We start from the raw sequence: 56,083 nt of genomic DNA, 5'->3' as shown, positions 1-56,083 counted from the left end.
AACCCATTTGACGCCATCGGGCGCACGGATCACCGCCGTCCAGTGCGGATAGCGGCCATCGAGCAGAAAACCTCTGGAATCCCTGGCTTCAACCTTGTGGTGCCTGAGCAGGCCGCGCCGCGCGAGATAGCGCAGCAGCGCATCGGTGTTGGTCGATTCATCGACGCAATCCATCTGCCCCTTGACCTTCGAGGCACCAAACTCCGATTTGGGCTGGTCGCGCACGCCAGTGACCTGCTGCGCCCGCTTCTCGTAATAGCTGACCGCCTTGGCGATCGCCTTGCGCTCGGCTTCGGGCGAGGCACGGCCAGCCACGAGAATCGACGCGAACTTCCTGTCGTCGCCGGGGCCAAGATCGAGACGCGAACGAAACGCGCAGCCATAGCCATGGCAGATGTTTATGGATGTTGCCGGCGCGGCCGCGGCACGATCCATGGCTGGACCGCCAGCCATGCTGTAAACGAGGCCGGCAAACAGGGCGATCGAACGTCTCGTCATGGCGATATCCTAGTGAATGTCCCGCGTTGGGCGCAACTCGCCAGCCGCCCAATCGTTGCATTCCCCTGGCCAAGGGATTATTCCGGCGCGATGAGCACAAAACCTATTCACATCGTCGGCGGCGGCCTCGCCGGATCGGAAGCAGCATGGCAGGTGGCCTCGGCCGGCGTGCCGGTCATCCTGCATGAAATGCGCGGGGTGCGCGGCACCGACGCGCACAAGACGGAAGGGTTGGCCGAACTGGTCTGCTCCAACTCGTTCCGTTCGGATGACGCAGAAACAAACGCGGTTGGCCTGCTGCACGCCGAAATGCGGCTTGCCGGCTCGCTGATCATGAGTGCGGGCGACGCCAACCAGGTTCCCGCCGGCGGCGCGCTCGCCGTCGACCGCGATGGCTTTTCCAACGCCGTCACCGCGCGGCTCGAAGCCCACCCGCTGATATCAATCGTTCGAGAAGAAGTCACCGGCCTGCCACCGGCGGACTGGGATCAGGCGATCATCGCCACCGGCCCGCTGACCGCGCCCTCGCTGGCCGAAGCGATTGCCGCCAGCACCGGCGCTGACGCACTGGCCTTCTTCGACGCGATCGCGCCGATCATCCATTTCGACAGCATCGACATGAATGTCTGCTGGTTCCAGTCGCGCTACGACAAGGTCGGCCCCGGCGGCACCGGCAAGGACTACATCAACTGCCCGATGGACAAGGAGCAGTACGATGCTTTTGTCCAAGCATTGCTCGACGGCCAGAAGACCGAGTTCAAAGAGTGGGAAGGCACGCCCTATTTCGACGGCTGCCTGCCGATCGAGGTGATGGCCGAGCGTGGCCGCGAGACCTTGCGTCACGGCCCGATGAAGCCGATGGGCCTGACCAACGCACATAACCCGACGGTGAAAGCATATGCGGTTGTCCAGCTGCGCCAGGACAACGCACTTGGCACGCTCTACAATATGGTCGGCTTCCAGACCAAGCTGAAGCATGGCGATCAGGTCGGCGTGCTGCGCATGATACCGGGCCTGGAGAATGCCGAATTCGCGCGGCTCGGTGGCCTGCACCGTAACACCTATCTCAATTCGCCGACCCTGCTCGACCCGACGCTGCAGCTCAAGTCGCGGCCCGGCCTGCGTTTCGCCGGCCAGATCACCGGCTGCGAGGGTTATGTCGAAAGTGCTGCCATGGGCCTGCTGGCCGGCCGGTTCGCTGCGGCCGAACGCCTGGGACAGCCGATCAGCGCTCCGCCTGTCACCACCGCCTTCGGCGCGCTGCTCAACCACATCACCGGCGGCCACATCGTATCGGACGATGAGCCGGGCAAACGCTCGTTCCAGCCGATGAACGTCAACTTCGGCCTGTTCCCGGTCATGGAAGCGCCGAAAGTCGAAGGCAAGCGCCTGCGCGGCAAGGAAAAGACAGTCGCCAAGAAGAAGGCGATGACCGGCCGCGCGCTTGTCGATTGCCGCGCCTGGCTGGGCATTGCCCCTGCAGCACAGGCTGCGGAGTAGGCTTCCGGCCATGGCGCTTCTGCAAACGCCACGGCTGACCCTCAGGGAAATGGATCGCGACGATGTCGCCGCGATCCTGTCGGTCTTTGCCGACGACTACGCGCAGCGCTTCTACCCCGAGATGATCACCGAAGCCGCGGCGGTCGAATGGATCGAGCGCAACCGCGACCGCTACCAGAGCGACGGTTTCGGCCTGTGGGCGATCATCGACAAGGCCAGCGGTGCGCTGATCGGCGATTGCGGCCCGACCTGGCAGGATGCCGGCGGCACGCGCGTCCTGGAAATCGGCTACCACATAGCCCCGCAATGGCGCGGACGCGGCTATGCACTTGAAGCGGCTCGCGCCGCAATGGCCTTCGGCTTTGCGAACACCGACGAGCCCCTGATCGGCTCGATCGTCGCCACCGACAACACCTCATCGGCCAGCGTGGCCCGGCGCCTGCATCGCGACGTCCGCACTTACGTCAATTCGCGCGGGCTGGACCGATTCCTGTTCTTCACCCGGCGCGAGCAACTGAAGCGGCCATAGTCACCTGGCCGTAAGCCTTGGGCAACAAGACAGAGTGTTGCTGAGCTAGGGAAGCGTTTCGACCATGCAATCCGATGCATTCGACGCGCGAACGCAAGCGGCGTGGATTAGACCTACCCACTGGATATCGTTTCGCATCGTTTTCGATTGGGCACTTGGCATGCGCTCCCTTCAGAGAACTTGCCAAGTTCATTCTAGCATTCTTCGCTGCTTGGAGTTTTCGCCGCAACCAACCAAACCGGCAGCGCTTAACCGATATTAATGCGTCTGGACACGATTAATTCTCTTGAATTTCGGAGATTGCTTATACGTGACAATGGAGGTATCACCTCCGCCGGGGATTATCTTGGGGGTATTTTTTCTATGTTTAGCGAAAGCTATCCAGAATTCATGTTGCGTTGGCATCTTTATCGTCGCTGGAAGCGGCCGCCGAACCCAACGCGAAAGGCAGAATTCACTTTCTACCAGCTGATGAATTCTTCACCTCGTGATGGGCTGTTCATCGATCTTGGTGCAAATGTCGGGGATGTAACCAGCCGTGCTCTTGGCTACGGGATGCGTGTTATCGCTTTCGAACCCGACCCTGTGGCGCGAAAGGTTTTGGTCGAGCGGTTTGGCGCCAACGATCGGGTCACGATCATACCAAAGGCGGTCGGCGCTACGGCGCGAAAAGCAGTGTTCTACCAGAGACCCGATATCGCCAATGTCGGCAAGACGCAGTCTTCGTCCCTGCTTGAGACCCACGAGCACACCAGCGGCAGCAAGCTTGAGGTCGAAGTGATCGACCTGGTGCAGTTTCTCCGGGACCTGCGCGAGCCCATTTCGGTGATCAAGATGGATATCGAGGGCGCAGAGGTTGAGTGCCTGGAAGCGATATTTGACGCGGGCCTGTATCACAACGTGGGTGGGATGCTGGTCGAAACACATGACCGGCTGTTTCCGCACTTGTCCGAACGCCTGGACCGAATTCGCGACCGGATCGCAGCAGAGCGTTTGTCTCACATTTCCCTGGATTGGGGTTGATGCGGCGTTACGTCATCAACCTTGATCGGGACGCTGCACGCCTGGATTGGATGACAGATGCGTTCCGAAACATCGGAATTGGATTTGAACGCCATGCAGCAATGAGCAAGGACCAGCTGTCCGCCGAGGCAATCAGTCGCGCATCTGGCAATCCTGGCTGGTCGCGCGGCGAGATCGCCTGTTTCCTGAGCCATATCGAGGTCTGGCACAAAATTGCTTCCAGTCCAGAGCCTTACGCTGCGGTCTTTGAAGACGACGTACACCTTTGCCCTGGTGCGGCGTCTTTCCTGGCCGACTCGTCCTGGATTCCACCGGGTGTGGAGTTGATCAAACTCGAAACCACACTCAGTCCCGTTCGTGTTGGCGAGCAGAAGCTCGATTTCGCAGGCCACGGTCTGGTCAAGTTGCACAGCTTCCACAACGGATCAGCTGGTTACATCATCTCTCGGCAGCACGCCGCGCTGTTGGCCAATTCCACGGAACAGTTCGACAGACCGGTAGACGACTTTATTTTCGATTTGCACAAAGCGGCTTGCTGGCAACTGTCACCGGCCATTTGCATACAAGACATGTTTCTGCCGGGGAGTGGCAAGATAGCCAGCACGCTTGAACAGGGACGGCAAGATGCCCGAGGCACAAAGCGCCTCAAGGCACGCCAATCATTATCTGGGAAACTCCTGCGCGAAGCGAAGCGGTTGGTCTCAAAGGCAAAGGGCCAGCCTCACACGGTCATCCCATTTTCGCTCCGGCCCCGCAGCTAAGGCTTGTCCACTTGCACGCACCTGCGCATAGCTACCCGCGCGCCTACTCGCCGGGCATCGGCCTTGCCTCTGGCAGCCCGGGCTTGCCCGCCTCTTCGGGATTGCGCCTGACATAGGCGGCTTTCAGGCTCTCCGAGGTTTCGCGCGAACCGTCATGGCTCCAGCCCGGCGGCATGAACAGGTAGCCAAGGCGCTGGCGCAGGCTGAGGCCGGATGCGGCTGCATCCTTGAACATCCCGATCCATTCGTGGAAGGCGACGCGGAACGGGTTGAAGGTGCCGATGTTGTGGACGATGCCGTAGCGCGGCAGATCCTCTTCCCGCTCTTCGACGAAAGTGCCGAACATGCGATCCCAGATGATCAGCGTGCCGGCAAAATTGGCGTCGAGATAACGCGGGTTGGTGGCGTGATGCACCCGGTGATGCGACGGCGTGTTGAAGATGTACTCCACCCAGCGCCACATCCTGCCAATCGTTTCGGTGTGGATCCAGAACTGCCAGACGAGGTTGAAGCCGTAGACGAAGGCGATGATCGCCGGGTGGAAGCCGAGCAGAACCAGTGGCACCTGCAGGATGAACATGCCGGTGAACAGCCCGGTCCAGCTCTGCCTGAGCGCAGTCGACAGATTGTAATGCTGGCTGGAATGGTGGTTCACGTGCTCGGCCCATACCCAGCGCACGCGATGGGCGATCCGGTGGTACCAGTAGTAGCGCAGGTCATCGAGCAGGAAGGCCGCGATGAAGACCCAGACCGACAAGCCAAGGTCGAAGAACCTGAATTGCCAGACCCAGAGCAGCGCCCAGTAGGACAAAACACCAAGCAGCAGCCCGGCGACCACATTGCCGGTGCCCATCATCAGGCTGGTCAGCGTGTCGCGCGTTTCGAATGCGCCTTTCGCCCGACCGCTGCGGACCAGCCAAAGCTCGATCAGGATCGCGACCACGAAGAACGGGATCGCAAGTTCCGTGACCTTGGGAAAGTCATAACTCTCCATTACGCATTCTCCCTGGTGCCATATGCGCCGACATTTCCCGAAAGCGTTGCCATCAATGCGCCGGCAGCCTCGGTATCGGCGAATCGGAAATCGCCGCCGTTCCAGGTGAAATCGCGCAGCCGAAGCGAGACAGTCCTGTCATCCAGGGCACGCAGGGCCGCGACGTCGGCCCTGGCCACGATGCGGGTGAGGAACTTGTCGCCGATGCTGCGGACTATGCCGACAGAGCCATTCTCGAGCAGCAGGAAGGCCGTGCCGCTGTCTTCGGTCAGGAACACTGCACTGGACGTGACATCGGGAAAATCCATGGCAAATCGCTGAAGCGCCTGGTCCGTGCCCGACAACCGCGTTCTGACACTACCGCCGCTGAGATGCACGGCGGCGATCACGGCGGCAATGCCGACGACGACCATCGCCACCAGAACTGGCAGGCTCATGATAACAAGTTTCCTCCCGAAACCGCCCAATGGGGCAATTTCTCGGCAGACTAGCATCGTTGACGTTTACGTCAACGACAGTCTAACGCCATCCGCGGGAAGCGGTCGCGAGCATGGTGAGATGCTTGCGCAGCGTGGACATGCCATCCTTGCCGCGTTCGACTCGGCCGAGATAGGCAGGCGTCAGCGACAAGGGCAGGAAGGCCGGCCGCAACGTGGCCGGCAGTGCCTTGGCGCCGCGTTCAAAGGCGCGGAGATGTTCTCGCGCCAAGGCGACCATCGCCTGAACCGCAACCGCCGATCGCGGATCGTCACCGCCAGCGACGAATTCTTCCGGCGTCAGGCCGGAAGCAGCCAGAATGTCCTTGGGCACGTAGCATTGGCCGCGTGCGCGATGCTTCGGTAACAGGCGCAGCAAGCCAGTGATCGCCTGGGCGCAACCGGCATGACCGGAAAGCTCGGCATGTTTCGGTGCGTCTTCCGGATCGAGCACGAGTGCCGCGAGTTGGATCATCGCGGAGGCGGTCTCGCCGCAATAACCCTCGAGATCGGTGCGCGAGGGCATCGGATCGTCGTAGAGGTCGAAGATGCGGGCTTCGAGATAGTTGTCGAACGCCGCGATCGGCAGGCGATAAGTCTCGGCCGCCGTCATCAAGGCTGTGGCGAGCGGATGCCCTGCCCCCAGTTCCTTGGTGCCCGACGCGATGACATCGCGCCACCATTGCAGCCTGATCTCACCGGGCATCGGCTCGCTGACACGGTCGCGGATTGCCGCAATCTCGGCATTGAAGGCATAAAGCGCCAGAAGTGCCGGGCGCTTGTCCTCGGGCGCGTAGAGTGCCGCGAGATAACGGTCGCGGTCGGCCACGCGCACCGCATCCATCAGGGCCTTCGCCGGGTCGCTTGTCGTACTCACGTCAGTCGACGGCGATGAAGGCTGCCGCCACGGCGCGGTCTTCGGCGAGCAAGACGTTGTAGGTACGCACTGCGGCCCCGGTCGACATCGGGTCGGCGGAAATCCTTACCGCCTTCAGCGCCGTACGAAGTCCTTCCGGCAGCCGGCGAAGCTCCTTGCCCATTCCGACGAGCAGGATCTCCACGTCGCCTGCTTCGGCGAACAGCCTTTCGAAATCCGCCGCCTGAAGCGCCAGCGGATCGGTTGGCTGCCAGCCATAGATGCCGGACGGCAGGCACAGGATCGAGCCGCGATGCGACATGTCGGCGAAACGGAAACCGCCGTCGCCATATGCGTCGACGGGCGCCCGTCCGGGGAAATGCGCCTCGCGGATGATCAGTCCTGCCATCGTTACGACTTGGTCGGCTGGGCACCGGCCGGCACCGCCGGCTTGCCCTTGTCCTTGTCGTCAGCGTCGACGCCCGCCGGCCGCAACCTGAACAGGATGAGCAGCGGTCCGGCGACGAAGATCGACGAGTAGGTACCAACCACGATGCCGAAGATCATTGCCAGCGTGAATGACCGGATGACCTCGCCACCGAACAGGTAGAGCGAAATCAAGGCAAGCAGCGTGGTCAGGCCGGTCAGAACCGTACGAGACAGCGTCTGGTTCATCGACAGGTCGAGCAATTGCTCGATCGGCATCTTCTTGTACTTGCGCAGATTTTCCCGGACGCGGTCATAGACGACGACGGTATCGTTGATCGAGTAGCCGACGATGGTCAGGATCGCCGCGATACTGGTCAGGTTGAACTCGATGCCTGTGATGACATAGAGGCCGATCATCATGGTCACGTCGTGGATGGTCGCCAGGATCGCGCCTAGGCCGAACTGCCACTCGAAGCGGAACCAGATGTAGATCAGCATGGCCAGCATGGCTGTCACCACACCGAGCGTTCCGTACCAGGCTAGCTCGCTCGACACGGTCGGTCCGACCGATTCGACGCGCCGGAAGTCATAGTCGTTGGCGAGTTCGCCACGCACCTTCTCGACCACGCTCTGCTCGGCATTGTCGCCAGCATTCTGGCCCTCGACCCGGATCAGCAAGGTGCTGGCGGAGCCGAATTCCTGGACCTGAACGTCGCCGATGTTGAGTTCACTCAGCCGTGCACGCACTTCCGACGAACTTGCCTGACCGTTCTTGGCCTGGACCTCCAGGCTGGTGCCGCCCTTGAAGTCGATGCCGTAGTTCATCTCGACGGTGAAGAACAAGGTCATTGCCGCAACGGACGCCGCGGCAGACAGCGTGAAGGCGTAGCGGCGCAAGGCCATGAACGAATACGAGGTATTGTCGGGAACGAAACGCAACAGGCCCTTGGGCAATTCCTTGGGCTTGGCGCGGCGCAGCCAGATCGAAACCAGCCAGCGGGTCAGGGTGAAGGCGGTGAACACGGTCGTCACGATGCCGATGGCAAGCGTAACGGCAAAACCACGCACCGGGCCGGAGCCGAGATAGAACAGGATGAGCGCGGCGATGAAGGTCGTGAAGTTTGCGTCGACAATGGTCGCCAGCGCCCGCGAGAAACCTGAATCGAGCGACTGCACAAGCGATCGGCCGAGTTGGCGCTCTTCACGCACGCGTTCGTAGATGATGACGTTGGAGTCCACCGCCATGCCGACGGTGAGCACGATACCGGCGATGCCTGGCATCGTCAGCGTCGCGCCCAGTATGGAGAGAATCGCGATGATCAACGCCACGTTGGCGGCCAGCGCGATATTGGCGATGATGCCAAGCGTGCCGTAGGCCACCAGCATGAAGCCGACGACGAGGATGCCTGCGATCATCGAGGCAAATTTGCCGGCTGAGATCGAGTCCGCACCTAGGCTTGGACCGACAGTGCGCTCTTCGACGATGGTGAGATCCGCGGGCAGCGCGCCGGCACGCAGCAGCACCGCGAGGTCATTGGCGCTCTCGGCGGTGAAACTGCCGGAAATCTGGCCCGAGCCGCCAAGGATCGGCTCATTGATGCGCGGCGCCGAGATCACCTGGTTGTCGAGGATGATGGCAAACAGGCGGCCAACATTCTGCTGGGTGGCCTGGCCGAAGCGCGAAGCGCCCTTACCGTCAAAGCGGAACGAAACGACCGCTTCTGAAGTGCGCTGGTCGAAGGTCGCCTGGGCGTCGGTGAGGTTTTCGCCCGACACGATGACGCGGTTTTCGATCAGGTAGGGAACCGGCGGATCGTCCTGGGAATACATGACCGTCGAGCCCGCCGGCGGACGGCCCTGCAGCGCCTCCTGTGGCGACATCGACTGGTCGACCATCTGGAAGGTCAGCTTTGCGGTCTTGCCTAGGATTTCCTTGAGGCGGGTCGGGTCCTGGAGACCGGGAACCTGGACGAGGATTCGGTCGGCACCGGCACGCTGGATGATCGGCTCGGTGGTACCGAGTTCGTTGACGCGGCGTCCGATGACCTCGATCGACTGAGTCACGGCATTGTTGACGCGATAGTCGATGCCGGCGTCGGTCAGCGTATAGCGCAGGAGCCCGGTCTCGGGCTCCTCAAGCGCAAGTTCGCTCACCGACCCGGCGCCGAACATGCTCGACGAGATCGGGGAAACCAGTGCGGCGAGTGCCTTTTTGGCTGCTTCCACCTCGTTTGGATCGGTGATCCGCACCTGGATCGTCGTGCCCGTGCCAGTGAGACCGGTGTAGCCGATCTTGGCATCGCGCAGCAGCGTGCGGATGTCGTCGCGGGTCGCCTGCAGCCGCTCGTCGATCAGGTCCTGCCTGTCGATCGAAAGCAGGATGTGCGAACCGCCTTGAAGGTCGAGGCCAAGCGTCAGCGCGCGCTTGGGAAACCACCCCGGAAGGGAATCGAGCTGAGACTGGGTCAGCATGTTCGGGATGGTGAAGATCACCCCGAGGAGCACGACTGCCCAGATCGAGTAGGTCTTCCAGCGCGAGAAATAGAGCATATGGCCTCGTCCGATAAGGCGTGAAAGCGGTGCTTTTGGCCTCGCCTACGGTTACTTCTTGGCGTTCTGGTTGGCGATCGGCTCGCCCTTGACCCGAACGTCGGAAATCGTCGCGCGCAGCGCCGTCACCTTGAGACCGTTGCCCAGGTCGACCTCGAGTTCATGGTCGTCGATGACCTTGGTCACCTTGCCGACGAAACCACCGCCGGTGACAACCGTATCGCCGCGGCGGATCGCCGAGAGCATCTCGCCACGCTTCTTGAGCTGGGTGCGCTGCGGGCGGATGATGAGAAAATACATGACCACGAAGATCAGTACAAACGGCAAAATGCTGACGAGAACGTCGGGCGTTGCTCCAGCGGCCTGTGCGTATGCCGGCGTGACGAACATGAATGTCTCCTGAGAAAGTATCGGGATACCGCACATCGGGACCCCGGAAATGTGCGCGGAATATAGTCGCTCATGCCACCAATGCAACTGCGCTTGGCCCAAGCAGCGGCGCTTTTCCGCGCAATTTGAGCGTGTTACAGCGTCGCGCACAGCTAATATCTAGAGACTGACGGGATTGGCCATGGAAAAGACCATCGAAGCGCTCAACTCCAAGCTCGATCTTCTGATCGCTGCCGTAGCCAGGCTTGCGCCGCCTTCCGTTCCCGAAACCGACATCGGCACCGCCGACTGCTATGTCTGGGCGGCCGATCCGGGCTTTCTCGAACCCGTGCACCGGGTCAACCGCGTCGACATCGGCCTGATCAAGGGCGTCGACCGGGTTCGCGACATCCTCGTCGACAACACCGAGCGCTTTGCCTCCGGACTGCCGGCCAACAACGTGCTTCTGTGGGGCGCGCGCGGCATGGGCAAGTCGTCGCTGGTCAAGGCAGCCCATGCCTCGATCAATGCTTCGGGCAAGACGGCAGCTCCGCTGAAGCTGATCGAGATTCATCGCGAGGACATCGATACGCTGCCCAAGCTGATGAACCTGCTCAAGGCAGCGCCCTACCGCTTCATCCTGTTCTGCGACGACCTGTCGTTCGACCATGACGACACCTCCTACAAGTCGCTCAAGGCAGCGCTCGAAGGCGGCGTCGAAGGCAGGCCAGGCAATGTCATCTTCTATGCGACCTCGAACCGCAGGCATCTTTTGCCTCGCGACATGATCGACAATGAGCGCTCGACAGCCATCAACCCGTCCGAGGCCGTCGAAGAAAAAGTCTCCCTGTCCGACCGCTTCGGCCTGTGGCTCGGCTTTCACAAATGCTCGCAGGACGAATATCTCGACATGATCAACGGCTATGCCCGCTACCATGGCTTCGACGGCGATGCCGACACGCTGCGTGCGGAGGCATTGGAATGGGCGACGACACGCGGCAGCCGCTCGGGCCGCGTCGCCTGGCAATTCATCCAGGATCTTGCCGGGCGCCTTGGCAAGCCGCTCAAGGACTGAACACTCGCCAAAACGAAAAAGCCCGCCCCTGATCGGGACGGGCTGATATGGCGGGACTGATGGAGGTCAGCCGACCCGCTAGATCTTACTCGAGATAGCCGCTCGGATCGACCGGCGTGGAGTTCTTGCGCACTTCGAAGTGCAGCTTCGGCGCATCGGTGGAACCGCTCATGCCCGACAGCGCGATTTCATCGCCGCGCTTGACCTTCTGGCCGCGCTGGACCTTGAGCGAGCTCGCGTGACCATAGACGGTCACCAGCCCATTTTCGTGGCGCACCAGAACGGTGTTGCCGAACTCCTTGAGGCCGTCGCCGGCATAGATGACGACGCCGTTTTCGGCGGCCTTCACCGGCGTGCCTTCCGGCACCGAGATGTCGATACCATCATTCGACTTGCCGCCGCCCTTGCCGTAATTGGCAACGACCCGACCGCGCACTGGCCAGCGCATGCGATCGATGCCGGTGGCATTTGGCGCCGGTCCAGCCGATTCCTCGGCCTGCTGCACCAGCTTGTCCTTCTTCGGCGGCGTGTAGGCAGCGACGGCGGGCGCTTCGGCTGCGGGCTTGGCAGCGGCGACATTGGGCTTCGGCGCCACGGTGGCAGCCGTGGCCGTAACCACTGGATCGACAGCGGGAGCCGCCTTTGCAACGGTCGACGTCGCGCCCGGCACCTTCAGCGTCTGACCGATGCGGATGCGGCCGTCCTGCAGGCCATTGGCCTGCTTGAGCGCTGCCGTCGTCACGCCGAGCTTGCTGGCGATGCGATTGAGCGTATCGCCCTCGGCAACCTTGAAGCCACCGCCGGCACCCGCCGGCTTGGCATTGTTGTCGGCCGAGGCAATTTGAGTGGCAGCCGTTTCCTTGGTCTTGGGCTGCTGCGGCAGCACCGCAACCTTGTCTGCGGGCAAGGTTGCCGGCAGCTGCTTCTTGCCCGGCAGCTTGAGCGTATTGTCCTGCGCCGTCTGCGGCTGGGCGACTGAACCGGTCGGCGTGCGGTCGACGGCAGGCGCCAACAGAGGTGCCTGTGCCGTCTGGACGGGCGCTGGAGCAAGCGCGGGGGCCTGAGCAACAGGCGCAGGCAGAGGCTGCGACGACACCGGCTGCAGGCTGCCGCGGCTGACCGAACCGGCACTGGCCGAGGCGACCGGCGCTGCCATCTGGGCGTCACCCGGGAACGGCTGCTGCTGTGGCTGATTATTGATGATCGAACGCTGGTTCGGCGTCGATGCGGTGAAGATGTCATCGACACCACCGCCGCCAAATCTGGACACTCCGGAACTGCACCCTGCTGCCATGCCGGCAACCAGCAGAACGGCGCCGCCGCGCGCCAGAGAGCGTTTATTCGCCTTCAAAATACTGAAACGCATCGCACTGACCCGCGCTTTACCCGATACCAACTAGGCTTGATTAAAGCGCGTTAATGTTACTGGTCGGTTAAGAGGATCAAATAAATCAAAAGCTTCGCCAGCCCACGCCAAGGCGCGCCTGCCGAGGCGGGCTGGAGGCCCCGATGGCGCAAACTGCTACGGATGTAGGTGGTACTGCCTAGATGACGGCGGCGACGCCGCGGGTCAGCGGCTGCAGGCGCACGACGCCCAGGTCCTCGCGCTCGAAGCGACTGCCGATCTTGGTCAGCTTGCACAGCACCTGTTCGCCCTCTTCCGGGCCGATCGGTGCGATCATCGTGCCGCCGCTCGACAGTTGGTCGACGAACATGCGCGGATAGCTGTCGAAGGCTGCCCAGACCACGATGCGGTCAAACGGTCCCTCGCCCGGCAGACCGTTCGAACCGTCGGCCTGGCGGACCAGCGCATTGCCAAGGCCGAGCATCTCGAAGCGCTGGCGCGCCAGTTCGGTCAGGGTCTTGAAGCGCTCGACAGTGACGACGCGACCGGCAAGCCGCGCCATGACGGCGGCCGTATAGCCCGAACCTGTGCCGACTTCGAGAACGCGGTTGCCCGCCTCGATGTTGAGCGCGGAAATGACCGCCGCCTGGAGATCGGCTCCCTCGATCGCCTCGCCGCATTCGATCGGCAGCATGCGGTCCGACCAGGCGATGGAATGGAACTGGCCGGCGATGAAATCGCGCCTGGGCGTCGCCTCGAAGGCGGCGATCAGGTTTTTCGGAACGATGCCGCGCCCACGCAGGCGAAGAAGAAAGGCGGCGAAGCCCTCACGGTCGTCCGGCATCATGTTCATGCAATTGCCTTGGCCAATTGATCGCGCAGTTCATGCGCCGTCATGTCGAGCTTGAGCGGTGTGACTGAAATCTGCTTGTTGCGCACAGCGTGAAGATCGGTGCCCGGCTTCACCACCGGCTCGTCGCGGCCGAAGCGCAGCCAGTAGTAAGGCAGGCTGCGGCCGTCGCGCCGTTCCTCGACCCAGATGCCGTAGGCCAGTTTGCCCTGGCTCGCCACCACAGGTCCGGCGACCTCTTCAGGCGGGCAATTGGGGAAATTGACGTTGAGCAAGACGCCGATCGGCAGTTCGGTGGCAATCAGCTTGCGCAGCAGCGCCGGCGCCAGTGCTTCGGCTGTGTCATACGGCACGATGCGCTCGTCGTTCTCGTAGATGTAGGCCTGGCTGAGCGCGATCGAACGGATGCCGATCAGCGCCCCTTCGATGGCACCCGCCACCGTTCCCGAATAGGTCACGTCGTCGGCGACATTCAACCCCGAATTGATGCCCGACAGGATCAAGTCAGGCGGCTCGGGCAGGATCTTGCGCGCGCCCATGATGACGCAATCGGTCGGCGTGCCATTCACCGCATAGTGCTTGTCGCTGATCTTGCGCAGCCGAAGCGGCTCGGAAATCGACAGCGAATGCGCATACCCCGACTGGTCGGTCTCCGGCGCCACCACCCAGACATCGTCCGACAACTGGTTGGCGATACGCTCGAGGACGGCAAGGCCTTCAGCGTGGATGCCATCGTCGTTGGTCAGCAGAATGCGCATGTCAGTTCGCTTCGATCTTGGTCTTGCCACCCATGTAAGGCAGCAGCGCTTCAGGAATCGTTACGCTGCCATCCTCGTTCTGGTAGTTTTCGAGCACCGCGATCAGCGCACGACCGACGGCGACGCCCGAACCATTGAGCGTATGCACGAAACGCGTGCCTTTCTCTTCCTTCGGACGGTAGCGCGCGTCCATGCGGCGCGCCTGGAAGTCGCCGCAGACAGAGCAGGACGAAATTTCGCGATAGGTGTTCTGGCCCGGCAGCCAGACCTCGATGTCGTGGGTCTTGCGCGCGCCAAAGCCCATGTCGCCTGTGCACAACACCATGGTGCGGAACGGCAGGCCGAGTCGCTTGAGCACCTCTTCGGCGCATTCGGTCATCCGGTCATGCTCGGCAAGCGCGCTTTCTGCATCCACGATCGAAACCAGCTCGACCTTGTAGAACTGGTGCTGGCGCAGCATGCCGCGCGTGTCGCGCCCGGCCGAACCCGCTTCCGAACGGAAGCACGGCGTCAAAGCTGTCATGCGCAGCGGCAGCTGCTCGTTCGCCAGGATTTCCCCGCGCACCAGGTTGGTCAGCGGCACCTCGGCGGTGGGGATCAGGCCAAGACGGCTGTCGCCATGCGGCACGAAGAACAGGTCTTCCTCGAACTTCGGCAGCTGGTTGGTGCCGAACAGCACCTCGTCGCGCACCAGAAGCGGCGGCTGCACCTCGGTATAGCCGTGCTCCGTCGTGTGGAGGTCGAGCATGAACTGGCCGAGCGCGCGCTCGAGCCGGGCAAGCTGGCCCTTGAGCACGGTGAAGCGTGCGCCCGACAGCTTGGCGGCACGCTCGAAATCCATCAGGCCGAGCGCTTCGCCGATCTCGAAATGCTCCTTCACCCAGTTCGGGCGCGGCAGCACCTTGCCAACCTTGCGCAGCACGACATTGTCGTTTTCGTCCTTGCCGACGGGCACATCCTCCAGCGGCACATTCGGGATCACGGCAAGGGCTGCGTCGAGCGCCTTGTCGAGTTCGCGCTCGCGGCCTTCGCCGTCCTGGATGAAGCCTTTGATCTCGGCGACTTCGGTCTTCAGCTTCTCGGCGAGCGCGGAATCACCGTTCCGCATCGCGTTGCCGATTTCCTTGGATGCGGCGTTGCGGCGCTCCTGCGCCTCCTGCAGCTTCGAGACATGGGCGCGGCGCGCCTCGTCCTTGGCGACAAGGTCGTCAACGGTGGCTCTCGCCGCCTCGGCCGATTGCCCGCGCTTGCCAAGTGCGTCGGCAAGGGCTCCAGGGTTCTCGCGAATCCATTTGATATCAAGCATTTAAAAGGTTCCGGTCGCGGCGGTTGTCAAAACGACCGCGACGGCGGATCGGGCTGTCAGCTGGCGTTCGTGCCGCTGCCTGTGCCTTCGAGCGGGGCCGACGCTGCCTGCGATTGCTGCTCTGCGGCGCTTTCGTCCGCATCCTGCTTCTCGCGTGCCACACGCTCCTGCTCGCGCTTCTTTTCGATCAACCGGGCGGTCCAGATGGAAATCTCGTAAAGAAGGATCGTGGGAAGGGCAAGGCCGATCTGGCTGACCGGATCGGGAGGCGTCAGCACGGCTGCCACGACGAACGCGATGACGATCGCCCATTTGCGCTTGTCGGCCAGCCCTTGCGAGGTGACCATTCCAACCCGCGCCATCAGCGTCGTCACCACCGGCAGCTGGAACACCAGGCCGAAGGAAAAGATCAGCGTCATGATCAGGCTGAGATATTCCGACACCTTGGGCAGCAGCGAAATCTGAACCTGGTCGTCGGTACCGGCCTGCTGCATGGCGAGGAAGAACCACATCACCATCGGCGTGAAGAAGAAATAGACCAGCGACGCGCCCATCAAAAACAGGACCGGCGAGGCGATCAGGAACGGCAGGAAGGCGGCGCGCTCGTTCTTGTAGAGACCGGGCGCCACAAACTTGTAGATCTGCGCCGCGATCACCGGAAACGCGATCACCAGGCCGCCGAACATGGCGAGCTTGATCTGGGTGAAGAAGAATTCCTGCGGCGCGGTGTAGATCAGTTCGACCTTGTGCGGGTCGAGGCCAGCCCAGTCGGTCGCCCATTTGAACGGGATGACCAGCAGGTTGAACAGCTGCTTGGCAAAGAAGAAGCAGACAAGGAAGGCGACGAAGAAGCCGCCGATGGACCACATCAGCCGCGTGCGCAGCTCGATCAGATGTTCCATCAGCGGGGCCGAGGACTTTTCGATCTCGTCGTCTTCGGCGCTCACGAGGCTTTTCCTGCTTTGGTCGCCTTCGCGGCGACAGTCTTCTTGGGTGCAGCAGCCTTGGCTGGCACAGTCTTCGCTACGGCTGCCTTGGCAGGCGCAACACTTGCCTTGGCTTTGGCTGGCGCCACGCTTGCCTTGGCGGCAGGCTTGGCTTCTGGCGTTGCCTTGGGCTTTGTGGTCGCCTTCGGCTTGTCCACCTTGGCAGCAGCCGGCACCGGCGTGGCCTTGACCTCGGCGGCCGGGAACACCGGTGCTGCAGGCATGGTCTCAGGTCCTGAAACACCCGGCATGACGGTTGCGCCATTCTTCAGCGGTTCAGCCGGATGCGTCACGTCGGACGCGGGCTCGGCTGGCGTCGTCGCGGACTTCGGCTTCATCGCCGTATCGAGGCCGGCGCGCACGTCGGCGGCGGCTTTCTCAAACGGGTTGAGTTGCTTCCTGATCTCATTGGCCGGATTGAGGCTGCGAAGCTCGTCGACCGATTTCTTGACGTCGTCGAGCTCGGCTTCTTTCAGCGCCTCGTTGAACTGGCGCTGAAAATCGCCCGCCATCGAACGTGCCTTGGTCGTCATCCGCCCTATGGTGCGGAGCATCTTGGGCAAATCCTTCGGGCCAACGACCACGATCATGACGACCGCGATCACCAGCATTTCGGTCCAGCCGATTTCAAACATGTCGGTGCGATCCGGCTAGTGCATGCCTGCCGAAAATCGTTGCCGATTTTTGCAAAGGAACACGCACAGATTCAAGAAGCTTGCAGCGTCCGTTGCGCGTCCGGATGGACGCGCGGCGCCGTATCAAGCGTGAGGTCTCAGCTCTTGCTGGCCTTTTCCTTGGTCGAATTGACGGTCTCGTCGTTGCGATGCTCGACTGTCTTGGAGTCGTCAGCTTCGTCTTCCGACATACCCTTCTTGAAGCTCTTGATGCCCTTGGCCATGTCGCCCATCAACTCCGGGATCTTGCCACGACCGAACAGCAGCAGCACGACGACCAGGACGATCAGCCAGTGCCAGATTGAAAACGAACCCATTGAACTCTCTCTTGAACGGTTTCCCTGCGATTGATCTAGGCTCTTTCGCTTCCGGATTCAAACACTAGAACATCCGCTTTCCGAAGCGACAGCCATATATCACGTGCTTTTGCGGACAAAGCGCCGCAGCGTATGCGCGCCCTCACCGGTGTCTCGGCGCCCTGTACGGCAAGCTCGAGCAATTCGACGACCCCGAGATAGCGCCTGGAGATGATGCGGGCCTGGGTTTCGCCGGTATCCTCGCTGACATCGATGCCGGTCAGGCGCACCGCCACCTGTACCTCAGCGCCGTCGGCGATTTCGGTTTCCACCTCGCCCACCGGGGTGTTGGCATAACCATCGATGACCTTGGCGGAAAAGACGTTGAGCTCCGAAAAGAAGCCGGCGACGAACAGATTTGCCGGGCGAAGATACAGGTCGTCCGCCCTGCCCGTCTGCACCAGCCTGCCATCCTTCAGCAGCGCGATGCGATCGCCCATGCGCATGGCTTCTTCGGCATCATGGGTGACGACGATGGCGGTCGCCCGGCTTTCGCGTAGGATCGCCAGCGTTTCGGCGCGCACCGAATCCTTGAGCCGCGAATCAAGGCCCGAAAACGGCTCGTCCATCAACAGAACCGCCGGTCGTGGCGCCAGCGCCCGTGCCAATGCCACGCGCTGCTGCTCGCCACCGGACAGGGCGTGCGGATAGTTGTCGGCGTAATGCTCGAGGCCGACGCGGGCGAGCGCGATCAGCGCCTCGCGCTTGCCCTCCTCGCGCGACAGCGCGGTCAGGCCAAAACGCACATTGTCGAGGATCGTCAGGTGCGGAAACAGCGCGAAATCCTGGAACACCAGGCCGATCGAACGCTGTTCGGGTGGCAGGAACACCTGGGGGCCAGCGATTTCCTTGCCATTGAGCAGCACCCTGCCCGACTTTTGCGCTTCGATGCCGGCGGCGATCCTGAGCAGCGTCGTCTTGCCCGAACCGGAGGGCCCAAGCAGGCACAAGACTTCGCCCGGTTCGGCGGTAAGGCTGACATCACGCAAGGTCTCCGCGCCGGAGGCGAAGCAATGGCGGATGTTCTCAAAGGCTAGGCGCGCGGCAAAGGTCACGCCCGCCGTTACACGGGATGCCGTCTGGGCTTGATCGGTCGTCACAGAATGGACCTCCGGGGGCCGGTTCCACACCGGCGCCGGTCAATCATCTGTGACGCGGGGTGTCAACAGGCCAAGCTCTTCCAGGTCGATGTCCGTCAGCGGATCCTCATCATCGGTGAGCAGGTCCGGATCGGACGGCGGCAGCGGCACGGAGAAGCCGGGCGGCATGCGCGACGACAGCAGGCCTGCCCCCTTGAGCTCTTCCATGCCGGGCAGGTCGCGAATCTCCTCCAGGCCGAAATGGTCGAGGAACTTGTCGGTGGTGCCGTAGGTGACGGGCCGGCCGGGCGTCTTTCGGCGGCCGCGCATGCGCACCCATTCGGTTTCCATCAGCGTGTCGAGCGTGCCCTTCGAGGTTTCGACGCCGCGGATGTCTTCGATTTCGGCGCGGGTCACCGGCTGGTGGTAGGCGATCACCGACAGCACTTCGAGGGCGGCGCGCGACAGCTTCTTTTGCTGGATTGTGTCGCGGCTCATCAGGAAGGCCAGGTCGCCGGCCGTGCGGAAGGCCCATGAATCCGCAACCTTGACGAGATTGACGCCACGACGCTCGTAGATGCGCTGCAGCTCGGCCATGGCAGCCGGAACATCGACGCCTTCTGGCAGGCGCGCGACGAGTTGGCGCTCGCTTACCGGCTCGGCACTGGCGAAGACGATGGCCTCGGCCATGCGCACGGCCTCGGCCAGATGCAGCCGGGCCGCCGGGTTGCGCTCGACGGTTTCGCCATCCTCATCATCGAGAGAGAACGGAACGACGTTTGATCCTTCGGTCATGACACACCTTCGGTCTGCAAGGCCCCGGGCTGGCGTTGCCGCAGGTAGATCGGTGCAAACGGCTCGTGTTGGCGGATTTCGACACTTCCGTCGCGGACCATTTCCAGGCTCGCGGCAAAGGAGCTGGCGATGGCGGTTGCGCGCTCCTCCGGGCCGGCCATGTAACGGAGAAGGAAATGATCGAGCGCGGTCCAGTCCTTCAGCTCGCCAACCATGCGGGTCAGGATGTCGCGCGCCTGCTTGAGCGACCACACACTGCGCTTGGATATCTGCACATTGGTGATGGCCTGGCGCTGCCGCTGGCCGGCATAGGCGCTCAAAAGGTCAAACAGCGAGGCCGAATACTCGTTTCGCTTGTCGATGATGACGAGTTCCGGCGCGCCGCGCTGGAAAACATCCCGGCCGAGCCGGTTGCGGTTGACCAGCCGCGAGGCGGCATCGCGCATCGCTTCAAGCCGCTTCAGCCGGAACTGGAGCACGGCGGCCAGTTCCTCACCGCTCTCGCCCTCGTCGCCCGGCAGTTTGGGGATCAGGAGCTTCGACTTGAGGAAGGCGAGCCACGCCGCCATGACCAGATAATCGGCGGCAAGCTCAAGCCTCAGCGCACGCGCCTGCGAAACGAAGACAAGATATTGCTCGACGAGCGCCAGGATCGAAATGCGGGACAGGTCGACCCGCTGGCTGCGCGCCAGATGCAGCAGAAGATCGAGCGGGCCTTCGAAACCGGCGACATCGACAACCAGCGAAGGGTCGTCCGTCATACGGTCGTCGGCGTTCTCCGCCCACAGACGGTCCATCGGTGCTGGCTTTTGCGCCTTGCTTTCCAATGCTTCCGCCAAATCCGTGCCTTCTCCTTGGGAGGCTATGCAACTGCCTCGAAATAATGTCCGAATTCCGCCAGCGCCACGGTTTCAGGGCGTGCATGCAACTTGCCGGCGACTTTGCAGTGAAGGACAAGATCGGCACCCGCCGCAAGGATTGCCGCGGTCTTTGCCCGGTAATCCCCAGAAAGCCGCTTCCCCAACGTGTCAGGCGGTGATTCGGTCATGCCGGCAGCTTAGCGCCTTTTGACCAGCGATAGAATCGTGCCGTTGTCGGGGCCTGAAAACGAAAAACGGCGCAGCCAGGCTGCGCCGTTTTCCGATCTGGTTGGAGATGGCTTACTTCGAGACGAAGCAGTTACCACCGGCGGCCTTGTAGCTTTCGCACAGGCTGACAGCATCGTTGCGGGTGCCAGCGGGCACGCGAACGCGCCAGAACGTACCCTTGCCGGCGATGTCCGCCTTGACGATGCTGACCTCGCGGCCATTGAGCACGCTGCCATAACGGCGGGCGAGATCGGCATAAGTCGACTTTGCGGCGGCTTCGCTCGGCTGCGAGGCAATCTGCATTGCCCAGGCACCGGAAGCGGCGGCCGTTGTCGGTGCCGACGGCGCGACGGCCGCGACCTGGTCAGGCTTGACCTCGCCAACGACATCGACCGGCTGCTCGGACGGGCGCTGCGGCGCAATCGGGGCCGTGGACGGGGTGTTGGCCGACTGGGCAGGCTTGGCGACAGGCGCCAGCGCAGGCTGGGCCTGTACGGTACCGGTGGCTTCGCTTGCCGGCTCGGCAACACGCTGCGGTGCCGGATCGGTTGGCTCGGCTGCGGCAACCGCGGCCGGCGCCGGCTCTTCGCGCGGTACCAGCGTGCCATCAGGCCTCACCACCATGGTACGGACCTTGCGTGGGGCAACGGCAGCCGTCTCGGTGCTGGCATCCGGCTGATCAGCCTGCGGCGTCTGGGCGACGCGTTCTTCGGACTTCGCAGTCGGTTCAGCGGCGATGTCATCTCCGTTGAGCGGCAGGTTTTCAGGCATGTTCGCCTCGGCATCCTGTGCCGCGAGGTCGACCGGCTCTTCGGCGTTGGTGACAAGCTTGTCCTGAGCGGGGGCACCGTTGTTTGCGCCACCGGCGACACGGTCATAGACCTTGCTGTCCTGGTTCGGCACCGTGGCGCCGCCCGGGTTTTCCGGCTTGATCTTGATCGGGCTTTCGTCGGCCTTGACGATGACAGGTGCGCCGGCACCCTCACCGCCACCAAATGACAGCGCGAAGGCACCGATGCCACCAACGACGGCAACCGCACCGACGATCGCCGCAATCATCATGCCGCGACGCGCCGGACGGGCCGCAGCCGAACCCGGAAGCGCTTCCATCGCCTCGTCGAAGTCAGGATCGTAATCGAACTCGTCGGCCTGGGCCTGCTGGCGCGGCGCATTTGCCTGGCCGTGCTGCATGCCGCCGAGATCGAAGCCACTCAGGTCATCCTGCTGCTGGCGGCCGGCATACATGGCCGCGGCACCCGCTGCGGCAGCGCCTGCCAGTTCGATGGGCTGAGATGCATCGCCATCGCGCAAGGTCTTGCGATCGAAGCCGGCGGCGTAGGGGTTCGACGCATAGTTCGACGATGCCGCCTTGTTGCTTGCGTCAGGCGCGTTCATCTCGTTCATCAGGTTCGAGAATTCACCGTCGAGATCGTCATAGGCCGGAGCCGGCGGCGCGTCGTCCTCGAACGACAGTTCGGGAATATCGAGGTCGTCGGCAAGAGCGACGGCCTTCTCAGGCACATCGACAGTCTCGATATCGGGCGCATCATCGAAGGACGAAACGGCCGCGAACAGCTCGGCTTCCAGATCGTCGACGGCAGGTTCTGCCTGCTCATATGCTTCGGGCTCGGCCTGCTGCGCGTAGGCCTCGGGCACATAGGCCTCGGGCTCGGTTTGCGGCACATAGGTCGGCGCAACCGGCACATAGGCATCGGGCTTCTGGATAGCTTCCGGCTGGTAGCTCGGCTGCGCTGCAACGGCTGGTGCGGCTGCGCGGGGTGCTACCGGCGTGCCCAGACCCCAGTTGCGAGCCTGCTCGTAACGCGAGGCAGCAAGCGGACGTATCGGCGCTGCGGCAGCAGCGGCTGCAGCGACGGCAACTGCCGGCGCTGCGACTTCGGCCACCTCGGCCACGGCACTGCGCTCAAGCGCCATGTCGAAGGCATCGTCATCGAAGCTGACATCGATGTCGGCCTGATGATCGTAGCTCGGCTCGGAATAGCCGGCGTCCGCCTGGACCGGGATCGCATCCTCGGCAGCCACGAACTCCTCGACCTCAGCATTGAAGGACGTCGCATAGTCGGTATCTTCATACGCCTGCGCCGGCTCCTCGGCGGGCTGCTCGGGCGCCCACAGCGAGCTTGCAAATGCCGGCTCGGTCTCGGCCGCGACCGGCTCAACGACACGAAGCGGCGCCGGATCGGACAGTGCCTTGGCCTGGCTGCTCATATTGCCAAGCAGCGCGTTCAGCTCGTCTTCGAGGCTGGTGTCTTCAACCGGAGCTGCCGGAGTCGCAAGCTGGGCGACCTCTGGCTCGACGATCGGGGCTTCGATCACCGGCTCAAAGGCCGGCGTTTCATAAGCAACGGCAGGTTCATAGGCGGCAGGTTCATATGCCGGCTCTTCGTCGCGCAGCGCGTCCTGCAGGCGGCGCTCGAACTCGTCATATTCCTCAGCCTGCGCGACAGGTGCGGCAACCGCTTGCGGCTCCTCAACCAGATCGGCATGCGAGAAGGCGACTTCCGGCTCGGCCGGCTGGTACTCGCCCAGCGTCAGCTGATCGTCGGCCTCGGCTGCATAGCTATCATCGTCGACTGCCGCGAAATCCATGTCGACATCGGCAAGGGCGACGTCGAACTCGGCATCGAGATCGACCTCGGTCGAAGCGGCGTAGGAGACCGGCGCCGCAATCTGCTCGGCAGGCTCTTCGGCCGCCAGCAATTCGTCTTCCATCGAAAAGTCCTGCTCGAAGGATGCAGCGACCGCATCATCGAAGTCGGCTTCGGGCGCGAAGACAGGCTCCGGGGCAAAATTGACTTCAGGCGTGGGCTCGTAGGCAGGCGCCGCCGCATAGGCAGGCTCCTCGGGACGAAGCAGTTCATCCTCGAGCGAAAAGTCCTCGAAGCTCGCGGCAACGGCATCGTCGAACGACGCATCGGAAGTGAATTCCGGTTCACGGGCGTGCTGTTCAGCCGGCGCATAAGCAACAGGTGCTTCGACGGGCGCATAGGCGGCCGGTTCATTTGCCTGGGCATAGGCTGCCGGCGCTTCGTACCGGGGCTCCGCGACGAGATCGTCGCTGGCCAGTTCGCCAAGAAGTTCCTTTTCCAGATCAATGCCGAAGTCGTCGTCAACAGTCGGCTCAACGCGATCAGCGGGCGCGCCAACGTCCTGGCGCACCACTGGCTGGCGCGGATCGAAGCCCATGATCCTCGTCAATTCGGCGAAGGGATCTTCGTCGGCGAAATCATTTTTGTCTGCGATCTTCAGCTGGGTTCTGTCTGCCATTCTTTTTCCCGAACTCTCGCACTTTTTTCGGACGCAATGAACGTCGCGTAAGGTTGGCCCTTACCAGCGCAATGTGGGCAAAAGGTGACATTCAGCTCCGGAAACCTAGCGCATTTCGGTCGGCGCATCCGCTCCGATCAACGCCAGGCCTGACGTCAAAACGTCCGAAACAGCCTGCACCAGCCCGAGTCTGGCATGGGTCAATTCTGGATCGTTAACCTTAACAAACCGTAAGTCGGGGTTATCGGTGCCGCGATTCCAGTGTCCGTGGAAGCTACTGGCGAGGTCATAAAGGTAGAAAGCCAGCCTGTGAGGCTCCATCGACTGGGCAGCCGAATCGATCAGGCGCGGATACTCGGCAAGCTTCTTGACGAGAGCGATCTCGCCTTCGTCCGTCAGCCGTTCGACAGCACCGATCAGGCCGGCGCGCGCGAACTCTGCTTCGCCGAGCTGTTCCTTTGCCTGCCTGAACACCGAGTGGCAGCGCGCCGACGCATACTGCACGTAGAACACCGGATTGTCCTTGGACTGCTCGGTGACCTTGGCGAAATCGAAGTCGAGCGGCGCATCGCTCTTGCGATAGAGCATCATGAAGCGAATCGCATCGCGACCGACTTCCTCGACGACCTCGCGCAAGGTGATGAATTCCCCTGCCCGCTTGGACATGCGCACCGGCTCGCCGTCACGGAACAGCTTGACCAGCTGGCACAAAAGCACGTCGAGCTTGACCGCACCGTCGGTGACGGCACGCGCCAGCGCCTCCATGCGCTTGACGTAACCGCCATGGTCGGCGCCGAGCACGAACACCAACTCCTCGAAACCGCGGTCGACCTTGTCCTTGAGATAGGCAACGTCAGCGGCGAAATAGGTGAAGGCGCCATCAGACTTGACCAGGGCGCGATCCATGTCGTCGCCGACCTCGGTCGAGCGGAACAATGTCTGCTCGCGGTCTTCCCAGTCGTCAGGCTTCTCGCCCTTGGGCGGCGGCAGCTTGCCCTTGTAGACATGCCCCTTCAGCGTCAGGTCGCTGATTGCCGAGCGGATCGCCTTGGCGTTGTCGGCATGCAGCGTGCGCTCGGAGAAGAACACCTCGTGGCGCACGTTGAGCAGCGCCAGATCCTCGCGGATCATCACCATCATCGCGTCGATGGTGCGATCCTTGATAAGGGCGAGCGCTTCGTCTTCCGGCTTCTGCAGCAGGTCGCGGCCGAATTCCTTGGCCAGGGCCTGGCCGACCGGCACGAGATAGTCGCCGGGATAAAGTCCCGCCGGGATCTCGCCGATCTCATCGCCAAGCGCTTCGCGATAGCGCAGCATCACCGAGCGGCCGAGCACGTCGATCTGCACGCCGGCGTCGTTAATGTAATATTCCTTGGATACATCATAGCCGGCGAATTCCAGGATGTTGGCGAGTGCATCGCCGACAACCGCGCCGCGGCAATGGCCGACATGCATCGGCCCGGTCGGATTGGCCGAGACGTATTCGACATTGACGCGCTTCTTGTTGCCGAAGCCGGAGCGGCCGTATTCGGTGCCGCGCGACAAAAGGTCGGCCAGATGCCTGTGCCAGAACCCATCCTTGAGCTTCAGATTGACGAAGCCTGGGCCGGCAACCTCGGCCTTGACCACGTCGACGTCCTTGGCAAGCTCCGCGACCAGCCGTTCGGCCAGTGCGCGCGGGTTCTGCCCGGTGGGCTTCGCCAGGACCATCGCCGCGTTGGTCGCGAGATCACCATGAGTGGCGTCGCGCGGCGGCTCAACAGCAATGCGCGTCAGGTCGAGTGCACCGCCATCTTTTGGAGTCAATTCAAGCGCTTCGACGGCTTTGGTAATCCGCTCGCTGAAATCGGCGAAAATGTTCATGTGCTCGGCTCTGGCTGGCATTGCATGGCAACCGGCAAAATATGCCGGAAATTGCGCTCGGCCTAACTCAAATCGGGCGTATGGTCAAACAAGCGCCGGTGTTCCTTGATCGCGTAGGTGTCGGTCATGCCGGCGAGAAAATCGGCAACGGCGCGCGCCTTGATGCGATCCTCGGCCCGGTCGAGGCCCTCACGCCAGCCTTCCGGCATGGCGCGCGGATCGGCAAAATAGACATCGAACAGGTCGCGCACGATCCTGTCGGCATCGGCCCGCACCCGCATCACGTCCGAATGGCGGTACATGTTGCGGTAGAGGAAAGCCTTGAGCTCCTTTTCCGAAGCAGCCATCTCCTCCGAGAACGTCACCATCGCCTCGCCTGCTGCCCTCACCTCATCAGCGCTCTGCGGCGCCAGACGGGCGATCCTTGCCGTGGCGGTCGAAATCACGTCCTCGACGAACATGGTGATCTGCCGGCGCATCAGTTCATGGCCGGTGCGCATCGCGTCAAGCGCGGGATAGCGCTCGCGCACGCCGCGCAGGATCTGTGCCGGCAGGCCGACCCCGTCGAGCATGTCGAGCGTCAACAGGCCGGCGCGCAGCCCGTCGTCGATGTCATGGGTGTTGTAGGCGATGTCGTCGGCAATCGCCGCGCACTGGGCCTCCAGGCTGGCGAAGCGGTCGAGTTCGAGGTCATGCAGTTCGGAATAGTCGCGGATCGCCTGCGGCACCGGCCCCTTCAGGCCCTTGCCGGCGGCGTCCGTCAGCGGGCCATTGTGCTTGACCAGCCCCTCCAGCGTTTCCCAGGTCAGGTTGAGCCCGTCGAACTCGGCATAGCGGCTTTCCAGCCGCGTCACCACGCGCAGCGACTGGGCGTTGTGGTCGAAGCCGCCCCAGGCCGCCATCTTGTCGTTCAGCGCATCCTCGCCGGTATGGCCGAAGGGTGTGTGGCCGAAATCATGGACAAGTGCGATCGCCTCGGCGAGATCCTCGTCGCAGCGCAGGGCGCGTGCCAGAGCGCGCGCGATCTGGGCAACTTCGATGGTGTGGGTCAGCCTCGTGCGAAAGTGATCGCCCTCATGGGCGACGAACACCTGCGTCTTGTGCTTGAGGCGGCGGAAGGCGGTCGAATGGATGATGCGGTCGCGGTCACGCTGGAACGGCGTCCGCGTCGGGCTTTCGACCTCGTCGAACAGGCGGCCGCGCGAACGCGCGGGATCGCAGGCATAGACGGCGCGTGGCCGGTAGCCAAAGCCGATATCGCCAAGTTGCCGTTCGCCTGCCATACTCCCCACCTGTTGACTTGCTACAGGTGGCTTCATACCTATCATAAGAAACCGAAAGCAAGGTGACGCCGATGGGCGCTGATGCCAAGACTGCCATGAAGGTCGACATGACCGAAGCCGCCGCGAAGCGGATAGCCAAGATCGTCGCCGGCGATCCGGGCAAGATCGCGCTTCGAATCTCGGTCGAAGGCGGCGGCTGTTCCGGCTTTTCCTACAAGTTCGATCTCGTCGAAGGCCGCAATGACGACGACGTCGCCATCGAACGCGACGGCGCGACACTGCTCGTCGATGACATGTCGCTGATCTATATGGGCGGCTCTGTCGTCGATTTCGTCGACGATTTGATGGGTCAGTCGTTCCAGATCAAGAACCCCAACGCGGTCGCCGGCTGCGGCTGCGGCACCAGTTTCTCAATCTAGCCATGCGCCGGCCGCAAGCGCTCCGTCAGGTGGCGCTTTCGGCCGGTCGCGACATCGACGCAACGCTTGCCTTCTGGCTCGATGTCTTCGGCCTTCCCGTCCACGCCCGCTACGACCCTCCCGGCATCGCCTTCATCATCGTCGGCGGCGTCAGGCTGTTCTTCACCGGCGGCATACCGCAGGCAACCGTCTATCTCGACATGGACGACATCGACTCCTTCTACGAAACCGCGTCCGACAATGGCGTGGCGTTCACGACCGCCCCCACGCTGGTGCACCGCGATGCGGCCGGCGAATTCGGTCCGGCCGGCGAATCCGAGTGGATGGCCTTCCTGAAGGATCCCGCCGGCAACACGATCGGGCTGGTCGAACGCAAGCCGGGCTGAACGAAAAGGGCCGCCCCCTCGGACGGCCCTTTCTCTTGTTCGAGATATGCAGGCAATCAGGCTTCCGAAGCCATTGCAGCTTCGCGGATCTCGGCCTCATTTTCCTTGGTGCCGTTGAAGAAGGCGTTCAGCACCACCGCCGAAACCGAGGCCAGCAGAATGCCCGACTCGATCAGCGGATGGATGCCATGCGGCATCCACATCTTGAAGTCAGGCGCCACCAGCGGGATCATGCCGAAGCCGACAGAGACGGCCACCACGAACAGGTTGTTGCGGTTTGTCTTGAAGTCGACATTGGACAGGATGCGGATACCTGTCGCCGCCACCATGCCGAACATCACCAGACCGGCACCACCCAGCACCACCGTCGGCAGCGCCTCTACCAGCGCGCCCATCTTGGGAACCAGCCCCAGGATCAGCAGGATCACGCCGCCGGCGACGCAGACGAAGCGGCTCTTGACGCCGGTGACGCCGACAAGACCGACATTCTGCGAGAAGCTCGTATACGGGAAGGTGTTGAACAGACCGCCGATGATGGTGCCGAGACCATCAGTGCGCAGGCCGGCCGACAGCATCGGTTGCGTTACCTTCCTGCCGGTCATGTCGCCGAGCGCCAGGAACATGCCGGTCGATTCGATCATGACGACGATCATCACCAGAACCATGGTGACGATCAGGATCGGGTCGAAGATCGGCATGCCGAAGCGCAGCGGCGTGATCAGCTCGAACCAGCCGGCGGACGCCACCTTGTCGAAATGCATCATGCCGAGTGACGCGGTCAGCACGCCGCCGATGACGATGCCGAGCAGCACGGCAATGTTGGCCATGAACCCCTTGCCGAACCTGGCGATGATCAGGATCGAGGCCAGCACGACCGCCGAAATGCCGACATTGATGAGCGGTGCATAGGCAGCGTTCGGCGCGGTCGCGGCAAGCGCCAGCTTGGCAGGGATCGGCGGGATGGTGGAACCGGTGGCAGCGGCCATGTCGGTCACAGCCTTCAGCCATTCGGCATGCTCGGGCGCCACCAGCTTCGGCGCGGTCGGGCCGAAGGGATTGCCGAAGATCCAGTTGATGCCGATGCGCATCAGCGACGCGCCGATGACCACGATGATGGTCCCGGTGACGACAGGCGGAAAGAACCTGAGCATGCGGCTGACCAGCGGCGCGATCAGAAACGCCACGATGCCGGCGCCGATGATGGCCCCGAAGATCATGCGCGCGCCGTCGGGGCCCTGGTTGGCGTTGGCCATGGCGACCATCGGGCCGACGGCGGCGAAGGTGACGCCCATCATCACCGGCAGCTTGATGCCGAACCACTGGGTCGCGCCGAAGGACTGGATGATGGTGACGAGGCCGCAGACGAAAAGGTCGGCGGAAATAAGAAAGGCGACCTGCTCCGGATCGAGCTTCAGGGCTCGTCCGATGATGAGAGGCACCGCGATTGCACCGGCGTACATGACCAGCACGTGCTGGATGCCGAGCGCGGCTAGGCGAGGTGCCGGTAGCACCTCGTCCACAGGATGAGTACTGTTGGACATGGCATTTGTTCCCCTTTTGCCAGCCGGTCCGAAGAATGCCGAAGAGGACCGGTTCCCTTCTCCCTAGGGATGGTGCAGGATCGTCTGGAACCGCCGTGCAGGCTATCAAGAATTATTTGAAATCATCGCGTGAAATTCATGAAGATCGTGACCTGGAACATCAACGGTGTCCGCGCCCGCATCGAAAACCTGGTGCACTGGCTCAAGGAAAGCGATCCGGACATCGTCTGCCTGCAGGAAATCAAGACGGTTGATGAAGGGTTTCCGCGTTTCGAGATCGAGGCGCTCGGCTACAACGTAGAGACCCACGGCCAGAAGGGTTTCAACGGTGTCGCCATCCTGTCCAAGCTGCGCTTCGACGAGGTCAATCGCGGCCTGCCGGGCGATGATGTCGACGAGCAGGCGCGCTTCATCGAAGGGGTGTTTTCGACCGACAAGGGCGCGCTGCGCGTCGTCTCGCTCTATCTGCCCAACGGCAACCCGGTCGGCACCGAGAAATTCCCCTACAAGCTGTCATGGATGGCGCGGCTGGAGCGCTGGGCGGCGGAGCGGCTGGCGCTGGAAGAAGCACTTGTGCTTGCCGGCGACTACAATGTCATCCCCGAAGCTATCGACGCCCGCAACATCGAGCTTTGGCTGGGCGACGCGCTCTACCAGCCCGAGACGCGGCAGGCGTTCCGCCGGCTGGTCAACCTCGGCTTCACCGAGGCCGTCCGCTCGGTCACCGACCAGCCCGGTGTCTATACGTTCTGGGACTACCAGGCCGGCGCCTGGCAGAAGAACAACGGCATCCGCATCGATCATCTGCTGCTGTCGCCGGAAGCCGCCAACCGCTTCGCTTCGGCCTCGATCGAAAAGCATGTGCGTGCCTGGGAAAAGCCATCCGACCACGTTCCGGTGGCCATCGACCTCAATCTCGTGGCGACCTGAAAAAACGCCGCCAGAATCTCGAGGTTTTGGCGGCCACACTTCAATCGGATTGGGTTGGAACAGTGCGTTGCCGAAAGGCCAGACGCCAATGCGCTTTCACGCGCCTGACCCAGCCGGCGAAGCGCCTACTGGTTGCCCTTGGTCAGGATGTCTTCGGCAAGCGAGATCGCGGTGCGGCGGTCGGATTCATCGGCCAGCGCAAAGGCTTCTTCCTGCATGCCGCGGATCCAGGGCTGGTCGGAAGGCTGGGCGCGTTCGAGGGCGGCGGTCATCATGGCGAGGCCACGTACCACCTTGCCGCTCTCAAACAGCAGATTGCCAAGCGTTGCCTGGGCGCCGGCATGGCCTTTTTCGGCGGCAAGCTGCAGCCAGCGGCCGGCCTGCTTGACCGAAGCCTTCACGCCGCCATCGCCCTTGAGGAACATCTTGCCCATCTCGTACTGGGCATTGGCATTGCGGTAGTTGGCGGCCGCGCGCATGTAGTATTCCTGCGCGGCGACCGGGTTGGCCGACACCGGGCTGCCCGGGATGCCTTCCTTCATGTAGCCGCCGAGTGCCACCAGCGCGTCGGAGACATAGCTCTCCTCGGGCGAGCCGGGCTCGACGTCCTGCTCGGCGATCTCGGTGAAGAACTTGAACGCCTCGTAGTCGTTCTGGGCAACGCCGTCGCCTTCGGCATACATGCGCGCGAGCTTCCAGGTGGCACCGATCTGGCCATTTTCGGCAGCGTAGCGATAGGCCTCGACGGCCTGGTCCTTGTGACCGCTCTTGTAGGCGGAGAAGCCGAACTGAAACACCGCCCACGGGCTCGACTCCGGCTTCACGCCGGTCTTGTCGTCGAACACCTTGTCGTCGAACGCCAGCGCCTCGCCGGCGGCGCCCAACAGGGAAGCCGCGACAAGCGCCGAATAGGCTGATGCTCTTACCAACTCAGATATGCGCATAGCAGTGTGTTTCTTTCGCCCACCTCGGTGGGTGACCGTGCCGTCGCCTTTCAGTTCGGGCACAATTCCAGTTCGCGCCCGACTGACCGTCGTTCGAGCACGGCTTCCATTCTTTCGCCCTCTCCACGCATTCGGTGTCGGACCACGCCATGCCAACCTTTGCGGTCGCATGCGCCACGTCCAGAACATCGATCACATCAAGATGCGCGCTGTTTTCGACCAAACTACGGCCAATTCGCCGCAAGAAATCGTGATCGCGCAACAACTGCGCAGGCGCCGTCGGGGAGTTGAAGACGCCGCCGTTACTTGCGCGAGCGACGCGAAACCTCGTGGGCAGGCAGGAAGAGCCCGGCGCATAGGCCAACGCCGCCGTCTTTCGACGGCTGGGCAGCTTGGCCATGAAGGTCGCCTTGGCGTTCATTTCTGTTCCTGCCGCACAATTGCGGCCTTGCTGTTGGTCGTTGCCAACGTCCCGCAACCGGGCGCTGGTCCGAAGACCCATTCGAGGTGCGCCGGGTTTATGGCGGGAAATTGGCAATGTCCCCGTCATGTTCATTAGCCGAAAGCTTGATGCAAAAGTGTTGCTGAATCGTCACAGCTGTTGCCGACTTGCCGCGCCATGGTTTCTAAAACGGAAACGCGCGGTTCAGCGGTCCAGGCACAAAAAAGCCGGGCACGAGGCCCGGCTTTTTTGGATCAGGTTGTGGAGGTTACCACTTCACGCTGTAGCCACCTGAAAAGGCAAACGCCCAATCGTTGCCAACTGCCCGGTTGAGAGGGCCATATTTTGTCTCTTCGCCGGCTGTAAGGTAGCTAACGCCGAGGCCAGCGCGCAGTTCGCCGCCGATTTTATCCTTGAGAGACACGCCGGTGCCGACGGTATACGTATCGGTGTGGAGGTCCCAGCCGGTGCTGACACCGCGGTCCCACGTCGCGAAGACCGTGCCAGCGACAGAGTCACTGAAGGAGTGGCCGATACCACCGGTAACAGTCCAACCGTCCTGCCAATTGTACGTGTCGATCCTAGTCGAGGCAGCGGCATTTGCCGGCGATCTATTATCCAGAACCAGCACCAGCTTTTCGTTCACCGACCAGTCTGTCCACTTGATGCTGCCATAGGCCAACCAGCCCGGAGCAATACCACTTTGAAGCTTAAGTTCCACGCTCTGTGGAAGCTCCGCAAAGCCAGCGGCCGGCAAAACGATTGGCGTGCCAGTGATAGCGGTGGTGCCACTGGCACCTACATCAGTTCCCGAACGATACATTAACTGAGCGCGGAGAGCGATTTCCGGGATTTCATAGGCAATGCCAGCGCGCCAGCCAATATCAGTGTCTTTCAGATCGACAACGCGTGCTCCATTCGCGCCAACTAAGTTGTAGTCGACGTTTTCAATGAAAGCACCGCCCAAAAATGAAATGCGGCCCTTGCCGAGTTCGTATCGAAAGGCGCATGTCGCGCCGTACTCCATTACGGTGAAATCTTCCTCGAGCTTGAGGAGTGTCCCGTTGCCGCCCGGACGATAAGTCACCCCGCCGCCATATGGCATGCTCACAGTGCCAGCGCATGAAAGCTGGTCAAAAATCTTGAACTTTACCGCCGCAGAAGGAATTACGTAGGTGTCAGCGTAGTCGTATCCCGTCCCGTCTGGGTACGGATTGACCGTATACTCACGATGCGGGCTGACCACCGTCACGCTGGTCCGCAGGTTGAAGTTGCCCTGCTCGTACAAAATATCCGTATCGGCCGTGCCGCGCGAAAAACCGCCGGCCTGGGCTGCGCTAGCCGCAACGATCGTCAGCGCCGTTGCCCCCAGCAGCGCTTTGAGACGCGAAATGTTCATGGTGTCCTCTCCCGAATGCTCGTTGTGAGAATTGAACGGTTTCATTGTTCTCACGCAACATTGATTTTTTACGAACGGCAGCAAGCAAGCCGCCGTCTGCGCCATCGCGCCCGGGCTTCCGCTTACGCAAACGTCAATTTTAGTGGTTTCAGGCTTTGCCCGCCAAGAATTTCAAGGAGAACCCAAGGATTCCCGCCCAAAAACGGGCAATTTTCCGGGCATTTTGGCCCCTTGTTACATTATGGCAACAATCAGGCGAAAAATGGTTACATTGACCACAATTTACGCAACGGCACGCCTCTTCCGGCGGCAATAGAAAAGCCTGCCGTAGCGTCATGCCACGGCAGGCCCTTGACTTCGAATCGTCAGCCGGCGTCGCGGACGCGGGAAAGCGCCGTGTCGAGTTTTTCCTGCGTCCGGCTGTATTCCTCGAGCTTTTCGCGCTCGGCCGCGACGATCTCTTCGGGTGCGGACGCCACGAATTTCTCGTTCGACAGCTTCTTGTGCAGCCGCGCGATCTCTTCGGTCGTCTTGGCGAGCTCCTTTTGCAGCCGCGCCGCCTCCGCACTGAGATCAATCAGGCTGCCAAGCGGCAGGCAGGCGGTGGCCTCGCCCGCGACGATCTGGGCCGCACCCTTGGGTGCCGCCGGCTCATGCGTGATCTCGCCGACACGGGCCAAGCGCGCGATCGCCGACTGGTGCCGCGTGAGGCGCCCCAGCGTCTCGTCATTCGCACCGACGAAGACCAACGGCGCGATCGCCGCCGGCGGCACGTTCATCTCCGACCGCACCGAGCGGATGCCGCTGACCAGGTCGACGAGCCAGTTGATCTCGGCAGCAGCGCCCACGTCCTCGAAGTCAGGCGCCGGCCAGGCGGCGTGGCACAGCAGCGACGAGCGCTCCTTGCCCTCGCCCGCCGTATGCGCCCACAGCTCCTCGGTCATGAACGGCATCATAGGATGCAGCAGCTTGTAGATCTCGTCGAGCACGAAGGCCGCGACCGCCTGGCTTTCGGCCTTGGCGGCCTCGTCGTCGCCCATGAAGATCGGCTTGAGCAGTTCGAGATACCAATCGCAGAAGGTGTTCCAGACGAAGCGATAGGCAGCACTCGCCGCTTCGTTGAAGCGGTAGGTGGTGATGGCAGCCGTCACCTCGCGCGTCGCCCGCGTCAGCTCGGTCAGGATCCAGCGGTTGACGGTCAGCTTGGCGTCGTTGAGCCAGAACGCGTCATTGCGTTCGACACCGTTCATCTCGGCAAAGCGCGTGGCATTCCACAGCTTGGTGCCGAAGTTGCGGTAGCCGGCGATGCGGGCCGGATCGAGCTTCACGTCGCGGCCTTGTGCCGCCATGATCGCCAGCGTGAAGCGCAGCGCGTCGGCGCCGTACTCGTCGATCAGCTCCAGCGGATCGATGACGTTGCCCTTCGACTTCGACATCTTCTGGCCGTTCTTGTCGCGGACCAGCGCATGGACGTACACCGTGTGGAACGGCTCCTCTTCCATGAAATGCAGGCCCATCATCATCATGCGGGCAACCCAGAAGAAGATGATGTCGAAGCCGGTCACCAGCACGTCGGTCTGGTAGTAGGTGTCGAGCTCGGGCGTCTTGTCGGGCCAGCCGAGCGTCGAGAACGGCCACAGCGCCGACGAGAACCAGGTGTCGAGCACATCTTCGTCGCGGGTCAGGATCTTGCCCGGCTCGAAATTCTCGAGCTGCTCCTCGACCCAGGCCTTCCACGGCCCTTCGAGAGCCAGATAATGCTGGATCGCCGCATCGAGTGCTTCCTGCTCGGTGCGTTCCACGAAGACCTGGCCGTCGGGACCATACCAGGCCGGGATCTGGTGGCCCCACCAGAGCTGGCGCGAAACGCACCAGGGCTGGATGTTCTCCATCCAGTCGAAATAGGTCTTCTCCCAGTTCTTGGGCACGAAGTTGGTGCGGCCCTCGCGCACCGAGCGCAGCGCGGGCTTGGCCATCTCGGCGGCGTTGACATACCACTGGTCGGTCAGGAACGGCTCGATCGGCACGCCGCCACGGTCGCCATGCGGCACCATGTGCTTGTGCGGCTCGATCTTGTCGAGGAACCCGCCCTCTTCCATGATCTGGACGACGAGCTTGCGCGCCGCGAAACGGTCGAGGCCGTGCAGCTGCGCCCACACGCCATCGCGCATCTCGGTGCGTTCGACGCCTTCCAGGAACTCGTCATTGTCGACGATGTTGATGTTGGCCTCGACGGTCAGGATGTTGATCTGCGGCAGGTTGTGGCGCTTGCCGACCTCGAAGTCATTGAAATCATGCGCCGGCGTGATCTTGACCGCGCCCGAACCCTTTTCCGGATCGGAATACTCGTCAGCGACGATCGGGATCTTGCGGCCGACGATCGGCAGGATAACGTTCTTTCCGACGAGTGCTGTGTAGCGCTCATCTTCAGGATGGACGGCAACGGCGGTGTCGCCCAGCATCGTCTCGGGCCGCGTGGTCGCAACCGTGATGTAGGTGGCCGGGTTCTCCGGATCGTAGACTTCGCCTTCAACCGGATAGCGGAAGTGCCAGAGATTGCCATTGATCTCGTGCTGCTCGACCTCGAGGTCGGAGATCGCGGTCAAAAGCTTGGGATCCCAGTTCACAAGGCGCTTGTCCTTGTAGATCAGCCCCTGCTTGTGCAGCGTGACGAACACTTCGACGACAGCCTTGGACAGGCCCTCATCCATGGTGAAGCGCTCGCGCGACCAGTCGCACGACGCACCCAGCCGCTTCAGCTGGTTGAAGATCATGCCGCCGGACTCGTCCTTCCACTCCCAGACCTTGTCGACGAACTGATCGCGCGTCAGGTCGCGGCGATGGATCTGCTTTTCCATCAGCTTGCGCTCGACGACCATCTGCGTGGCGATGCCGGCATGGTCCATGCCAGGCTGCCACAGCACGTTCTTGCCGCGCATGCGCTCGAAGCGGACGAGAATGTCCTGCAGCGTGTTGTTGAGCGCATGGCCCATATGCAGCGAGCCCGTGACGTTGGGCGGCGGGATCACGATGGTGAACGGCTCGGCACCTTCCGGCGCGCCTGCGCCGGCCTTGAAGGCATCGGCATCTTCCCAGGCCTTGGCAATCTTGGGTTCGACTGATTTGGCGTCGTAGGTCTTCTCAAGCATCGGAATTGGTTCCGTTTTGGTCCGGATTTGTTGGTCCGGTGTAAATCGGATGGGTGGGGCCAAGTCAACAGCACGGTCAGCCGCAACCTGAAACGAAAACGCCGCCCGAAGGCGGCGCTTTCATGTCGGCAAGGCCGAAATCACTACGAGCCGCGTGCCACGCGCTCGATCTCTTCGCGCACCAGCCGCTCGACCAGCGTCGGCAGGTTGTTGTCGAGCCAGTCCTGCAGCATCGGCCGCATCATCTCGGTGGCGATGTCGTCGAACGATTTGCGGCTGCGCGCCGCATAGGCGTCGTTGAGTTCGCCAAAGGCTGCCGACACCTGACGGCCTGCCTGTTCCGAGATGATCGCGGCCTTGGGCGCCAGCGTCTCTTCGACAACGACGGGCTCTACAGGTACCGCCACGATTTGCGGCTCGACCTTTTCAGCCTCGCGCGCCGGACCAGCCAGACGCTCCATCTGCTCGACAGCCACGGTCGACTGCGGTGCCCAGCTTGCCGCCGACGCACGCTGTGTTGCCGGTGCTTCGACAACAGCTGCCGGCGCAGGCGTTTCAGCAATGGGTGTCCGCGAAGGCACCGAAGCGACAGACTTCGGCTCTGCCGACGGCCAGCGCGCGGAGGCGACCTCATCACGCCGGGCGGTTTCGAGCTTTGCAGCCGTGGGCGTCACTTCGACTGGCTTCGCTTCGACTGGCTTCGGCGCCTGAAACTCGGCTCGGAATGCCTCGACTTCGATGATGTTGCGGTCGCCGCGATCGTCTTCCGCTTCCGGGCGCACCTGCTCGAAATCGACGGCCGGACGGCGTCCGGTGTCGTTGTCTTCGATGATCCTGCGAATGGAAGCGAGTATCTCTTCCATCGAGGGTTCGCGCTGAGCGCTGCTAGCCTGGGCCATCGTCACATCCGCCGCCTTTGTGACAGGATACAAAGTGCGCCCGTCGAAACGGGCGTCGAATCAGAGCCCAAGCGTAGCTGACTGATTCCCCTTCGAGAATCCCCAATCGGGCACCCCCGTCGATTTCAACAGGATACAGTGTTCCGGCCACTTCTTCTTGGTCGGCAAAACGAAAACGGGCGCCGGCTCCATCGGAGCAGGCGCCCGCCTGTTAGACAGCTGGCTCGCTGAAGGTCAGCGGCCGTCCGGCGTCCGGAGACCGATCCACTTGTCCTTGACGGCGTTGTAGTGCTCTTCCGGCTTGTATTTTGTGACCTGAAGGTTGAGCCGCTCGACCGAGAGATTGCCGGCAGCCGACAGGATAGCATAGCTCGCCACCACGACGTCGCGCTCGGCGGTCGCCAGGTTGATCTGGGCGTCGATGACGTCCCTTTGGGAATTGAGCACGTCGAGTGTCGTGCGCTGACCGACATTGCGCTCCTCGATGACGCCGTTAAGCGCCAGCTGAGCTGCCGAAATCACTTCACGGTTCGCCGCAACCGCTTCACGAGCCGCGGTGTACTGCGTCCAGGCGGAGGTAACCGCCTGACGGACCTGATCACGGCTGACATCGATTTCGATGCGGGCCTGGCCCAGCGATTCCTTGGACTGGCGCACGGTCGCCGAGGCGCGGCCACCCTGGTAGATCGGCACGACCAGCGTCGCGCCGATGTTTGCAGAGGTCGTCCAGCCGTCCGGCGAGGTGATGCTGTTCGGCGCATTGTCACGATGAACCTGGGAAACGCCCGCCGAAGCCGACAGTTGCGGCAACAGCGCGCCTTCAGCCGATTTCACCGAAAAGCCCGCCGCGTCGGCCAGATGCTCGGTCGCCTGGATCGCCGGATGCTGTTCGGCCGCCAGGGCAGCTGCGCTATCGAGGCTCCTGGGCAGAAGCTTGGCGAGCGGCGATGCGGCCTTCAGGCTCTTCGGCTCCTCGCCGACAAGCCGGCGATACGTTGCAGCGCTTGACAGTGCCTGGGCGCGGGCGGCAGCCAATTGCGCCAGTGCCGCCGAACGCGAAGCATCAGCCTGGGCCACGTCGGTGCGGGTGCCCTCACCCACGTCGAAGCGCGAACGCGCGGCGCGAACCTGCTCGCCGAGGAACTGCAGACTGCGCTCCCTCAGAGCGGCGATCTGTCGGTCGCGGATCACGTCCATATAGGCGCTCGCCGCATCGAACAGGATGTTCTGCTCGGTGTTGCGCAGGCTCTGGTTCTGGGCGCGCACGCGCGCTTCAGCGGCAGCCACGTTGTTCTTGGTCTGGAAACCATCAAACAGCGACTGTTTGATCTCGATGCCGAACGAACCGGTCGTCAGATGGCTTGTCGAGGACTCCCGCCGGGTCGTCGAGTAGTCGATGCCAGCCGATCCGTTGATCGTCGGCCGATAACCCGACTTGGCGATCGCGACGCCTTCGTCGATCACACGCACACCGGCGCGGGCCGAATTGAGCTGGGAATTGTTCTGATAGGCCTTTGCCAAAGCTCCGAGGATCGTTTCCGCGGAGGCCGACAGCGGCGAAAGCGCCGTCGCGGAGACCAAGACTACGGCAAACACACTTTTACGGAAAAACGACACGCGCGTCCCTCATTAATTCTGCGGCGAGCTGCCTGATGACAGCTATAGATGCCCCTCGCCGAAACCGACAACAAGTGACTATTCCAGACTCGAAAAGTCCAGAATCAATCACCCTCGTCCGCTCCTTAGATCATCACGACGCATTGCCCGCCGCAAGAAAAAGGAGATCAGAACTCAAATTCGCGTGTGCGATTGAAGCCCGGTAGTGGCTTTACTGCCGCATTGAAAGCACGGCGGGCGGTAACTATGGAGCCCGCCTTGAGGAAGACGCTGGCGACACCGGCATTGCCGCGCCCTTCGACGACGACCAGCCGGCCGCCTTCCTTGAGCTGGCCAAGCAGCGCCTCGGGCACCTGCTCGACACTGCCGCCGACGAAGATGACGTCGTACGGCCCCTGCGAAGGATAGCCAGCGGCGAGTGCCGCGGAAACCACGACGACATTGTCATGGCCGAGCGAGGAAAGTGTCGAAGTTGCCTTTGCCGCAAGCGTGGAATCGCTTTCGAGCGCAATCACCGAGCTTGCGAGGCGCGACAGCACCGCCGAGGAATAGCCGGTGCCGCAACCGACATCGAGAACGAAGTCGCTCGGCAGGATTTCGGCCAGCTGTGCCAGCTTGGCAAAAGGCGATGGCTCCATCAGGTAGCGCGGCTGGTCGGCATCGGCGGTCGCGGCGTAACGCAGGTCCTCGTCGATATAGGCAAGCTCGCGCTGGCCATTGTCGACGAACTCCTCGCGCGGCACCGATAGCATGGCCGAGAGAATGGCGGCATCGGTCACATCAGTGGTGCGGACCTGGCCGTCCACCATCTTCACGCGACGTTCGGAAAAATCAGCGTTCATGTTCAACCGGCCCGCCTTCGACGCGTGATGCGCAACTGCTACTGCCCGAATGGGTCCCCGGCGGCGGTTGCCGAGGAAGCTGGAGGCCTCGCCCGGAATCGAACCGGGGTGCAAGGATTTGCAGTCCTCTGCGTAACCACTCCGCCACGAGGCCTCGCCGCTTCGGGCGTCTACACGGCTCCAATAGGTTGCCAGGATTCCGCCGTCAAGCGGGGAAGAATCTTTCCCGAAGGTTTTGCTGCGCGAGCGATGCGGGATTCGACCGCACAGGCCGCCACGCGGTTTCAGCAGGTCGTCCTGCGCCCGCCACCCGCGCAGAAAGCGCCTGCCTCGAGCCCACCACGCGGCCAAGCCCCCCGTGCGAGGCGGTCGCCCATCCGTGACGCAAACCCTCGTGTTGCTGCAGCGCGCTAGTTGGCCGGGCGTTTGCGCCGCTCCCACCAGATGATCAGCCTGCGCCGTACGCGCCGCACGACATGGAACTCGTGCGAAAGAATCAGCAGGCCGAGCGGAATCATCCAGAAGCCAAGCACCGGCAGGAAACCCAGCAGGCCGAGGAAACAAAGCCCGATGCCGATGCCGATGCGCACGCCACGCGAACGCGGCATGGCGAATTCGCGGCCGAAGATGGAAATCTTGCGCTTGGGGGGCTGCTGAGGTTTGGGGCTCGTCATTATCCCTGCATGTGTCCGGTGATGCTTGTGCGCCCGAATGCCGCGCCAAGCCGGCGAAAGGCCTGGCAAAGCGGTCATATGAGGCCGTCCCGGCGTGATTACCAGAAATGCTTCCGGGAAAAACGCGCAAAAATTTCGATTACCGCTTTGCAAATCGGATTACCGTTGCTATACGCCGCCTCGTTCACACCAGAGCGCTGTTCCCCGGTAGCTCAGTGGTAGAGCAACCGGCTGTTAACCGGTTGGTCGCTGGTTCGAATCCGGCCCGGGGAGCCACTTCATCCTAAAAGCGTTGAAGTTTCAAAAGCCGCCTTCGCCTTCGCGAGGTTGCCAACTGCGGCCTGCATCACCGAACAAACACCCGCATGCCTGCAAACCTGTGCGGCACAAATCGCTTGCTTTCCGGCTTCATGCCACACCACCCTCAGTATTGACTGACCTCGCACGCCGGTATGGCTTCGGCAATTTGCCCGAGATTCGGCATCGCAACAAATTGCGCCTGCGACTTTAAGCAACCTTCAATACGCGCGCACTAGATATGCAACCATATCTTCAAGTCATTGCTATCGAGCCACGAATGATACGCTTCCTTTCACTGGGCATTCTAACTCTGCTGCTGTCCGGATGTTCGGGCAGCGATTCGCCACCGCAGGGCAATCCTGCCGATTCGTTGAAAACGGACCGCTTCGGCTACAAGGTCAGCTCGGACGTGATTGTCGGGAAAGACAATTCACTCGCCTGGCTCAAGGCTGCCGTTTCGGGCTATGCGCCAGTTGAAGGCCAGCGCCCGGCAAAGATCGGCTGGCTCGAGACCACGCCAAGCTGCAAGTTTCCGCTTCCATCCGTCGGCGACAAGCTCGTTCAGGTCCACACCAACGACACCGACCAGGCTTCCGACGTGTTCGCCCTATCGCAGGCGGATGTGCTCGAAAGGGCGCAGAACTATGTCTCGCAATGGCAGAACGATGGAAAGGACCCCGGCGTCAATTCGAACCGCTCCGGCGACCGGCTGCGGGTGGTCAACGTGATCGTCACCGAAACGGAGGCGCCGGTCTATCTGGTCCTTGCCGGCGGTTTCGATACGCTCTGGAACATCCAGAAATCGCCAAATGCCCGCATCGCCCGCGTTGCCATCATCGGCACGCGCAACGCCGGCATCGTCAACCTCGAGCCCGGCACGCCGGTAACCGTGCTGGCCGGCAACGCCGCCAAGGATTGCAAGGTCTCGCCGTCGCGCCGTCCGCAACCGTATTGGCGAGTCGTTGAGGCCGCCAAGGGCGGTGACCAGATCTCGAAGGAGGCGGTCGCCAGCCGCAACGCGATCCACGCCAGATATGACAGCTGGTTCCGGGCAAGCTTCGGCAAGGCCAGCGAAGACGTCACCATCGGCATCGACCAGATGAACCACGCGATCGTCGGGCCGCTGCCGGCGTCACCAGATGATCGTTTGCCCTATCGCGGGATAGCCGACGCCACCGTGCAACTCGCCCGCACTGACTACGCCTTCTTTGCCGCGTCACGCCAGGATTACGATTCGAAGCATTCCGAGCTCGTCACCAAGAAAGCGCAACAACTCGCCGGCGGCGACCTCACTTCACTCAATCGGACGCAGTGACGCCATGCAGGGCAGCTTTCTCAAGATCGTGGTCGTCGTCCTGCTGTTGCTGGTCGGCACGCCGATCATCGGCAGCCTCATCTTCAACGTCGCCGCTGCCGCCTACATCATGCAGATGATGGGCATGGTGAACGACAGCCAGCAAGAGGCTGCCGAACGGAGGGCCTCCGATTTCCAGGGCATCAAGGTTGTACCCGAGAACGCGCCGAGACTGGTGGCGTTGCGCAATTTCGACGACTTCGAACAGACGCGCACGGTCTCCCTCAACATGCATCTGAGGCTGCCGGACATCCGCCGAGGCGACCAGACCTCGTTCGACGCCAACGACGTCGAAGGTTATCTCGCGTCTCGCCTGCCTGTTCTGGCGCGCGCCGAATGCGACATGATCGTCAAGGCCTTCGCCAGCAAATGCGCCGTCAACAAGGTCTCGGCACGGCCGAGCGACGACGTCTACCAGGTCAACATGCGGCTGACCTTCGTCCAGCGCGAGCCATTCGGCGAGGTCGCCAAGGCGCAGGAGCTCAACTACGTCGAAATCCCGCTCAACCTGAATGATGGCGATGACAAGTCGATCATGATCGACAGCTGGGTTTCGCAACGGACGGAATATTACGACGCCGTCGCCAAGGGCTGCGCCAAGATCCGCGCCCAGAACAAGAACTGCGCCGTCATGACGGTGACAATTGCCTCGACACCGCAGCGCGGCAGCTCGGCCATCGAGGTGAACGCCGGCGCCCGCTACGCGATCCTGCAGTGACTGTGTGAGCCGTGTCTCCGTGACAGTCCCTCGTTCACCGGAGAACCGTTGGTTCTAGATCGTGTGGAACGACACGGAGGGCGTGCAAAGTCGCCTCCCGATCCATTGATCTAATTGTCCGCGGGTCGACGCGGAGCGTAATATTCAGGCTTGGGAAGGTGGGATTGCAGGCCGGCGCAATGCCTTACATCGACGAATGAGCGTTGTGTCGCCTGCCCACCCAAGCCTAGCGACAGGCGGCCCGACTTGGCGATGTCCGAGCGGGCCGCTTTTGTTTGCCATGTTCCCAAATGCAGCCCGCCCCCGGAGCGCGCAGTAGCTGCCGGGTATCCCGCGCTCGCGCGGCCATTCGCGCTGACGCAGTTTCGGAGAAGGCCAACTGCTGTGCGCCAACCAGACAGCCCGGGCCGCCTTGACGAAACGATACGCTCCGTTTAGTTATTTTCATACAAAACGGCACGTTTCGTTTTGTATGAAAGGGAGCACTTTATGAACTACCCTCGATTCATCGGCCTGGCTGCCTCGGCACTGCTGCAAATCACGCATCTTCACGTCCCTCCAGCCAACGCGGAAACCATGGCAGAGGCCACTCAGATCTCAGGAAAGCCCGCCTTCACCGCCACGCCGCATGGCATGCTTGCGACCCTCCCGGTTCCCCAAGGCTATGCGAATGTCGAACAGGGGCTGGTCGAGGTCGACGGCGAAAGCGCCCTGCTGATCCGCTTGGAACGCGCGGACAAACGCAATGGCGGCCTGGGCGGCGAGCATTTCAGCGCCGTAGTCGCCCCTTCGGGCAAGCTCAAGGGCTTCGTTCGCATGGACCTCGCGCTGCGCGGCGGTGCCCTGCCAAGCCAGGACGAAGCGCACGACATCGCCATGCGCTTCCTGTCCGACCATGCCGCAGACCTTTTGCCACGCCATGCAGTCAGCTTCATCGCGCCACATGACGAGGCGATCCGCGCCGATGGCGAGAGCACGGCGCTGACCGGCATGAAGGTGAAGATGCGGAACCTCGCCGACGGGCGCTGGTTCTGGGTGATCGTCGGCAGCGACCGCGAGGTGATGGTGTTCGAGCGCGACATTGTCTGGGCCAACCTGAAAGGCCGCCGCCAGACCGAAAAATGGCTGCATGACAGCTGGCTGGCGGAGCAGCGCAAGGCACGTGGCGCCTGAGCGCTTTTCCGCGCCGGCCAGTGATGTTGGCCGGCGCGCCTCAGCGCGAGGCAAAGATCGACCAGTTCATCCGCTTGGTCAGCCGTTCCAGCGCGATCGAGCCGAGCATCGAATTGCCGCGCGCATTGAGCCCGGGCGACCACACCGCGATCGACGCCACACCCGGCACGATCGCCAGGATACCGCCGCCGACGCCACTCTTGCCCGGAATGCCGACGCGGAAGGCGAACTCGCCCGAGCCGTCGTAGTGGCCGCAGGTCAGCATCAGCGCGTTGATGCGGCGCGCGCGTTCACTCGACACGATCGAATGGCCCGATGATTCGATCCGTCCGGCATTGGCAAGGAACCGCCCGGCATTGGCCAGTTGCAGACAGCTCATGGCGACGGCGCAGTGGTGGAAATAGACTCCCAACGTCATTTCAGGGGCGTGGTTCAGGTTGCCGAAACCCTTGAGATAGTTCGCCAGCGCAAAATTGCGGAAGCCGGTGGCGCGCTCGGAATTGGCCACATCGCGATCGATGATAACCGAATCGTCGTCGGTCACCGTGCGCATGAAGCTCAGCACCTCGCCGATCGCCTCGCGCGGCTGGTGGCCGGACAACAGCACGTCCGAGACGACGATCGCGCCGGCATTGATGAAGGGATTGCGTGGAATGCCATGTTCGAGCTCGAGCTGGACGATGGAATTGAAGGCCGTGCCCGACGGCTCGCGGCCGACGCGGTTCCACAGCTGATCGCCGACGCGGCCGAGCGCCAGCGCCAGCGTGAACACCTTCGAGATGCTCTGGATCGAAAACGGCTCGTCGGCGTCGCCCGCCGCAGCCACCTCGCCGTCGTTCCTGACCACTGATATGGCGAACTTGGCGGGATCGACCTTGCCGAGTTCGGGAATGTAGGAAGCGACCTCGCCGCGCTCAGTCTGCGCAGCCATTTCGGCGACGATCTCGTTCAGCGTATCCTGGAGGCTGGGCATGGCACGTCCTGCAAGCTCTTCAACCGGCTCGAACCGGAACGCCGTTCTACATCAAGTCGCTCGCGCCGCCACCTATGCCGTCTCCTTCATTGGCCAATCAGCAGCACGATGTGCCCGTGGTGTCGTCGTGCAGCGATGCGACCAAATGTACTGAATTTCGATAAAGTGGTGCCCGCCGCGAAACTTTTGTTACCGCGATTCACGTATCCCTCACGCTACGTCAACACGGCGCTGTTACAAGCAAACGCTAATGTTCATTCAACCCACCAAACGGAGAAGTTGCGATATGCGATTTTCAGATGTGCGTGAGAGCCTGCGGAGCATCGGCGTGGTCATGAGCAAGCGCGGAGAAACCATCCGCCTCAATTACTTCGGCGGGCTCGAAGATACGGCGAAGTATGCGACCGATCTGCAGGAAGCGCTTGCGCTTGGCAAAGAGCTCGCCGGTCCCCGTCGCCACAGCTCATCGGGACGTTGAACCATCACGGACTGGCGACGCGACCGGGGCATGGCCTGCCCATCGCGATCGCCAGGGCGATTGTCGAGCCGTCTGGCGCGTGAAGTACGTACGCCCCCTCAGTGGCCCGTCACACGGCATTTCACGGCTGTTTTGACGTTTCACTCACGCCGCAATCACCCCGCCTCCCTAACGTCCTACCGAAATCAGGCCGGAATCACCTCCGGCAAGAGTGGTGAGGAACGCTGGAATGCTGCAGGTCTTGCCCGGTGCCAAAAGCATACAAGCACGCGCACTTGCCGGAATGTCGTTGTATGATCCCGATGCAAGTTGCGAGGGCCACGGGCGATTCGACCTGTGGTACCCTCTTCAGGGGCATGGACGACCTGCAGCGAAGGTCCGCACGATGGCTGGTGACGACGCCAGTACGCTTTGCAATATCTATTTGTTCGGGGCGCTGGCCGTCACCGATGCCGGCGGTGCTACGTGTACGCCCAAGGCGCAGAAGTCGCGCGCGCTTGTGGCCATGCTGGCGCTTGCTCCACGCGGCGCCCGCTCACGCATCTGGCTTCGCGACAAGCTGTGGAGCGACCGCGGCGAGGAGCAGGCCGCGGCGAGCCTGAGGCAGGCGCTCGTCGACGTACGCAAGTCATTGGGCACGATCGCCGACAGCATCATCATTTCGGACAATCATACGATCTCGCTCGATCTCAACCGCGTGTCGGTCGATGCACTGCAACTGCTCGACCCGTCGCGCCAGTCGGTGCCGAACGAGGCCGAGCTCGAATCCTGGCCGGAGCTGCTCGAAGGCCTCGACATCGGCGACCCCGAGTTCGAGGAATGGCTGATGCTCGAGCGGCAGGTCTGGCAAGGCCGGCTCGAAAGCGCGCTCGGACAGCGCGACGTCAGCCCCAAGGACAGGCGTAGCAACGGCCTCATCCCCGCGCGCGGCCAGAAGCCCGGGCCGGACTCCTCTGATGGCGGCAACCGCAAGTCCTTGCCACTGAACGGCGGCCGGACCGGCTGGTCGGTGGCGCTTCTGCCGCCGTCGATATCGGGCGACGCCTTCGAGGCGGAATCGCTGCCCGACATGTTCGCGGAACTGCTCGTCCGATCACTGCTCGAAGGTGGTGAACTTGCAGTCTGCGACCTGTCGCGTCCTGATCTTTCCCCGACGCAGGAGCCGGATGCGGCGTTCGAGTCGGTCGCGCTTGCGATGCAGGTCCGCTACCGCTTTTCGGCCCACCAAGCCTATGTCAGCGTCAGCGTTCATCGTACCGCTGATCGCAGCTTGTTGTGGATGGGCGGTGCCACGCTCGAACGGCGCGCCGTCGAAGCGGGTGAAACATCCGGTGCTCATCAGCTCATCAATGAAGCGATGGACGAGTTGCGCAAATACTTCATCGCGCGCTCGGAACAGACCGATGACGCCATGGAGGCAGAGAGCCTCTATGCCGCCGTCAACGCCATGTTCCGGCTGTCACGCAACGACCTCGTCATGTCGGAGGCATCGCTCCGGCGCATCATCGCCCAGCGGCCGTCGTCGCAGGCCTATGCCTGGCTCGCCTTCTTGATGACCTTCCAGGTCGGCCAGCGGTTCTCCGACTCCGCCGTGGCCATCGAGCAGGCCCAGCACTATGCCCGCAAGGCGCTGGAGCTCGATTCCAGCAATTCGGTCACGCTGGCGCTTGTCGGCCATGTGCATTCGTTCCTGTTTGGCGAATACGACTACGCATCGGGCCTGTTCGAGCGCGCCATCCGCGCCAATCCGACCCAGGTACTCGGCTGGGACCTCTATTCGATGCTGCATGCCTATGCCGGCCAGCCGGACAAGGGCCTCAGCCTTGCCAACTGGGCGCGCCATCTCGGTGCCTACAGCCCCTACCGCTACTATTTCGACACGTCGCGGCTGATCAATGCGACGCTCGCCGGCAATCACCGCGTTGCCATCGAGGCCGGCGAGCAGGCGCTGCGCGAGCGGCCCGACTTCAATTCGCTGCTTCGCTATCTGGTGGCGAGCCACGCCCAGCTCGGCGACGTCCGCGCGGCCCGCACGCTGCTCGACCGCCTGAACGTCGTCGAACCCAATTTCTCGATCAGCTCGCTGATCGACGCCCGCTATCCCATCATGCGCACCGAGGGCGGCGCCAATCTGATCTCCGGCCTGATCAAGGCCGGCGTCAAAAAAACATGACGGACGCGCCGAGCACCGCACATTTCGATCAAATAAATGGGGAATTCAGTGTCTGGCAACGACAGTTCCGCGCCTGTTGAGGGCGGCTTTTCGCACTTTCTCGATCAGTACCGCTTCAAGATCGCCGGCGACGACGTGCTGCCTTGCGCTGCCACTGACCGGCCTCCGATCGTACTGGAAACGAAGTTCGCCTCCGGCGCCGAGGCGATGGTGATGTCGGCCGGCGTCGCCAGTGCCGTGATGAGCGCCGGCGTGCTCAACAAGGCCTCGCTCAACAAGAACAAGAACAAAAATAAGAACAAAAACAAAAACAAGAACAAGGGCAGCGCGCTTCAATCAGGCTCGGGCACCGGCTCCCAGGCAAGCCTCATCCCGGCCTTCGAGCTCAGGCGCCTGCACACCTCGCCCTCGCCGCATGCGTTTACGGCGGCGCGCAAGTTTACCTGGGAGCAGCTCGACATTCCGCTGCCGCCCGGCCCCGACGTCACACGGCTCGAAACAACAGTCATGCTTTCGCTCCAGGCCCGCGACCGCGAGCGCTCGCGCCGCAAGGAGGACATCGAGCGCGAGGCCACCCTCGACGTCTCGGACTTCACCAAGCCGCTCGGCATCGACGGCATCAGCGGCTTCGACCAGACCGAAGGCCTGTTCCAGTCGATCCTGACGGCCTGCGAATATGTCGGCCTGATCTACAAGGCCAAGTTCAACCGTACCCGGCCCAATCAGGTCGAGCCGCGCCTGCGGCTGATGCTGGCCAATCCGGCGCACCAGGCCTATCCGAGCAACCATTCATTCCAGTGCCATTCGATTGCCTTTGCCTTCAACGCCATCCTGCCGGAGCACCCGGCGACGGAGGAGCTGTCGCGCATCGCCCGCAAGGTCGCTGAGAACCGCGAATGGGCCGGTCTGCACTATCCGAGCGACACCAATGGCGGCCGGGCGCTGGCGCAGCGCTTCCAGCCCTATCTCAGGGACGCTTTCATGGCGAATTATCTCGCCGCACAGCGCGAATGGCTTTGAGGGGGCGACCATGGCAAACGGCAATCAGCAGTTCTCCTTCCAGCACCCTCAGTCCTACTACTACCTCTGGCACCTTGCGGCGCTTGGCGTGATCGATGCCACCTTCGGGCCGCTGACCCCGGGCGGCGAGGTCGACTATTCCTCGCCCACCATCAACGGCACCGTCTGGGACACGATCACCGAGGCCTTCCCGACGGCGACGGCTCCGGCGACCGTCGCCCTGATCGACGTCGGCGTCAGCCGCAGCCATCCCAACCTCAAGAGCCGGCTCGACGCGGTGAAGTCGATCGACCTGGTGAGCCATCCCTATGGCGCCAAATACGTCGCCGCCCCTGCCGCCAGCCCCTACGACCCGGAGGTCAAGGCCGCCTTCTTCACCGGCATTTCCACCGCGGGGCTGGGCACGCTCAACCTGACCGGCCCCGAGACGGCCTATCTCGGCAGCCTGGTCGCCGAACTCACGGCATCGGAAGGCGTGTTGCATACGCTGATCGAGGGCGACGAGACCTTTGGCAGCCACGGCACCGCCGTTGCCGGCCTCGTCGTCGGCGAACCCGCGGCAACAGTTGCGCCCAACCCGGCGGTTGCCCTGCCCGATGTGCTGATCGCCGACGACGGCAGTGCCGCGCCGAACCCCAACCGCAACATGCTGCCCTATTTCGGTGTCGACCCGCTGTCGCGGCTGATCTCGATCAGGACCGGCTTCGAGCAGCAGCCGGACCAGTTCATCGCCGCATTCCTCTATGCCTTCGCCAATGGCGCCGACGTCATCCTGTTGCCACGGGGCATCCCGGACCCCGTGCGCAGCGTGCTGAACGCCAAGTCGGAGCTGTCGCAGGATCTCGACGACCGCGCAAACTGGGAGCGCGCCGACCTGTTTGCCCGACTCGAGGAGGCGACGCCGCCGGCAAGCGAGATCAGGCCGCATGCGGTCGGCAAGACCGGCAACCGCGAAGTTGCCTGGAACACCCTGGCCAAGCTCATCGTCGCCATCAGCCGCAAGGTGCCTGTTATCTGCGCGGCCGGCAACGACGGTGAAAGCCAGCTGATCTATCCGGCCAATCTCGCCGCCGCCAACAACGGTATCGTCGCTGTCGGCGCGGTGACGCCGCATGGCTACCGCTCCGGCTACAGCAACTACGGCGCCAAGCTCACGCTCGTCGCACCCTCGGACGACTTCGAGATCTACAACCGGCACCAGTTGCGCGTCGACCGGACCGACCCGATGGTCGACCAGCACTACTACCATCCAGGCAAAGGCAAGGTTGTTCCGCACAGCCATTTCTCGCTGCTGACCACCGACCTGCCCGGCACGTTCGGCTATGCCGGCGGTTCCGATCCCTATTCGTCGATCCTGCCGCCGCTCGACAACCAGGGCATCGGCGGCGGCTACTACACCACCTTCGGCGGCACCTCCGGCGCGGCCGCCCTTGTGGCGGGCGTGGCAGCCCTCACCGCACGCGCCCACAAGGCCAAGCTTGGCGCTAACGCGAAACTGGACGGCCTGACATCCAAGGCCAACCTCATCGCCGCCTGCGACCAGAACGCTTCGGTCAAGCCAGGCACGACCCCGCTGACGCAGGATCCGATGAACGCGGATAACGAACCGGCGAAGGGCAAGACCTATTTCTTCGGCGCTGGCCTGCTCGATGCCGGCAAGGCGGTCGCAGCAATACTCGCGCCCTGACCGAGAGAGTGGAACTCATGTCGGAATGCGTGCCGGGGGGCTACGGCATTCCGGCGCTCAGGCGGCAAAGCCCATCCTCCCCTTTGCCCCTGCCCGCCCCGTTGGTGCGACCGACGGGGCGGTTGCTTTTCAGCGCAGCCAGCGCTCCAGGCGGTCCATCGCCTCGATCATCTCGTCATGGCTGCCGGCATAGGAGAACCTGATGTAGCGATGCCCCGCGAGCGGGTCGAAATCCCTGCCCGGCGTCGCCGCGACATGGGCCTCGGCCAGCATGCGGCTCGCAAACTCCATGCTGTCATTGGTCAACCGGGAGACGTCGCAGAAGGCATAGAAGGCACCATCCATCGGCGCTGCAAAGCTGAAGCCCAGTTCCGGCAAGCGCTTGGCCAGCAGCTCGCGGTTCCAGGCATAGCGTGCCTTGATCACTTCGAGTTCGTCGGTGACGTTGAACGCCTCGATGGCCGCGACCTGCGACAGCTCGGGTGCCGAGATGTAGAGCGATTGCGCGATGCGCTCCACCGGCCGGACCAGCCGCTCGGGCAGGACCATCCAGCCGATGCGCCAACCGGTCATGCAGTAATATTTGGAAAACGAGTTGATGACGGTGACGTCGGCGTCATAGGCGAGCGCCGTCACATCGGGAGCACCATAAGCGAGCCGGTGATAGATTTCGTCAGAAATCACGGCGATTCCGAGTTCGCGGGCAGTGTCGACGAGCGCCTTGAGGTCGCCGGCGGGCACGACGGCGCCGGTGGGGTTGGCGGGGCTGGCAAACAGCACGCCTTTCACTGGCTTTTGCGCGTGCGCGGCGCGCAGGTGCTCGGCATGGAGATAGGCGGCACCCTCAAGTTCGATCTCGACCACGTCGAGGCCAAGCGCGCCCATGATGTTGCGGTAGGCGGGATAGCCGGGGGCCGCGATCGCCACGCGGTCGCCAGCATCGAACATGGCAAGGAATGCCAGGTTGAAGGCCGCCGACGAGCCGGTGGTGACGGCGATTCGCGAAACCGGCACATCGATGCGGTAATGTTCGGCATAATGCGCCGATATCGCCTTGCGCAGATCAAACAGTCCGAGCGCGTCGGTGTAGCCAATGCGGCCAACCTTGAGTGCTGCGGCCGCGGCGTCCCGCACCCGCTGCGGTGCCGGATCGGAGGGCTGGCCAACCGCCATCGAAATGACCGGCGCGCCCAAGGCCTTGAGCCTGTTGGCCTCGGCCAGGATGTCCATCGCATGGAATGGCTCGACCTCGCCGCGCCGTGAAATCGCAACCGCCATTTTCGTCCACTTTCTACTGTCGCCCGCCAGGCAATGTGCCGCACAAATGCCTGATTGATATGGGGATCACAAGTTGATGAGTTTTTTGAACCAGCCTTTTCACAGCCCGATGGCTCGTTTACGAGTGTTCCCCGCCATGCAGAGCTTCACAAGTCTTTCGCGTTTCGTCGCAAGATCAACGCGCGCGGTCACCGCGCTTGCATTGTCGGCCGGGCTTGCGCTCGGCTCGACCGGTGCTGCCCATGCGCAAAGCGTGCCGATCGTGCGCGACGCCGAGATCGAGGCCCTGGTGCGCGACTACGCCCGGCCGATCCTCAAGGCTGCGGGGCTCGCCAATTCGAACATCAACATCGTGCTCGTCAACGACCCCGCATTCAATGCCTTCGTCGCCGGCCGGCGCATGTTCATCAACACCGGCGCCCTGATGACGGCGGAAACACCGAACGAGATCATCGGCGTCATCGCGCATGAGGCCGGCCATATTGCCGGCGGCCACCAGGAGCGCCTGCGCGACCAGCTGGCGCGCGCCCAGACGATGGCGATTGTCGCCGCCCTGCTTGGCGCCGGTGCGATGGTCGCGGGCGCTGCCACCGACACCAGCGGCCTCGGCGCGGCAGGTGCCGGCATCGTTGCTGGTGGCTCGGAAATGGCGCGTCGTGGCCTGCTTGGCTACCAGCGCTCGGAGGAGACCACCGCCGACCGCTCGGCGATCACCTATCTCAATGCCACAGGCCAATCGGCGCAAGGCATGCTCAAGACGTTCCAGCGCTTCCAGACCGCACTGTCGCTGTCGGGCGCGCGTGTCGACCCCTACCAGGTCAGCCACCCGATGCCGCGCGAGCGCATCGCCAATCTCGAGACGCTGGCGCGTGAAAGCGCCTTTTTCGACAAGAAGGATTCCGAGGCGCTGCAGCAGCGGCACGACATGATGCGCGTCAAGATCGCCGCCTACACCCAGGGCCAGGCGGCGGCCTCACGCCTGCTGCGCGGCACCGACGGGCTTGCCTCGCGTTACGGCGACGCCCAGTCGACCTATCTGTTCGGCGACCTGCGCTCGGCGCTGACCAAGACCGACGCGCTGATCAAGTCGCAGCCCAAGAATGCCTATTTCCACGAACTGCGCGGCGACATCCTGATGAAGTCGAACAAGCCGGCGGCGGCAGCGGAAGCCTATTCCACGGCAGTCCGGCTCGATACGGCGAAGTCGGGCATCCTGCCGATCGCGCTCGGCCAGACCTATCTCGCCATGGGCACGCCCGACGCGCTCAAGAAAGCCGTCGTTGAAATTCGCAAGGGCCTCGACCGCGACCGCGAGAACGCCTCGGGCTACCGCTACCTCGCCCAGGCCTACGGCATGCTCGGCGACGTCGCCGACGCCGACCTTGCCACCGCCGACGGTCATTATTACAGCGGCGCCTACCAGGACGCCAAGATCTTTGCGATGCGGGCGCAGATGAAGCTTCAGCGCGGCTCGCCGGGCTGGGTGCGTGCCCAGGACATCATCAACTACAAAGCGCCGAGCAAGAAAAAGAAGTGAACCTTCTTTCGGCAGGCAGCGACAGAGCCGAAACGGCTGGAGACTCAGGGATCATGAAAAAAGCACTTCTTCTCGGCACGACCGGCATCGCTGTCGCCTTCGCCATGCTGGCCTTCGGCTATCTCGCCGGTTCGCCAAACGCCGCTCATGCCGAAACAGCGGCTGTCCAGCCAGCCGTCACGGCCGCCGGTACCCTCGACAAGAAGCAGGTCGAGACGATCGTGCGCGACTACCTGCTCAACAATCCGGAACTGCTGCTCGAGATGCAGGGCGCGCTGGAAGCCAAGCAGAAGGAAGAGCAGCGCATCGCCAGCCTCGACGTGATCAAGCAGAGCAAGGACGAGATTTTCAACTCGAAGTATGACGGCATCGTCGGCAACCCCGACGGCAAGATCACCATCGTCGAGTTCTACGACTACAATTGCGGCTACTGCAAACGCGCCCAGGCCGACATGAACGCGCTGGTCAAGACCAATCCCGATTTGCGCTTCGTGCTCAAGGAATTCCCCATCCTCGGACCGGATTCGCAGAAGGCCCATGTCGTGTCGATGGCCTTCCGCATGCTGATGCCTGAAAAATACGGCGAATTCCATGACAAGCTGATCGGCGGCGAAGGCCGCGCCGGCGAAGACGGCGCCATCAAGCTCGCGCTGGAACTCGGTGCCGACGAAGCCAAGCTGCGCGAAGCGATGAAGGACCCCGAGATCGGCGAGGCCTTCAACCGCACTTACGACCTTGCCAACAAGCTGCAGATCAGCGGCACCCCGTCCTATGTCGTCGGCAACGAAGTCGTCTTCGGCGCGCTCGGCCAGGATGTGCTGGCGGAAAAGATCGCCGCGGCGGCCGCTTGCCAGGCAAATTCCACCTGCTGAGCGGGTTTGTTCAGCGCGAGCCGTTGTGGACAGCGCAAGAAGTCGCTTGCGCTCTTTCCGCGACGGCTTATGCCGATTATAGAGGGTCCGCCGCGCCAGAGAGGATCTGGCGGGTGGAAAGGTCTGTAGATTGAAAACGGTTTTCGTCCTCAACGGTCCAAACCTTAATATGCTGGGCAAACGCGAGCCCGGGATTTATGGCGGCAAGACCCTGGCCGACATCGAAGCCGACTGCCATGCGGCAGCCGCCTCGCTCGGACTTGCGCTCGATTTCCGCCAATCGAACCACGAGGGCGTTCTGGTCGACTGGATCCACGAGGCCGGCGAGAAAGCCGCCGGCATCGTCTTGAATGCAGGCGCCTACACCCACACCTCGATCGCGCTGCAGGACGCCATTCGTGCCGTCTCGCCGCTGCCGGTCGCCGAGGTGCACCTTTCCAACATCCACGCCCGCGAGCCGTTCCGCCATAAATCCATGGTGGCACCGGTTGCCGTGGGCATGATCTGCGGCTTCGGGCCGCTCGGATACACGCTGGCGCTCCAGGCGCTGGCCGCCCGGCTCTGACCGGAAACAGGAAGAGAAAAGGCTAGAACATGGCGACGAAGAAGACCGATGGTGTTGACCAGCAGCTCGTCCGCGACCTCGCAGGAATCCTGAACGACACCAACCTGACCGAGATCGAAGTCGAGCTCGGCGACCTCAAGGTGCGCGTCTCGCGCCAGACGCAGTCCGTGCATGCGGTCGCAGCGCCAATGATGGCGGCACCCGCGGCAGTCAATTCGATACCGGTTGCGGCGATTGCAGCACCTGCTGTCGTCGACGTCTCCAAGAACGCCGTGCCTTCGCCGATGGTCGGCACCGCCTACCTCGCGCCCTCGCCCGACGCCAAGCCGTTCATCGAGGTCGGCACCGTGGTCAAGGAAGGCCAGACGCTGCTGATCATCGAAGCGATGAAGACGATGAACCAGATTCCCGCGCCGCGCTCCGGCACGGTCACAGCTATCCTGATCGAAGACGCGCAGCCTGTCGAATACGGCATGCCGCTCGTCGTGGTCGAGTAAGCCGGAAGGCTGCGCGCATGTTCCAGAAAATCCTGATCGCCAATCGCGGCGAAATCGCCCTCAGAGTGCTGCGCGCGGCCAAGGAGCTCGGCATCCAGACGGTTGCCGTGCATTCCACCGCCGACGCCGACGCCATGCATGTGCGCCTTGCGGACGAAAGCGTCTGCATCGGCCCGCCGCCTTCGCGCGACAGCTATCTCAACATTCACCAGATTGTCGCGGCCTGCGAGATCACCGGCGCGGACGCCGTGCATCCCGGCTATGGCTTCCTGTCGGAGAACGCCAAGTTCGCCGACATCCTGGCCGCTCACAACATCACCTTCATCGGTCCCTCGGGCGACCATATCCGCATCATGGGCGACAAGATCGAAGCCAAGCGCACCGCAAAGCGCCTGGGCATTCCGGTCGTGCCCGGTTCGGAAGGCGCTGTCAGCGACGAGAAGGAAGCCAAGCGGGTGGCCGCGGAGATCGGCTATCCTGTCATCATCAAGGCGTCCGCCGGCGGCGGCGGCCGCGGCATGAAGGTCGCCCTCACCGAGGCAGATCTCGAAATTGCACTGCAGACGGCACGCACCGAAGCTGGTGCGGCATTCGGCGACGACGCCGTCTACATCGAGAAGTACCTGCAGAAGCCGCGTCATATCGAAGTGCAAATCTTCGGCGACGGCGCTGGCAAGGGCGTGCATCTCGGCGAGCGCGACTGCTCGTTGCAGCGCCGTCACCAAAAGGTCTGGGAAGAAGCCAATTCCCCCGCCCTCAACGCCGAAGAGCGTTCGCGCATCGGTGAAATCTGCGCCAATGCGGTGGCCAACCTCGGCTATTCCGGCGCCGGCACCATCGAGTTCCTGTACGAGAACGGCGAGTTCTATTTCATCGAGATGAACACCCGCCTCCAGGTCGAGCACACGATCACCGAAGCGATCACCGGCATCGACCTCGTGCACGAGCAGATCCGCGTCGCTTCCGGTGGCGGGTTGTCGGTGACGCAGGACGACATCCGCTTCCATGGCCATGCCATCGAATGCCGTATCAACGCCGAGGATCCGCGTACCTTCGTGCCCTCGCCCGGCACGATCACGCATTTCCACACGCCGGGCGGCCTTGGCATCCGCGTCGATTCGGGCGTCTATTCCGGCTACAAGATCCCGCCTTATTACGACAGCCTGATCGGCAAGCTGATCGTGCACGGCCGCAACCGCGTCGAATGCATGATGCGCCTCAGGCGCGCGCTCGACGAATTCGTGGTAGATGGTATCAAGACGACGTTGCCGCTGTTTCGTGAACTCGTCGGCAACCCCGACATTGCAAATGGCGACTACGACATCCACTGGCTGGAAAAACATCTCGCGAAAGGCGAGTAGACTGGGGGTCGCATGACCCGACCTTATGCGCCCGGCTACAGCATACCCACGGACCTTCTTCTGAAGGCCTATGCGTCGGGCGTCTTTCCCATGGCCGAAAGCGCGTCGGATCCGGAAGTTTTCT

53 protein-coding genes and 2 tRNA genes (2 of these 55 running past the window's edge) are annotated in these 56,083 nt (G+C 62.7%); 22 read left to right on the top strand and 33 right to left on the bottom strand.

Going from position 1 to position 56,083, the window contains the following annotated elements; all coding sequences use genetic code 11:
- Positions 1 to 498, bottom strand: the 5' portion of a protein-coding gene (locus tag J1C56_RS01720; RefSeq protein ID WP_214385408.1) for a hypothetical protein. The gene continues 117 nt to the left of window position 1, outside the view; only the first 498 of its 615 coding nucleotides appear in the window; the start codon lies at positions 496 to 498; the stop codon falls past the left edge of the window.
- Between the two features lie 90 nt (positions 499 to 588).
- On the opposite strand from J1C56_RS01720, the gene trmFO reads away from it, so the two are divergent.
- From trmFO to J1C56_RS01700, 4 genes are all read left to right on the top strand, one after another.
- A complete protein-coding gene (trmFO, locus tag J1C56_RS01715; protein WP_214385406.1) occupies positions 589 to 1,998 on the top strand; it encodes a methylenetetrahydrofolate--tRNA-(uracil(54)-C(5))-methyltransferase (FADH(2)-oxidizing) TrmFO in 1,410 nt (469 codons plus the stop codon).
- A gap of 10 nt (positions 1,999 to 2,008) precedes the next feature.
- Positions 2,009 to 2,527: a GNAT family N-acetyltransferase gene (locus J1C56_RS01710; protein ID WP_214385404.1), complete on the top strand. Its 519-nt coding sequence runs from the start codon at positions 2,009 to 2,011 to the stop codon at positions 2,525 to 2,527.
- A 363-nt stretch (positions 2,528 to 2,890) separates the two neighbouring features.
- Complete coding sequence (locus tag J1C56_RS01705) at positions 2,891 to 3,550, top strand: FkbM family methyltransferase (protein WP_214385402.1); 660 nt, start codon at positions 2,891 to 2,893, stop codon at positions 3,548 to 3,550.
- Positions 3,550 to 4,311, top strand: a complete 762-nt coding sequence (locus J1C56_RS01700; protein ID WP_214385400.1) for a glycosyltransferase family 25 protein — start codon at positions 3,550 to 3,552, stop codon at positions 4,309 to 4,311. Before J1C56_RS01705 ends, J1C56_RS01700 begins: the two co-directional genes overlap by 1 nt.
- Before the next feature lie 43 nt (positions 4,312 to 4,354).
- Here the strand turns inward: J1C56_RS01700 and J1C56_RS01695 are convergent, their stop codons facing one another.
- From J1C56_RS01695 to yajC, 6 genes are all read right to left on the bottom strand, one after another.
- On the bottom strand, positions 4,355 to 5,305 hold the full coding sequence (locus tag J1C56_RS01695) for a sterol desaturase family protein (protein ID WP_214385398.1): 951 nt from the start codon (positions 5,303 to 5,305) through the stop codon (positions 4,355 to 4,357).
- The gene (locus J1C56_RS01690) at positions 5,305 to 5,742 is read right to left on the bottom strand and encodes a hypothetical protein (protein ID WP_214385396.1); all 438 of its coding nucleotides are present in this window, start codon (positions 5,740 to 5,742) and stop codon (positions 5,305 to 5,307) included. The genes J1C56_RS01695 and J1C56_RS01690 overlap by 1 nt, the downstream gene beginning before the upstream one ends.
- An 82-nt stretch (positions 5,743 to 5,824) precedes the next feature.
- Complete coding sequence (locus tag J1C56_RS01685; RefSeq protein ID WP_214385394.1) at positions 5,825 to 6,625, bottom strand: phytoene/squalene synthase family protein; 801 nt, start codon at positions 6,623 to 6,625, stop codon at positions 5,825 to 5,827.
- Between the two features lie 34 nt (positions 6,626 to 6,659).
- Positions 6,660 to 7,046 carry an Mth938-like domain-containing protein gene (locus tag J1C56_RS01680; protein ID WP_214385393.1) on the bottom strand — a complete coding sequence of 129 codons (387 nt, stop codon included), beginning with the start codon at positions 7,044 to 7,046 and terminating at the stop codon, positions 6,660 to 6,662.
- A gap of 2 nt (positions 7,047 to 7,048) precedes the next feature.
- Complete coding sequence (gene secDF / locus J1C56_RS01675) at positions 7,049 to 9,616, bottom strand: protein translocase subunit SecDF (protein ID WP_214385391.1); 2,568 nt, start codon at positions 9,614 to 9,616, stop codon at positions 7,049 to 7,051.
- 51 nt (positions 9,617 to 9,667) lie between these two features.
- A complete protein-coding gene (gene yajC / locus J1C56_RS01670; protein ID WP_214385389.1) occupies positions 9,668 to 10,006 on the bottom strand; it encodes a preprotein translocase subunit YajC in 339 nt (112 codons plus the stop codon).
- A gap of 181 nt (positions 10,007 to 10,187) precedes the next feature.
- Between yajC and J1C56_RS01665 the strand changes: the two genes are divergently transcribed.
- Complete coding sequence (locus J1C56_RS01665) at positions 10,188 to 11,060, top strand: ATP-binding protein (RefSeq protein ID WP_214385387.1); 873 nt, start codon at positions 10,188 to 10,190, stop codon at positions 11,058 to 11,060.
- A gap of 85 nt (positions 11,061 to 11,145) precedes the next feature.
- Here J1C56_RS01665 and J1C56_RS01660 read toward each other — a convergent pair whose 3' ends face one another.
- The 14 genes from J1C56_RS01660 to J1C56_RS01595 all read right to left on the bottom strand — a co-directional run bounded on the left by J1C56_RS01660 (position 11,146) and on the right by J1C56_RS01595 (position 26,731).
- On the bottom strand, positions 11,146 to 12,426 hold the full coding sequence (locus tag J1C56_RS01660; protein ID WP_214385385.1) for a peptidoglycan DD-metalloendopeptidase family protein: 1,281 nt from the start codon (positions 12,424 to 12,426) through the stop codon (positions 11,146 to 11,148).
- Between the two features lie 178 nt (positions 12,427 to 12,604).
- Complete coding sequence (locus tag J1C56_RS01655) at positions 12,605 to 13,258, bottom strand: protein-L-isoaspartate(D-aspartate) O-methyltransferase (protein ID WP_214385384.1); 654 nt, start codon at positions 13,256 to 13,258, stop codon at positions 12,605 to 12,607.
- A complete protein-coding gene (gene surE, locus J1C56_RS01650; protein ID WP_214385382.1) occupies positions 13,255 to 14,013 on the bottom strand; it encodes a 5'/3'-nucleotidase SurE in 759 nt (252 codons plus the stop codon). The genes J1C56_RS01655 and surE overlap by 4 nt, the downstream gene beginning before the upstream one ends.
- A 1-nt stretch (position 14,014) precedes the next feature.
- Positions 14,015 to 15,319, bottom strand: coding sequence for a serine--tRNA ligase (serS, locus tag J1C56_RS01645; protein ID WP_214385380.1), 1,305 nt, complete (start codon positions 15,317 to 15,319; stop codon positions 14,015 to 14,017).
- Between the two features lie 56 nt (positions 15,320 to 15,375).
- The gene (tatC, locus tag J1C56_RS01640) at positions 15,376 to 16,221 is read right to left on the bottom strand and encodes a twin-arginine translocase subunit TatC (RefSeq protein WP_214386626.1); all 846 of its coding nucleotides are present in this window, start codon (positions 16,219 to 16,221) and stop codon (positions 15,376 to 15,378) included.
- Positions 16,222 to 16,262: 41 nt separating this feature from the next.
- Positions 16,263 to 16,940, bottom strand: a complete 678-nt coding sequence (tatB, locus tag J1C56_RS01635; protein ID WP_214385378.1) for a Sec-independent protein translocase protein TatB — start codon at positions 16,938 to 16,940, stop codon at positions 16,263 to 16,265.
- 137 nt (positions 16,941 to 17,077) lie between these two features.
- Positions 17,078 to 17,296, bottom strand: coding sequence for a twin-arginine translocase TatA/TatE family subunit (locus tag J1C56_RS01630; RefSeq protein ID WP_214385376.1), 219 nt, complete (start codon positions 17,294 to 17,296; stop codon positions 17,078 to 17,080).
- A gap of 35 nt (positions 17,297 to 17,331) precedes the next feature.
- Positions 17,332 to 18,435, bottom strand: a complete 1,104-nt coding sequence (locus tag J1C56_RS01625; protein ID WP_214385374.1) for an ABC transporter ATP-binding protein — start codon at positions 18,433 to 18,435, stop codon at positions 17,332 to 17,334.
- 39 nt (positions 18,436 to 18,474) lie between these two features.
- Entirely contained in the window at positions 18,475 to 19,209 is a 735-nt protein-coding gene (scpB, locus tag J1C56_RS01620; RefSeq protein WP_214385372.1) for an SMC-Scp complex subunit ScpB, read from the bottom strand.
- Positions 19,206 to 20,006 (bottom strand): segregation and condensation protein A, encoded by an 801-nt coding sequence (locus tag J1C56_RS01615; protein WP_214386624.1) that lies wholly within the window; start codon positions 20,004 to 20,006, stop codon positions 19,206 to 19,208. The genes scpB and J1C56_RS01615 overlap by 4 nt, the downstream gene beginning before the upstream one ends.
- Before the next feature lie 65 nt (positions 20,007 to 20,071).
- On the bottom strand, positions 20,072 to 20,257 hold the full coding sequence (locus J1C56_RS01610; RefSeq protein ID WP_214386717.1) for a hypothetical protein: 186 nt from the start codon (positions 20,255 to 20,257) through the stop codon (positions 20,072 to 20,074).
- A gap of 112 nt (positions 20,258 to 20,369) precedes the next feature.
- A complete protein-coding gene (locus tag J1C56_RS01605) occupies positions 20,370 to 23,585 on the bottom strand; it encodes an SPOR domain-containing protein (RefSeq protein ID WP_214385370.1) in 3,216 nt (1,071 codons plus the stop codon).
- Positions 23,586 to 23,690: 105 nt separating this feature from the next.
- On the bottom strand, positions 23,691 to 25,448 hold the full coding sequence (argS, locus tag J1C56_RS01600; protein ID WP_214385368.1) for an arginine--tRNA ligase: 1,758 nt from the start codon (positions 25,446 to 25,448) through the stop codon (positions 23,691 to 23,693).
- 62 nt (positions 25,449 to 25,510) lie between these two features.
- Complete coding sequence (locus tag J1C56_RS01595; protein WP_214385366.1) at positions 25,511 to 26,731, bottom strand: deoxyguanosinetriphosphate triphosphohydrolase; 1,221 nt, start codon at positions 26,729 to 26,731, stop codon at positions 25,511 to 25,513.
- Positions 26,732 to 26,802: 71 nt separating this feature from the next.
- Between J1C56_RS01595 and erpA the strand changes: the two genes are divergently transcribed.
- Both erpA and J1C56_RS01585 read left to right on the top strand, forming a co-directional pair.
- The gene (erpA, locus tag J1C56_RS01590; protein ID WP_214385364.1) at positions 26,803 to 27,150 is read left to right on the top strand and encodes an iron-sulfur cluster insertion protein ErpA; all 348 of its coding nucleotides are present in this window, start codon (positions 26,803 to 26,805) and stop codon (positions 27,148 to 27,150) included.
- A 2-nt stretch (positions 27,151 to 27,152) separates the two neighbouring features.
- Positions 27,153 to 27,536, top strand: a complete 384-nt coding sequence (locus J1C56_RS01585) for a VOC family protein (RefSeq protein WP_214385362.1) — start codon at positions 27,153 to 27,155, stop codon at positions 27,534 to 27,536.
- A 56-nt stretch (positions 27,537 to 27,592) separates the two neighbouring features.
- Here J1C56_RS01585 and J1C56_RS01580 read toward each other — a convergent pair whose 3' ends face one another.
- Positions 27,593 to 29,077: a nucleobase:cation symporter-2 family protein gene (locus J1C56_RS01580; protein WP_214385360.1), complete on the bottom strand. Its 1,485-nt coding sequence runs from the start codon at positions 29,075 to 29,077 to the stop codon at positions 27,593 to 27,595.
- 138 nt (positions 29,078 to 29,215) lie between these two features.
- Here J1C56_RS01580 and xth point away from each other — a divergent pair, with 138 nt between their 5' ends.
- A complete protein-coding gene (xth, locus tag J1C56_RS01575; protein WP_214385358.1) occupies positions 29,216 to 30,007 on the top strand; it encodes an exodeoxyribonuclease III in 792 nt (263 codons plus the stop codon).
- A 125-nt stretch (positions 30,008 to 30,132) separates the two neighbouring features.
- Here xth and J1C56_RS01570 read toward each other — a convergent pair whose 3' ends face one another.
- The 9 genes from J1C56_RS01570 to J1C56_RS01530 all read right to left on the bottom strand — a co-directional run bounded on the left by J1C56_RS01570 (position 30,133) and on the right by J1C56_RS01530 (position 39,973).
- Positions 30,133 to 30,951 (bottom strand): tetratricopeptide repeat protein, encoded by an 819-nt coding sequence (locus tag J1C56_RS01570; protein ID WP_214385356.1) that lies wholly within the window; start codon positions 30,949 to 30,951, stop codon positions 30,133 to 30,135.
- Positions 30,938 to 31,372 carry a hypothetical protein gene (locus tag J1C56_RS01565; protein WP_214385354.1) on the bottom strand — a complete coding sequence of 145 codons (435 nt, stop codon included), beginning with the start codon at positions 31,370 to 31,372 and terminating at the stop codon, positions 30,938 to 30,940. The genes J1C56_RS01570 and J1C56_RS01565 overlap by 14 nt, the downstream gene beginning before the upstream one ends.
- 289 nt (positions 31,373 to 31,661) lie before the next feature.
- Positions 31,662 to 32,792 (bottom strand): OmpP1/FadL family transporter, encoded by a 1,131-nt coding sequence (locus J1C56_RS01560; protein ID WP_214385352.1) that lies wholly within the window; start codon positions 32,790 to 32,792, stop codon positions 31,662 to 31,664.
- A gap of 365 nt (positions 32,793 to 33,157) precedes the next feature.
- Positions 33,158 to 35,941 carry a valine--tRNA ligase gene (locus J1C56_RS01555; RefSeq protein WP_214385350.1) on the bottom strand — a complete coding sequence of 928 codons (2,784 nt, stop codon included), beginning with the start codon at positions 35,939 to 35,941 and terminating at the stop codon, positions 33,158 to 33,160.
- A 143-nt stretch (positions 35,942 to 36,084) separates the two neighbouring features.
- Positions 36,085 to 36,840 carry a PopZ family protein gene (locus J1C56_RS01550; protein WP_214385348.1) on the bottom strand — a complete coding sequence of 252 codons (756 nt, stop codon included), beginning with the start codon at positions 36,838 to 36,840 and terminating at the stop codon, positions 36,085 to 36,087.
- Between the two features lie 234 nt (positions 36,841 to 37,074).
- Entirely contained in the window at positions 37,075 to 38,457 is a 1,383-nt protein-coding gene (locus J1C56_RS01545) for a TolC family outer membrane protein (RefSeq protein WP_214385346.1), read from the bottom strand.
- A 167-nt stretch (positions 38,458 to 38,624) separates the two neighbouring features.
- The gene (locus J1C56_RS01540; RefSeq protein ID WP_214385344.1) at positions 38,625 to 39,299 is read right to left on the bottom strand and encodes a protein-L-isoaspartate O-methyltransferase family protein; all 675 of its coding nucleotides are present in this window, start codon (positions 39,297 to 39,299) and stop codon (positions 38,625 to 38,627) included.
- Positions 39,300 to 39,379: 80 nt separating this feature from the next.
- Positions 39,380 to 39,453 (bottom strand) — tRNA-Cys (locus tag J1C56_RS01535).
- A 256-nt stretch (positions 39,454 to 39,709) separates the two neighbouring features.
- Positions 39,710 to 39,973 carry a hypothetical protein gene (locus tag J1C56_RS01530; RefSeq protein ID WP_214385342.1) on the bottom strand — a complete coding sequence of 88 codons (264 nt, stop codon included), beginning with the start codon at positions 39,971 to 39,973 and terminating at the stop codon, positions 39,710 to 39,712.
- 201 nt (positions 39,974 to 40,174) lie between these two features.
- Here J1C56_RS01530 and J1C56_RS01525 point away from each other — a divergent pair.
- The 4 genes from J1C56_RS01525 (at position 40,175) to J1C56_RS01510 (ending at position 43,518) form a co-directional block, all read left to right on the top strand.
- Positions 40,175 to 40,249, top strand: a tRNA-Asn gene (locus tag J1C56_RS01525).
- A gap of 301 nt (positions 40,250 to 40,550) precedes the next feature.
- Entirely contained in the window at positions 40,551 to 41,588 is a 1,038-nt protein-coding gene (locus J1C56_RS01520) for a hypothetical protein (RefSeq protein WP_214385340.1), read from the top strand.
- 4 nt (positions 41,589 to 41,592) lie between these two features.
- Positions 41,593 to 42,345, top strand: coding sequence for a hypothetical protein (locus tag J1C56_RS01515; protein ID WP_214385338.1), 753 nt, complete (start codon positions 41,593 to 41,595; stop codon positions 42,343 to 42,345).
- Between the two features lie 489 nt (positions 42,346 to 42,834).
- Positions 42,835 to 43,518, top strand: coding sequence for a hypothetical protein (locus J1C56_RS01510; RefSeq protein ID WP_214385336.1), 684 nt, complete (start codon positions 42,835 to 42,837; stop codon positions 43,516 to 43,518).
- A 40-nt stretch (positions 43,519 to 43,558) separates the two neighbouring features.
- Here J1C56_RS01510 and J1C56_RS01505 read toward each other — a convergent pair whose 3' ends face one another.
- Complete coding sequence (locus tag J1C56_RS01505) at positions 43,559 to 44,491, bottom strand: glutaminase (protein WP_214385334.1); 933 nt, start codon at positions 44,489 to 44,491, stop codon at positions 43,559 to 43,561.
- Between the two features lie 250 nt (positions 44,492 to 44,741).
- Between J1C56_RS01505 and J1C56_RS01500 the strand changes: the two genes are divergently transcribed.
- The 4 genes from J1C56_RS01500 to J1C56_RS01485 all read left to right on the top strand — a co-directional run bounded on the left by J1C56_RS01500 (position 44,742) and on the right by J1C56_RS01485 (position 49,849).
- Positions 44,742 to 44,969 carry a hypothetical protein gene (locus J1C56_RS01500; RefSeq protein ID WP_246591059.1) on the top strand — a complete coding sequence of 76 codons (228 nt, stop codon included), beginning with the start codon at positions 44,742 to 44,744 and terminating at the stop codon, positions 44,967 to 44,969.
- Positions 44,970 to 45,354: 385 nt separating this feature from the next.
- The gene (locus J1C56_RS01495) at positions 45,355 to 47,142 is read left to right on the top strand and encodes an AfsR/SARP family transcriptional regulator (protein ID WP_214385332.1); all 1,788 of its coding nucleotides are present in this window, start codon (positions 45,355 to 45,357) and stop codon (positions 47,140 to 47,142) included.
- Positions 47,143 to 47,190: 48 nt separating this feature from the next.
- Entirely contained in the window at positions 47,191 to 48,162 is a 972-nt protein-coding gene (locus tag J1C56_RS01490; protein WP_420797352.1) for a phosphatase PAP2 family protein, read from the top strand.
- A 10-nt stretch (positions 48,163 to 48,172) separates the two neighbouring features.
- Complete coding sequence (locus tag J1C56_RS01485; protein ID WP_214385328.1) at positions 48,173 to 49,849, top strand: S8 family serine peptidase; 1,677 nt, start codon at positions 48,173 to 48,175, stop codon at positions 49,847 to 49,849.
- A 129-nt stretch (positions 49,850 to 49,978) separates the two neighbouring features.
- Here the strand turns inward: J1C56_RS01485 and J1C56_RS01480 are convergent, their stop codons facing one another.
- Entirely contained in the window at positions 49,979 to 51,127 is a 1,149-nt protein-coding gene (locus tag J1C56_RS01480; protein WP_214385325.1) for a pyridoxal phosphate-dependent aminotransferase, read from the bottom strand.
- Positions 51,128 to 51,263: 136 nt separating this feature from the next.
- Here J1C56_RS01480 and J1C56_RS01475 point away from each other — a divergent pair, with 136 nt between their 5' ends.
- From J1C56_RS01475 to aat, 6 genes are all read left to right on the top strand, one after another.
- The gene (locus J1C56_RS01475) at positions 51,264 to 52,664 is read left to right on the top strand and encodes a M48 family metalloprotease (RefSeq protein ID WP_214385323.1); all 1,401 of its coding nucleotides are present in this window, start codon (positions 51,264 to 51,266) and stop codon (positions 52,662 to 52,664) included.
- A gap of 53 nt (positions 52,665 to 52,717) precedes the next feature.
- On the top strand, positions 52,718 to 53,536 hold the full coding sequence (locus J1C56_RS01470; RefSeq protein WP_214385321.1) for a DsbA family protein: 819 nt from the start codon (positions 52,718 to 52,720) through the stop codon (positions 53,534 to 53,536).
- Between the two features lie 130 nt (positions 53,537 to 53,666).
- Positions 53,667 to 54,101: a type II 3-dehydroquinate dehydratase gene (aroQ, locus tag J1C56_RS01465; protein WP_214385319.1), complete on the top strand. Its 435-nt coding sequence runs from the start codon at positions 53,667 to 53,669 to the stop codon at positions 54,099 to 54,101.
- Between the two features lie 29 nt (positions 54,102 to 54,130).
- Complete coding sequence (gene accB, locus J1C56_RS01460; protein ID WP_214385317.1) at positions 54,131 to 54,598, top strand: acetyl-CoA carboxylase biotin carboxyl carrier protein; 468 nt, start codon at positions 54,131 to 54,133, stop codon at positions 54,596 to 54,598.
- 17 nt (positions 54,599 to 54,615) lie between these two features.
- Positions 54,616 to 55,959, top strand: coding sequence for an acetyl-CoA carboxylase biotin carboxylase subunit (accC, locus tag J1C56_RS01455; protein ID WP_214385315.1), 1,344 nt, complete (start codon positions 54,616 to 54,618; stop codon positions 55,957 to 55,959).
- A gap of 12 nt (positions 55,960 to 55,971) precedes the next feature.
- Positions 55,972 to 56,083, top strand: the 5' portion of a protein-coding gene (gene aat, locus J1C56_RS01450) for a leucyl/phenylalanyl-tRNA--protein transferase (RefSeq protein WP_214385313.1). Its footprint extends 506 nt past the window's final position; only the first 112 of its 618 coding nucleotides appear in the window; its start codon is at positions 55,972 to 55,974; its stop codon lies beyond the right edge, outside the window.

Origin of the sequence: Aminobacter anthyllidis (genome assembly GCF_018555685.1) — a bacterium.
Taxonomy (GTDB): domain Bacteria; phylum Pseudomonadota; class Alphaproteobacteria; order Rhizobiales; family Rhizobiaceae; genus Aminobacter; species Aminobacter anthyllidis.
Note: the sequence above shows the minus strand (reverse complement) of the source record. Positions and strands in the feature narration are given on the sequence as shown.

What these genes read in the sequence shown, in the direction of transcription:
- J1C56_RS01505 (WP_214385334.1), bottom strand. Translation starts at nt 44,491, where the DNA reads ATGCCCAGCCTCCAGGATACGCTGAACGAGATCGTCGCCGAAATGGCT.
- accC (WP_214385315.1), top strand. Translation starts at nt 54,616, where the DNA reads ATGTTCCAGAAAATCCTGATCGCCAATCGCGGCGAAATCGCCCTCAGA.
- J1C56_RS01680 (WP_214385393.1), bottom strand. Translation starts at nt 7,046, where the DNA reads ATGGCAGGACTGATCATCCGCGAGGCGCATTTCCCCGGACGGGCGCCC.
- J1C56_RS01510 (WP_214385336.1), top strand. Translation starts at nt 42,835, where the DNA reads ATGAACTACCCTCGATTCATCGGCCTGGCTGCCTCGGCACTGCTGCAA.
- J1C56_RS01475 (WP_214385323.1), top strand. Translation starts at nt 51,264, where the DNA reads ATGCAGAGCTTCACAAGTCTTTCGCGTTTCGTCGCAAGATCAACGCGC.
- yajC (WP_214385389.1), bottom strand. Translation starts at nt 10,006, where the DNA reads ATGTTCGTCACGCCGGCATACGCACAGGCCGCTGGAGCAACGCCCGAC.
- J1C56_RS01480 (WP_214385325.1), bottom strand. Translation starts at nt 51,127, where the DNA reads ATGGCGGTTGCGATTTCACGGCGCGGCGAGGTCGAGCCATTCCATGCG.
- surE (WP_214385382.1), bottom strand. Translation starts at nt 14,013, where the DNA reads ATGCGCATTCTGCTGACCAACGACGATGGCATCCACGCTGAAGGCCTT.
- J1C56_RS01655 (WP_214385384.1), bottom strand. Translation starts at nt 13,258, where the DNA reads ATGAACATGATGCCGGACGACCGTGAGGGCTTCGCCGCCTTTCTTCTT.
- J1C56_RS01540 (WP_214385344.1), bottom strand. Translation starts at nt 39,299, where the DNA reads ATGAACGCTGATTTTTCCGAACGTCGCGTGAAGATGGTGGACGGCCAG.
- J1C56_RS01495 (WP_214385332.1), top strand. Translation starts at nt 45,355, where the DNA reads ATGGCTGGTGACGACGCCAGTACGCTTTGCAATATCTATTTGTTCGGG.
- J1C56_RS01515 (WP_214385338.1), top strand. Translation starts at nt 41,593, where the DNA reads ATGCAGGGCAGCTTTCTCAAGATCGTGGTCGTCGTCCTGCTGTTGCTG.
- J1C56_RS01550 (WP_214385348.1), bottom strand. Translation starts at nt 36,840, where the DNA reads ATGGCCCAGGCTAGCAGCGCTCAGCGCGAACCCTCGATGGAAGAGATA.
- J1C56_RS01530 (WP_214385342.1), bottom strand. Translation starts at nt 39,973, where the DNA reads ATGACGAGCCCCAAACCTCAGCAGCCCCCCAAGCGCAAGATTTCCATC.
- J1C56_RS01660 (WP_214385385.1), bottom strand. Translation starts at nt 12,426, where the DNA reads ATGCGTTTCAGTATTTTGAAGGCGAATAAACGCTCTCTGGCGCGCGGC.
- J1C56_RS01555 (WP_214385350.1), bottom strand. Translation starts at nt 35,941, where the DNA reads ATGCTTGAGAAGACCTACGACGCCAAATCAGTCGAACCCAAGATTGCC.
- J1C56_RS01560 (WP_214385352.1), bottom strand. Translation starts at nt 32,792, where the DNA reads ATGAACATTTCGCGTCTCAAAGCGCTGCTGGGGGCAACGGCGCTGACG.
- J1C56_RS01580 (WP_214385360.1), bottom strand. Translation starts at nt 29,077, where the DNA reads ATGTCCAACAGTACTCATCCTGTGGACGAGGTGCTACCGGCACCTCGC.
- J1C56_RS01595 (WP_214385366.1), bottom strand. Translation starts at nt 26,731, where the DNA reads ATGGCAGGCGAACGGCAACTTGGCGATATCGGCTTTGGCTACCGGCCA.
- J1C56_RS01615 (WP_214386624.1), bottom strand. Translation starts at nt 20,006, where the DNA reads ATGGACCGTCTGTGGGCGGAGAACGCCGACGACCGTATGACGGACGAC.
- J1C56_RS01470 (WP_214385321.1), top strand. Translation starts at nt 52,718, where the DNA reads ATGAAAAAAGCACTTCTTCTCGGCACGACCGGCATCGCTGTCGCCTTC.
- J1C56_RS01605 (WP_214385370.1), bottom strand. Translation starts at nt 23,585, where the DNA reads ATGGCAGACAGAACCCAGCTGAAGATCGCAGACAAAAATGATTTCGCC.
- xth (WP_214385358.1), top strand. Translation starts at nt 29,216, where the DNA reads ATGAAGATCGTGACCTGGAACATCAACGGTGTCCGCGCCCGCATCGAA.
- J1C56_RS01485 (WP_214385328.1), top strand. Translation starts at nt 48,173, where the DNA reads ATGGCAAACGGCAATCAGCAGTTCTCCTTCCAGCACCCTCAGTCCTAC.
- J1C56_RS01630 (WP_214385376.1), bottom strand. Translation starts at nt 17,296, where the DNA reads ATGGGTTCGTTTTCAATCTGGCACTGGCTGATCGTCCTGGTCGTCGTG.
- J1C56_RS01610 (WP_214386717.1), bottom strand. Translation starts at nt 20,257, where the DNA reads ATGACCGAATCACCGCCTGACACGTTGGGGAAGCGGCTTTCTGGGGAT.
- J1C56_RS01700 (WP_214385400.1), top strand. Translation starts at nt 3,550, where the DNA reads ATGCGGCGTTACGTCATCAACCTTGATCGGGACGCTGCACGCCTGGAT.
- secDF (WP_214385391.1), bottom strand. Translation starts at nt 9,616, where the DNA reads ATGCTCTATTTCTCGCGCTGGAAGACCTACTCGATCTGGGCAGTCGTG.
- J1C56_RS01705 (WP_214385402.1), top strand. Translation starts at nt 2,891, where the DNA reads ATGTTTAGCGAAAGCTATCCAGAATTCATGTTGCGTTGGCATCTTTAT.
- erpA (WP_214385364.1), top strand. Translation starts at nt 26,803, where the DNA reads ATGGGCGCTGATGCCAAGACTGCCATGAAGGTCGACATGACCGAAGCC.
- argS (WP_214385368.1), bottom strand. Translation starts at nt 25,448, where the DNA reads ATGAACATTTTCGCCGATTTCAGCGAGCGGATTACCAAAGCCGTCGAA.
- J1C56_RS01500 (WP_246591059.1), top strand. Translation starts at nt 44,742, where the DNA reads ATGTTCATTCAACCCACCAAACGGAGAAGTTGCGATATGCGATTTTCA.
- J1C56_RS01570 (WP_214385356.1), bottom strand. Translation starts at nt 30,951, where the DNA reads ATGCGCATATCTGAGTTGGTAAGAGCATCAGCCTATTCGGCGCTTGTC.
- trmFO (WP_214385406.1), top strand. Translation starts at nt 589, where the DNA reads ATGAGCACAAAACCTATTCACATCGTCGGCGGCGGCCTCGCCGGATCG.
- J1C56_RS01565 (WP_214385354.1), bottom strand. Translation starts at nt 31,372, where the DNA reads ATGAACGCCAAGGCGACCTTCATGGCCAAGCTGCCCAGCCGTCGAAAG.
- J1C56_RS01710 (WP_214385404.1), top strand. Translation starts at nt 2,009, where the DNA reads ATGGCGCTTCTGCAAACGCCACGGCTGACCCTCAGGGAAATGGATCGC.
- J1C56_RS01585 (WP_214385362.1), top strand. Translation starts at nt 27,153, where the DNA reads ATGCGCCGGCCGCAAGCGCTCCGTCAGGTGGCGCTTTCGGCCGGTCGC.
- tatC (WP_214386626.1), bottom strand. Translation starts at nt 16,221, where the DNA reads ATGGAACATCTGATCGAGCTGCGCACGCGGCTGATGTGGTCCATCGGC.
- J1C56_RS01685 (WP_214385394.1), bottom strand. Translation starts at nt 6,625, where the DNA reads ATGGATGCGGTGCGCGTGGCCGACCGCGACCGTTATCTCGCGGCACTC.
- J1C56_RS01665 (WP_214385387.1), top strand. Translation starts at nt 10,188, where the DNA reads ATGGAAAAGACCATCGAAGCGCTCAACTCCAAGCTCGATCTTCTGATC.
- J1C56_RS01520 (WP_214385340.1), top strand. Translation starts at nt 40,551, where the DNA reads ATGATACGCTTCCTTTCACTGGGCATTCTAACTCTGCTGCTGTCCGGA.
- J1C56_RS01690 (WP_214385396.1), bottom strand. Translation starts at nt 5,742, where the DNA reads ATGAGCCTGCCAGTTCTGGTGGCGATGGTCGTCGTCGGCATTGCCGCC.
- tatB (WP_214385378.1), bottom strand. Translation starts at nt 16,940, where the DNA reads ATGTTTGAAATCGGCTGGACCGAAATGCTGGTGATCGCGGTCGTCATG.
- J1C56_RS01695 (WP_214385398.1), bottom strand. Translation starts at nt 5,305, where the DNA reads ATGGAGAGTTATGACTTTCCCAAGGTCACGGAACTTGCGATCCCGTTC.
- serS (WP_214385380.1), bottom strand. Translation starts at nt 15,319, where the DNA reads ATGCTTGATATCAAATGGATTCGCGAGAACCCTGGAGCCCTTGCCGAC.
- scpB (WP_214385372.1), bottom strand. Translation starts at nt 19,209, where the DNA reads ATGACCGAAGGATCAAACGTCGTTCCGTTCTCTCTCGATGATGAGGAT.
- accB (WP_214385317.1), top strand. Translation starts at nt 54,131, where the DNA reads ATGGCGACGAAGAAGACCGATGGTGTTGACCAGCAGCTCGTCCGCGAC.